Consider the following 53,450-nt stretch of genomic DNA (forward strand, 5'->3'; position numbering starts at 1 on the left):
ATCCCCGCCGGACGCGGCCACGCCGTGCTGCCCGCGCACCGGGTGCTGCTCGTCGAGCACGGCATCCACATCGTCGAGACGATGAACCTGGACCCGCTGCTGGCCACCGGCGCCCGCGAGATCCTGCTCGTACTCAACCCGCTACCCCTGGTCGGCGCGACCGGCGCCCCGGTCCGCCCCCTGGCGGTGCTCGCATGACGACCGCAGACCGCCCGACCGGCGACACCGTCGCCTCGCCTGTCGGCGCCGCCCCCGGCGGTGCCGCTTCGGGCGGAGCTGGTCCGTCGGTCGCCGTCGACACGGCTGTGCGGCGGCTCGCGGAGTTCGCGGCGGCCTGCCGCGAGGCCGATATTCCGGACGGGGTGCCGGGACGCATCCTCGACATTCTCGGGCTGGCGCTGGCGGCGCAGGACGATCCGGCGGTGCGGGCGGTGCTCGCGTCGGTGCGGCGCTGGGGCGGCACGCCCGAGGCGACCGTGATCGGGGCGGGCGACCGGCTGCCCGCGCCCGCCGCCGCGCTGGTCAACGGGGTCATGGCGCACGCGCTCGACTTCGACGACACGCACCTGCCGTCGGTGCTGCACCCCAGCGCGAGCATCGTGCCCGCCGCGCTGGCCGCCGCCGAGGCCACCGGCGCGGACGGGCCGTCGCTGGTGCGCGCGGTCGCCGCCGGGATCGAGATCTGCAACCGGCTGGGCATGGCCGCGTACGACCGGGAGCTGCGCAACTCGGTGTTCTTCGAGCGGGGCCTGCACGCCACCTCGATCTGCGGCACGATCGGCGGGGCCGCCGCGGCGGGGCTGCTGTACGGGCTGGACGCGGCCGGGATCGCGCACGCCATGGGGATCGCGGCGTCCATGGGCGCGGGGCTGCTGGAGGCCAACCGCACCGGTGGCACGGTCAAGAAGACGCACTGCGGCTGGGCGGCGCACGCCGCGGTCAGCGCCGCCGTGTTCGCCGCCGACGGGCTGACCGGCCCGCCGACGGTGCTGGAGGGGCGTTTCGGCTTCTTCGCCGCGTACACCTCGGGGGCCTTCGACGCCGACGCCCTGCTCGGCGGCCTCGGCGAGCGGTGGGAACTGTCCCGCACCGTCTACAAGCCGTATCCGACCAACCATTTCACCCACCCCGGCATCGACTGCGCGCTCGCGTTACGGGCCGCCGGGTTGCGCGCCGCCGACGTGGCCTCGGTCGAACTGGGCGTCGCCGCACCCGTGCTGCGCACGATCGCCGAACCGGCCGCTGACAAGGCCCGGCCACAGACGGCGTACCACGGGAAGTTCTCGGGCCCTTACACGGTCGCGACCGCGCTGCTCGGCGGCGGTGGGCTCGGCGTGGGCACCGCCGACTTCGAGCGGCTCGACGATGCCGTGCTGGCCCTCGCGGCCCGGGTCACCTGCGTGGCCGACGAGCGCGCCACCGAGCTGTTCCCGAACGCCTTCGCCGCCGTGCTGCGCGTACGCACCGTCGACGGCCGCCTGCTGGAGCACCGGGTCGACGCGTCCCGTGGCAGCGAGGCCTACCCCCTGGCCCCCGCCGACCTCGACCTGAAATTCCAGCTCAACGCGTCCGGCCTGCCTACCTCGCGCGCGGCAGACCTCGCCGCCGCCGTCCGCGCCCAGCAACCCGCCGCCCACCTACTCCCCCTCACCAGCCCCCGCCCCCTCGACAACTCTTGAAGACTTGCGGCCTCAGGACAGTCCTGAGGCCGCAAGTCTTCAAGAGTTGCGGCAGGTGGGGGTGGCGGTCAGCGCCAGAGCCAGACCTGGTTGGTCTGCGGACCGGCGCCGCAGGGCCACAGGATCGTGGTGGTGCCGTTGGCGGTGCCCCAGGCGTCGGCGTCGAGGCACTTGCCCGAGGCCGGGTTGACCATGTTGCCGTTCGCCTGCATGATCCACTGCTGCGCGGAGTTGTTCAGGCAGGTCCACAGGCGCACCACGGCCCCGTCGGCGGTGCTCGCACCCGCCACGTCCAGGCACTTGCCCGAGTTCGGGTTGACCAGCGTGTTGCCGACCTGCCGCCACAGCTGCGCCGGGTTGTTCAGGCAGTCCCACAGCTGCGTCTTCGTGCCGTCCTCGGTACGCCCACCGGACACGTCCAGGCAGCGGCCCGACACCGGGTTCCAGATCGGCCGGGCGGCCGTGCTGCCGCCACGGATCAGGAACAGGTTGTCCGCGACGTTGAAATTGTTCGCCAGGTACGACCCGGCTGCCGGGTTGGTGCTGTAGTAGTCGTCGTGCCGGCAGTCCAGCCGCTCGTCGTGGGCCCGGTCACCGCAGACGAAGCGCATCGGCGGGTGGTTCGGCTCGTCGGAGTAGCACATCACGTCCCACTCGTCGGTGCAGTGCGCGCCACCGGAGGCGTTGGGGGCGTTGTTGTTCACCGCGCCGAGGTTGTGCCCCAGCTCGTGGCTCGCCACCGCCGCGGTCCAGCAGCCGTTGTCCGACCGGCCGTACTCCGGGCCGAAGTTGGACCGGTTGTCGTCGGTCTTGCGGGTGTCGCCGGCGAACCCGCCGATGCCGCAGTACACGTTCGCCTCGACCAGCATCACGTACTTGCGGTCGGTGCGGTTGTAGCCTGCCGCCCGCACCGCGTTGACGCTGGCCCCGAACTCGCCCAGCGCCGACTGGGCGACCTGCACCCGGCGCACCACGGGACGGCACGCGCCGTTGACGTTCTCGGTGACGAAACGGATGTGCCGCTCGCCGCCGGTCTCCCGGGCGCTCTCGTTGTAGATGACGTCCATGCCCTCGGCGAGGGTCCGGAACGTCTCCCGGTACTGGTCGTACCGGTTGGTGTTGCCGTGCACGTACAGCACCTCGACGCGGCGGCCGGACACCCCGTCGCCCTCGCAGACGGCCAGCGCCGCCGGGGCGGACAGGGCCTGCGTGGCGGGGATGCGCCGGTTGACGGCCAGCCCGGCGGGCGGGGCGTCCGGGCCGTGGGTGCACATGAGCGGGGTGACCGCCACGACACGCATACCGCCGACGCAGGGGCCGGTGGTGTCCGCCGTCAGTCCCTTGTAGACCAGGCCGCGGTCCGGCTGGTCGGCGGGCAGCGGGATCGGCTTGGCGTCCGCGCCGAACGCGCGGAACTCCGGGGCCGGATCGGCGGGACGGGCGGTGGCCGAGCCGGTCAGCACGGTGGCCAGGAGCAGCAGCGCGGCCGCGGCGAGCGGCGCGACCGCCCGGCCGCGGGGTAGTTGCAGAGCCATGGGCGTGGCTCCTCTCCGAAGGGGATGGAGCCCAGAAGCTATCCACGCCCCTCCCACGGAGTCGACGGTTTTCGATACTCGTAGGCGCGGCGCCCGGCGGCTGGACCCGCACGGCCTCACCGGGTGAGGATGTGCGGCATCGGACGAGGAGGGACGGCCCCTGATGGCACGACTGCACCTGATCGGAAGCACCCACGAGTACGGCGACGTTTTCACGTACCGCTTCCGCCCGCAGGGCACGCTGAGTTTCGCCCCCGGCGAGTACGGGCACCTGTTCTTCCCGCAGCTGCTGCGCCGGTTCACCAAGCCGGTGCGGGAGATCTCGTTCGCCTCCGCGCCCGGCGACGACGAGGTGTGGTTCACCCTCGACCACAGCTCCGGGTCACCGTTCCAGGAGCATTTCCGGTCGCTGACCGAGGGCGCGCGGATGCAGGTCTTCGGCATCGGCGGGCACCTGAAACTGCCCGAGGACCCGGCCCGGCCGCTGGTGCTGGTCGGCGGTGGCATCGGCGTCACGCCGTTCCGCTCGATCCTGCGCCACCTGCGGGTACACCAGCCGCAGACCCCGGTCGCGCTGGTGCACGCCGCGCGCGGTGACTACCTGTTCGGCGAGGAGTTCGCGGCCATGCCGATCGCGTACCATCGCGTCGGCCGGGCCGAGCTGGCCGACACCCTGGCCGCGGTCGCCGACGTCGAACCGCCCGCGGCATACCTGGTGGCGGGCTCGGAGGCGTTCCTCTCCGGCACGGTCGAGCACCTGCGCAACGCGGGCGTGCCCGACGACGCCATCCAGACCGACGCCTTCAAGGGCCTGCACGACGACGCCACCACCGCCGTCACCCCCTAGATCACCGGACCTGCCCGGCACCTGTGCGTATCTCGACCAGTGATCCGCACAGGTGCCGGGCAGGTCGAAGGATCAGTCCGGATCAGTCCCGGGTGAGCAGGCGGCGGGCGGAGCGGACGACGGCCTCGTCGACGAGGCGGCCGTGGGCGTCGAGACAGACCCCGGAACCGTCCCGCAGCGCCTGTTCGTGGCGGCCCACCAGGTCGCGGGCGGCGGCCAGCTCCGCCTCCGTCGGCGTGAAGACCTCATGCACCACGGACAACTGCGCCGGGTGTATGCAGGCCCGCCCGCGAAAGCCCAGCCGCTTCAGCGCCACCGTGGAATCCCGCAGCGCGTCGAGGTCGCGAAAGTTCACCGACACCGGCGCGACAGGCGGCGCGATCCCAGCGGCCGCGCTGGCCAGCACAGCCTGCGAACGCGCCCACAGCAGCTCCCGCTCGTCCGGCCCGAGCGTCACCCCGAGGTCCGCCGCCAGATCGGCCTCCCCGAGCTGCAGCCGCACGACCCTGGGCCCCCGGGCGATCTCCGGCGCGGCCAGCACCGCCGCCGCCGACTCCAGCAGCGGCACCACCTTCACCGACCCCACCCCCAACCCCGCCGCCCGCTCCAACTCCCCCAGCACCCCGTCCAGCGCCGCCACCTGCGCCACCGACTCCACCTTCGCCACACACAACCCCGCCAGCCCCGCCCCCACCACCGCAGCCGCGTCGATATGCCCTATCTCCCCCGGATTGATCCGCACCCACACCCGCGGCCGCCCCGCTTCTCCCGCGGAGATCGCTGTTTCGGGTCCAAAGGCGTGGTCCAACCCCGCTCTTGGACCCGAAACAGCGATCATGCCCGCCGCGCCGTCTCCCCCGACCGCACCGCCGCCACTGGCCGCCGCCCCCGCACCGGCCAGGAACGCCGCCACAGCCGCCCTGGCCGCGTCCTTGCCGGACGGGGGTACGGCGTCCTCCAGGTCGACGATCAGCGCGTCCGCCCCCACCGTCAGCGCCTTGGCCAGCTTCGCCGAGTTGTCGCCGGGCACGTACAGGTAGGACCTCATCCGATCGCCCCCTTGCCCGCCAGCAGCGCGCAGTCGACGGCGGCCTCGGACGCGTGCGCCGTGACCATGCCCGCCTCCAGGTCCACCCGGTGCCCGGCGTCGGCGCGGGGCGCGGCCCAGTGCACGGGCAGCCGCGACGACTGCACCGTCATGGCCATGTCGGCCGCCTTGAGCCGGATCGCCTGGAGGAAGGCCGCGGCGTGGGCGTAGCCGCCGACCGCGGGCAGGTGGATCGTCAGGCCAGGCATGTGACCAGCTCCTTCACGTCGGGTGCGGTGGGCAGCGCGGCCAGTGCCGCGAGCACCGCGTCGGCCCGTTCGCCGAGATCGGCGCGGGCCGGGGCCCGCGGCAGCACGTCCAGTCGGGGGTCGTCGTGCCCGCCGCCGCACCGGGGCACCCTGCCGTGGGCCAGCGGCGCACGGATGCGGCCGGGCGCGGCGGCGGCGAGCCGGGCGGCCACCACGGCCGCGTGGGCCGCGAAGCCCGGGTGCGGCTGCTCGGTCGAGCCACCGGTGTGCAGGAACTCCAGCAGCCCCGACGAGCCGCTGGCGGCGATGCCCGCGGCGTGCGCGGTGGTCGCGGCGTCCAGCCCGAGCAGCCGCGCCGCGACCACGGCCCCGGCGATCGTGCCGCACGCCGAGGTCGCATGGACCCCCCGCGCGTGGAACGCGTGCGGCACCGCCGCACCGAGCCGACAGGCGACCACCAGCCCCACCGTGTACGCGGCCAGCATCTCCTCACCGCTCGCCCCGGTCTGCTCGGCCAGCGCGAGCGCCACCGGCGCGGTCACCGCCGTCGCGTGCACCAGTCCAGTGGCTTGGGTGTCGTCGAAGTCGAGCGCGTGCATCGCCACCGCATTGCCGAACGCCGCCGCAGCGGCCCCCACCCGCACCGGCCCCTCGCCATCCGCCCCGCCGAGGAGGGTCGATTCAGGTGGGCCGCCGAGGCTGAGGGCGACGCGGGCGGCGGCGAGGGCTTCGGTGCGGCGTACGCCGGCGATCAGGCAGCCAAGGCCGTCGAGGAGGCGGTGGCGGGCGGCGGTGCGCACGTGGTCGGGGATGTCCGCCCAGGTGAGGCCTGCGGCCCAGGTGATCAGGTCAGGCACAGCGGGCTCCCGCCGCGCGCAGCCGCGCGCCGGTCAGGCCCAGTACGATCACCATGGACAGCCCGGAGTCGACGATGAGCCGGCCTACGGGGCCTTCCTCGCGAAGGTGCTGGCAGACGTTACCCACGGTGAAGTCCTCGCAATAACGGCCGACCATGGGGCCGACGCTAGCCACGCGTTGAGCAGCCCGTCAAGGGCTTGTTTCTCACAGCGAATCAGTGTTTCCATTACTCGGTGGGACCGCATACGCATGGCTGGTGGATTCTGCTCCACATCGTCCTCTTCGTCTTCTGGCTCGGCGGTGACCTGGGCGTGTTCTGGTCGAGCCGCTTCGTGCTCCGACCCGACCTCACCCCCGCCGCCCGCGCCACCGCCCTGAAGATCATGGGCGGCCTCGATCTCGGGCCGAAGATCTGCCTCGTGCTGTTCCTGCCCAGCGGCGTCACGCTGATGGCCCTGGAACCGCACGGCGCGACCGTGTACGGCGTCAACCCGTTCGGCTGGCCGGTCGTCGTCGCCGTGTGGCTGTTCGCCACCGCGTGGCTCGCCGCGACGATCACCGACCACCACCACCCCGGCCGGCGACCCTGGGTGCGCCGCGCCGACTGGACGATCCGGCTGACCCTGATCACGGCGCTGGGCGCCACCGCGATCTACACGCTGGTCGCGGACCAGCCGTTCGGGGTCGACACCAATCCGCGCTGGCTGGGCGGGAAGCTGCTGCTCTACACGGTGGCCATCGGGTGCGGGCTGGGCATCCGGCTGACCCTGCGTACGTTCGGCCCGGCGTTCGGCGCGCTGATGACCACGGGGTCCACGCCGGAGGTGGAGAGCGCCCTGAAGCGGTCGATCGACGGGTGCCTGCCGTACGTGTGGGGGATCTGGGGAAGTGTGCTGGCGGCGGCCGCGCTGGGGGTGCTCAAGCCGTTCGCGGAGCTGTAGGCGGGGGTGGAAGGCATGAACGCCGTTTCGTGCCGAAACCTGCGGTTGGACCCGAGGTTTCGACACGAAACGGCGATCTTCACGAGTTGGCGCGGTGGGGAAGGGTCAGGCGGGACGGGGCAGTGGGGGTCAGCGCCAGTTCTGGTTGGACTGGACGGGGTTGCCGCAGGTCCAGATGATCATTTGGGTGCCGTTGGCGGTGCCCCAGCCGTCGGCGTCGAGGCATTTGCCGGACTGCTGGTTGACGAGGGTGCCGTCGGGGTTGACGGTCCAACGCTGGGCGCCGTTGCCTAGGCAGGTCCAGAGCTGGACGAGGGCGCCGTTGGCCGTGCTGCCGCCGGAGACGTCGAGGCACTTGCCGGAGTTGGGGTTGAGCAGGGAGCCGTTGGGCTCGACGCGCCACTTCTGGGCGGGGTTGTTGAGGCAGTCCCAGAGTTGGACCTTCGCGCCGTCGGTGGTGCGGCCGCCGGAGATGTCCAGGCAGCGGTGGGAGCCGACGTTGACGAACGTGCGCTCGGTCGTGCCGCCGCCGGTGCAGGTCGTGGTGAAGGCCCGGTCGGTGAGGCCGGCACAGAAGGCGCTCTTCGCGCCGGTGTACCGCGACAGGCGGCCGTCGACGAACCAGGTCGAGTTGACCGGGAAGTCGAAGCTGCCGTCGTCGATGCCGTCCCAGCCGTAACGGAAGTCCAGGTCGATGTAGGTCGCGGCCTTGATCACGTTGCTGAGGTCGTACGTGCCCGAGGTGTTCGGCAGGGGGCCGACGTAGTTCATCAGGCTGAACAGCCGCCGTACCCAGGTCTCGCCGCGTGCGGCCTCCAGGCCGACGGTGTCGCCGCCGTTGTCGGTGAAGTTCATCATCCCGGACTCCGACACGATCATCGGCTTGCCGTGGTCCTTGGCGAACTTCATCATCTTGAGCACGTTGCCGTCGTGGTCCCAGTTCCTCCAGACCGCGGTGTCGTTGCCGTTGGCGTCCTTGCCGATGTACGCGTTGCGGCACTGCAGGGCGGCGGTGTCGTAGTTCTGCGGCGGCGTGCCGTTGTAGAGGTAGCCGTTGTCGTAGATCGGCATGCACAGCTCGTGCGCGAACACCGACACGCCCACCCAGTCGGTGACCGCGTCACCGGGATACAGCTTCTCGTACTCGCCGCGCACCGGGTGGTACACGTAGGTCACGTTGTCCGGCACGGTGCCCGCGTCGATCAGGCTGCGCAGCCGGGCGAAGGCGTTGCGGTAGGAGCTGCAGCTCGCGTCGGTGCAGTGGTAGAAGCTCGACACCTCGTAGTCCAGGCGCAGGAAGAACTTCGCCTGCGGGTACGCGTTCATGAAGTTGATCAGGTTCGTGAACTGGGCGGCGTGCTGGCCGTTGGCGATCTCCTGGGTGACCGCGCGGGAGCGGGCCGCCTTGGCGTTCTCGTCACCGCCGTTGAAGCCGGGCGGGTTGTCCTTCCAGCTGACGCCGATCTGGATCATCTTGCCCTGGTGGGCGAGCCAGGTGGCGTGGTCGCGGTGGCCGTTGTTGACCCAGGTGCCGGACTTGACCTCGTAGTAGACCGAGCCTCCGGCGGGCGGCTGGGCGAACGAGGTGTAGTCGTTCCAGGAGGCCTGGGTGGACTGGCCGATGAACAGCAGCCGCCCGTTCGCGGGGGCGAAGGTGGCGGCGGTCGCCGGGGCGGCGACGCCGGTCAGGGCGACCGTGGCGAGCAGGGCGCAGGCCAGGCCGGTGGCTAGACGTCTCACGGTGGTACACCTTCCGTGCGGGAGTGTCCCGGGGAGCGGGATGGTGTCGCCAGGCTAAGAAGGGCGCGGCAGAATACCGCTGGTTTTCGATACTTCGAAATATGATCACCTGAAGTGATCAAGCGACTGCGCATCGACGCCGCAAATGCAAGGTGCAAACGTCTAAATAAGACGGTCAGATTCTTGTCTGTTTCGCAGGCTGGAACGACGTCGCTGGATACGCATAAGATCGCGCGCATGTTCATGGATGTGTTGCCGATCCTGGCGTCGGCGGCCGAGGAGCAGCCCCCCGCGCTCAGCGTGGCGCTGGCCGTGGAGGACTTCGCCCCCACGCTGCTGGCCTTCGCCGGGTTCCTGCTGCTGGCCCCGTCCGCGCTCGGCCGGATCGGCGCCGTCCTGATGGGTGCGGGCGGTGCGGCGAAGTCGACGTGGAAGCTGCTGCACGCGGCCTGGTCGATCGACGTCAACTGGCTCGACGATCTGCTCTTCCCGCTGCTGGCGGCGGGCGGGCTGCTGCTGGCGCTGTCGCTGCACGGATCGCTGCGCTGGTGGCGCTGGCCGCTGCTGCTGATCGGCGCGGGCGTGGCGACGCTGGCGGTGCAGTCCCATTCGGTGCAGCCCGCGTTCGTCTTCGCGACCGCGATCGTCATCTGGATCAGCGTGCTCGGCGCGATCCGCGCCTGGAAGCACGGCAACGCGCTGGCCGCCGGACTGTTCCCGGTGAGCGTGCTGGCCGTGATCGCGCTGGTGCCGCTGCGCGGCCACGCGGCCAGCGACGCGCTGGCCTTCCAGTGGGTGCAGCAGGGCATGAACACGATGGCCCAGGGCATCTTCTTCGTCGCCGCGCTGCTCACCTACCGCGCGGCGAAGGGCAAGGGCAAGGACTTCTCCGCCGCCGACACCGTGCCGCGCCAGTGGGCGCCCGCCCCCGACTACGACGGCACGCGCCGCTACGACCCGGCGCGCGGCGGCGACCGGTACGAATCGCAGGGCGGCCGCCGCAGGCGGATCTAGCCGTCAGGCGGCCGCCGCAGGCGGACCTGGCCCGTCAGGCGGCCACGTAGCCGAGCTGCTCGGAGATCCGGGCCGCCGCCGCCATCAGTTCCTGGGCGTTGCCGGACTGCTCGGGCTTGAACCGGGCGGCCGGTCCGGCGACGCTGAGCACGGCGACGACGTGGCCGTCGTGGTCGAACACCGGCGCGGCGATCGACGCGGCCCCGGCCTGCCGCTCGCCGAGCGACGTCGCGTAGCCGCGCTTGCGGATCGCCGCCAGCTCCTTGCGCAGCTTCGCCGGGTCGGTGACGGTCTTGTCGGTCAGCGGCTGCAGCGGGTGCCGGTCGAGATAGGCGTCGACCTCGCTGTCGGGCAGGAAGGCCAGGAACGCCTTCGACGACCCGCCCGCGTGCAGCGGGTACGGGATGCCGAGCGTGACCTCCATGCGCAGCTCCTGGTCGGGCACGACCTGGTCGACGTAGAGGCGGGTGTCGCCCCGCCGCAGCGACAGCGTCGCCGTCTCACCGGTCGCCTCGGCGAGCTGGCGCAGCTCGGGTGCGGCCATCGCGCGCAGGTCGGTGCGGGCCAGGTAGGCCCGGCCCAGCGAGACCGCGGCGTGGCCCAGGGCGTATCGCCGCGTCACCGGGTCGACCGTGATCAGGTCCCGGCTGCGCAGCGCGGTGAGGATGCGGTGCACCGCGGCCTTGGTCAGCCCCAGCGCGGTCGCGATCTCGGTGACGCCGAGGTCGGGGTGTCCGCTGCGGCCGAAGTAGAGCAGCACGTCCATGGCCCGCTCGACGGCGGCGATGGAGCGGGACTGGCTGTCGTCGTCAGTGGTGACGGTCGACTTCGCAGCGGCAGTGGGCACGGGTCCTCCTGTGAGCGCGGACGGTCGCCAGTGTAGATCCAGCCGTGCGCGGCGCGCAGAGGCCGCACGGGCGTTGACAGGGGCGCGGCCAAGTCGTTACCTTCACGGCAACAGCGTTTCCTAATGCGAAACGGAGGGCGGTGACGGTGGACGGCGCACACCTGCGTTCGGTGCTGAGCCAGTGGCCCAGCGGCGTCGCCGTGGTCACCACCATGGTGACCGGCCCGGACGGCACCCGCCGCCCGCACGGCATGACCGCCAGCTCATTCTCCTCCGTCAGCCTCGATCCGCCACTGGTCTCCATCTGTCTGGGCAATCATCTGCCCACCCGGCTGATGATCGAGCAGGCGGGGGTCTTCGCGCTGAGCTTCCTGGGCAAGGACCAGGCCGAGATCGGCCGCCGCTTCGCGGGCGCGCGGCCGGGCGAGGACCGCTTCGCCGGGCTCGACTGGCTGACCGGCCCGACCGGCTGCCCCATGCTCGCCGACGCGACCGGCCGCCTGGACTGCACCGTAGAGCACGCGTACCCCGGTGGCGACCACACCATCTTCGTCGGCCGGGTGGTCGACGCGGCGGTGCCCCGGATCACCGCGCCGCTGCTGTTCCACTCGCGCGCGTGGGGCCAACTGGCCGACCCGCTGCCCGAGGAGATCACCATGACGGTGCTCGACGACCCCGCCGCCGAGCAGGCCCATCCGCTGCTCGTCCGCGACCGCGGCGACGTCGCCCAGGTCGCGGCCGCCGCGGCGCACGCGCCGGTGCTGGCGTACGTCACCGACGCCTTCTCCCCCGCGCGCGAGGCCGACGTGCTGGCCGCGATCGACGCGCTCGCCGGGGTGCCGGGGGTGACGCTGGGCTGCGCCGAGACCAGTCCCGCGTCCCCGCTGCAGGTGCGCCGGGTGCTGCAGGACGCCGTGGTGCGCACCCGCCCCGCGCCGGTGCGCGTACGGCTGCTCGCCCACCACGGCCTCGGCCTGGTCAACGCGCTGGTGGCGATGAAGAGCGGGGTGCACCGCTTCGACACCGTGCTCGACCCCGACTCCGGCGGCCTGCCCGCGCAGGACCTGCTGCTGCTGGCCCGGCAACTAGGCGTGACATGCGCGCCGCTGCCCGGCCCGCGTCCGTCCGACCTCGCCTGACCATCCACAAGGGAGTGCACGAAATGGCAGACCGGCTCATCGGCCAGCGCCTCGTCGACGACATGACCGACGCCGAACGCGACCGCGCGGCCCGCGTGGAATCGGTGCTGCCCGCGCTGCGCGCCGCGGCCGAGCAGGCCGACGCGTCCGGGCAGTTCCCGGCCGGCCACGTCGCGCTGCTGCGCGAGGCGGGGCTGCTCGGCCTGGTCGTGCCCGAGGAGTACGGCGGCCTCGGCGGCGGCCTGCGCGACCTGGCCGCGGCGACGTACGCCATGGGCAGTGCCTGCCCGTCGACCGCGCTGGCCTTCTTCTTCCACAACACCAGCGCCTCGCGCGGCCTGCTGCCCCTGGAGGCGATCGAGGCCGGGCTGTTCGACGACGCCGACGTGCCCGTGGTGCGGGCCTTCGCCGAGCAGGTGCTGCGCCGCATGGCCGGCGGCATGTGGCTGGCCAACTTCGCCAGCGAGTCGGTCAAGAGCGCCAGCGCCAACATCGCCATCTCCACCACCGCCCGCCCCGCGACCCGCGACGGCGTCGACGGCTGGCTGGTCACCGGCGAGAAGTCGTTCGGCTGCGCCACCGGCGTCGCCGACACCTACCTGGTCACCGCCCGCCTCGACGGCACCGACACCGCCGCCGGGCTGGCCCTGTTCCTGGTCCCGCGCGAGGCCGAGGGTGTCGCCTCCCGCCCGGCCTGGGACGGCCTGGGCATGCGCGGCTCGGCCAACCACGGCATCACCCTGCACGAGGTGTGGGTGCCCGCGACCGAGGCGCTGACCGTGCCGGGCGCCTTCGTGAAGATGCTCCAGTGCAGCCGGGGCAGCTTCGTCGGCAACCAGCTCGCCATCACCGCCGTGTACGTCGGCTGCGCCCAGGGCGTGTACGACGAGACGCTGCAGCGGCTGACCAGCAAGACGTTCGCCGACACCGGACGGCCGATTGCCGAGTCCCCCATGCACCAGGTGATCATCGGGGACATGACCGAGAACCTGGAGACGGCGTACCTGTGGCTGCGCCGCCAGCTGCTGCTGGAGACGTCCGAGCCGCCCATCGCGCCGAAGAACGAGGTCTACCGGCAGTGGCGCCTGGCCAAGGGCTCCATCTGCGAGAACGCGTTCGCGGTCGCGGTCGGCGCGTTCAAGGCCTGCGGCACGTCCGGTGCGACCCTGCACGGGACCATGGGCCGCGCCCTGCGCGACCTGTCGATGGGCCTGGTCATGACGTTCCCGCCGGAGCGCGGGCGGCTGGAGGCGGCCGGGATGATCACCGCCGACCGGTCCAACGACCTGTTCGCGAGCGTGCCCAAGTGAGCGCCCGGCCCGAGGCCGTCGCCGACCTGGTCGACGGCGACTGGGCGGCCTGCGCGGCCCCGCTCGGCTTCACCCTGCAGGACCCGTCCACCGGCGAACCCGTCGGCGCGGCCGTGGGCAGCGACCCCGCACGCGTCGACGCGGCCATCGCCGCCGCGACCGCCGTACACGACTCCGGGGCCTGGTCCGGCCTGCCCGCGACCGAGCGCGCCGACGTGCTCGACGCGGTCGCGGCCCGGGTCGAGGCGGCCGGGGCCGGGATCGCCGCGATCGAGTCGTTCGCCACCGGCGTGCCGATCGCGCAGACGATGCCGCTGTCGGTCATCCTCGGCGGGGCGTTCCGGCTCGCCGCGATGCAGCTGCGCGACGGCTGGCTGAGCAGCGCGATGCCCCGCGAGGACGGCCGCCTCGCGCACGTCGACCGGCTGCCCTGGGGACCGGCCGCCTGCCTGGTGCCGTGGAACGCGCCCGCGCCGATGGCCGCGCACAAGGCCGCCAACGCGCTCGCGGCCGGCTGCCCCACGATCGTCAAACCCAGCGAGTACGCCCCGTACGGCACGCAGCTGCTGGCGCGGGCCGTGCACGCGGCGCTGGCCGAGGCAGGGCTGCCCGGCGGGCTGTTCCAGCTCCTGCACGGCGACGCGGGCGCCGGGGCGCGGCTGGTCGGCGACCCGCGCGTGCGGGCCGTGTCGTTCACCGGCGGGCTGTCCGGCGGCCGGGCCGTAGCGGCGGCCTGCGCGTACGACATCAAGCCCGTGCAGCTCGAACTCGGCGGCAACAACCCGCTGCTCGTACTGCCCGACGCCGACACCGCGGCGGCCGCCCGTGCCGCCGCCGACCTGCTGACCACGCTCAACGGGCAGTGGTGCCGGGCGCTGGGCCGCCTGATCGTGCCCGCCGACCGGGCCGCCGAGATCCTCGACGCGACCCTGGCCCGCCTGGCGACGCTGCGGGTCGGGCCGCCGCTGGACCCCGACACCGACTTCGGGCCGCTGGTCCACTCGGGACACCGCGACCTGGTCGCCGCCGCCCGCGACACGCTCGTCGGCCACGGCGGCACCGCACACACCTCGCTCGCCGTCCCGGAGCAGGGCAACTACCTCAGCCCGACGCTGGTCACCGGGGTCGGCCCGGAGCACACCACGCACGAGGTCTTCGGGCCGGTCGCCGCCGTGCACACGTACACCACCGTCGACGAGGCCGTGGCGCTGGCCAACGGCACCCCGTACGGGCTGGAGGCGTACGTGTCCGGCACCGACACCGACGCCGCGCTGGCCGTCGCGCGGCGGCTGCGGGCGGGCGAGGTGAAGGTCAACGGGTCCAGCGTGATGAGCCTGCACCTGTTCACCCCGCGACCGGCCTGGGGGCTGTCCGGCTACTCCGAGGAGGGCACGGCCGAGACGCTGCGCTTCTTCACCAACCCGCGCGTCGTCGGCGTCGAGGGCGGCTACGCGCTGCACGGCCGCCCGTGACCGCCCCGGCGCTGCGGGCCCTGCTCGCCGCATGCTTCGTCACCCACCTGCCCGGCGTGTACGACCCGCCCACGGCGGCGCTGGCCGTACGTGCCGGGCACCGGGCGGCGCACCTGTCGGGGGCCGCCTGCGCCGCCCTCGACCTGGGACTGCCCGACCTGGGTTACGTGCACGGCACGCACATCGCCGACCGCGCCGCCCGGATCACGCCCGCGCTGGGCGGGGTGCCGCTGCTCGCCGACGCGGACACCGGCTACGGCGACGCGCTGCAGGCCGTGTGGACGGCTCGGCGGTACGCGGCGGCGGGCGTGTCCGGGCTGCACCTGGAGGACCAGGTGATGCCGAAGCGCTGCGGCCACCTCGCGGGTAAGGAGCTGGTCGACGCGGACACCGCCGCGCGCAAGATCCGGGCGGTGGTGGCGGACGGGACGGGGATCGTGGTCGTCGCGCGGACCGACGCGTACACGGTGACCGGTCTTGACGACGCGATCGCGCGTGGCCGCGCCTACGCGGCGGCCGGGGCGGACGCGGTCTTCCTGGAGGGCGTGTCCGGGCTGGACGAGCTGGCCCGCGCCCACGCGGCGCTGCCGGGCGTCGCGCTGGTGCTGAACCGGTCCGAGGCGGGCGGGCCCACCGCCGCCGCGAGCGACACCGCGCTGGCCGCCGTCGGGGTGCGGCTGGTCCTGCACCCGGTCGCGCCGCTGCTGGCCGCGTTGCACGCCGCCGATCGCGCCTACCACGAGATCGCCGCGACGGGCCGCACCAGCGTGGACCGGCTCCCCTGGTCCGCCTTCACCGACCTCGTCGGCCAGGCCGAAGCGCTGGCGCTGGACGGGGCGCTGGGTCCGGACGGAGCGCTGGGTCCGGATGGCGCGCTCACTCCGGACGCGCGGGGCGGGCGGTGACCGCTTCAATCGACGCTGGCCTATTACATCGATTTTCGGGCACGAATTTTCGATGTCATAGGCCAACGTCTATCAGAAGCGGGGGCGGCGTCCCCCCGCGTTGTTCGCCGGGCGCAGAGCGCCGCACGATCGCAAACCGGGAGGAGAGGGCATGAGCAGGATCGTCGTGGCCGGGGCGGGGCCGGTCGGGTTGACCGCCGCGCTGGCGCTGGCGCGGCAGGGGGTCGCGGTGACCGTGCTGGAGGCCGGTGACGAGCTGGCCGCCGAGTCGCGGGCGTCGACGTTCCACCCGCCGACCCTGGAGATGCTGGCCGAACTCGGCGTCGTCGACGCGCTGCTGGCGCGCGGCCTGATCGCGCCGACGTTCGCCTACCGCGACCGGGCCGGCCACGTCGCCACGCTCGACCTGAGCGTGCTCGCCCAGGACACCCCGTACCCGTACCGCGTGCAGTGCGAGCAGTCCAAACTCACCCCGATCCTGCGCGCCGAGGTCGAGGCCGCCGGGGGCGTGATCCGGTTCGGCTGGCCGGTCGCCGGGGTCGACCAGGTCGCGGACGGGGTCGTGGTCCGGGCCGCCGACGGCCGCACCGAGCGCGGCGGGTGGCTGATCGCCGCCGACGGGGCGCACTCGGCGGTACGCCGTTCGCTGGGCGTCGCGTTCGCGGGCATCACCTACCCGGAGCGTTTCCTGGTCGCGTCCACCGACGAGGACCTGCCGGGCCTGCTCGACCACCTCGCCGAGGTCAACTACGTGTTCGACCCGGTCGACTGGTCGGTGCTGCTGCGTACGCCGGATCACTGGCGGGTGCTGCTGCCGACGCCGGACGGCACCCCGGACCGCGACGAGCTGGACCGGCTCGACGGGCGGCTGCGGCAGGTCGCCGACCCGGGACGGCCGTGGCAGGTCGCTCACGCCAGCATCTACCGCGTACACCAGCGGGTGGCCGAGCGGTTCCAGGTCGGGCGGGTGCTGCTGGCCGGGGACGCGGCGCACGTCAACAACCCGCTGGGCGGGCTCGGCATGAACTCGGGCATCCACGACGCGATGGCGTACACCCGCGCGCTGGTCACCGGCGACGGCGCGGTCCGGCTGGCGACCACGCAGCGGCGGCGCATCGCGCTGGAGTACGTGCAGACCGTCTCGCACCAGAACTACCAGCGGCTCACCGCGACCGACCCGGTGGCCCGCGCGGCGTACCTCGACGAGATCCGCGCCATCGCCGCCGACCCGGTCCGCGCCCGCGCCCACCTGCTGCGCGCCTGCATGATCGCCTCCCTGCGCCCGGTCCCGGCATGACGGGGCGGATCACCCGCCACAACCCGGCCCGGGTGTACGAGCTGGTCGGCACCGTGCCGTCAGCGGCCCCGGCCCGCGTCGACGCGGTCGTCCGGGCCGCCGACGCGGCACAGCGGACCTGGGCGCGTGCCGACATCGCGGAGCGGGTCGCCGCGCTGCGCGCCGCCGCCGACGCGGTCGAGCCGGAGCTGCCGCAGCTCGCCGAGCTGCTGGCCCGCGAGTCGGGCAAGGTGCTGGCCGACTGCCGTGGCGAGCTCGGCTTCGCGCTGACGTTCCTGCGCTGGGTAGCCGACCAGGCCCCCCGCGTGCTCGCCGACACGGCGCTCGACGACGCGGCGGGACGGCTGCTGCTGCGCCGCCGCCCGTACGGCGTGGTCGCGGCGATCACCCCGTGGAACGCGCCGATCATCCTGTCCTTCCTGAAGATCGCCCCGGCGCTCGCGGCGGGCAACGCGGTGGTGGTCAAGCCGTCGCCGCTCGCCCCGCTGGCGATCGACCGTACGGTGCGGCTGCTGTCGTCGGCGCTGCCCGACGCGCTGCTGCAGGTCGTGCACGGCGACGCCGAGGCCGGGGCCGCGCTGGTCGGGCATCCGCTGGTCGGCAAGGTCGCGTTCACCGGCGGCGCGGCGACGGCCCGGGTCGTCGCGGCGGCGGCCGCCACCCAGACCACGCCGACCGTGCTGGAGCTGGGCGGCAACGATCCGGTGCTGCTGCTCGACGACGCCGACCTGTCACCCGAGCCGATGCGCCGGCTGGTCATGGCCTCGTACGCGACCAGCGGCCAGGTGTGCATGGCGGCCAAACGGCTGTACGTGCCCGAGACCCGGCACGACGAGTTCGTCGCCGCGTACCTCCAGGCCGCCGACGAGGTGCTGTGCCTGGGCGACCCGCTCGCCGACGGCGTGAGCATGGGTCCGGTCGTGACAGCCGAGGCGGCTGCCCGGATCACGGGCCTGGTCGCCGACGCCGTGGCGCGGGGCGGCCGGGCGCTGCCGGTGGGCCGGGCCGATCCGGGCACCGACCTGCGGGCTGGGCACTTCGTCGCGCCGACGCTGGTCACCGGCGTGCCCGAGGACGCCCCGCTGGTCGCCGAGGAGCAGTTCGGGCCGACCGTGCCGGTGCTGGCCTATCGCGACGCCGACGACCTGGTGGCCCGTGCGAACGCCGGTGAGCTGGGGCTCGGCGCGTCGGTGTGGTCGGCCGACGAGGAGCGGGCGTTCACGGTCGCGCGACGGCTGGACGCCGGGTTCGTGTTCGTCAACACGCACAACCGCACCGGCATGTCACTGCGCGCACCGTTCGGCGGGGTGAAGCGGTCCGGGTACGGCCGCGAGTACGGCGACGAGGGCATCGCGGAGTACGCGCAGACCTGCGTGGTTCATGCGCCTGCCGCGTTCCGGGCGGGCGGGGCGGGCGCGGCGGCGAACGCGTACCCGTCGTCGTGATCGGCTGATCGGCCCCGTCTACCCTGCTGACGTGACGAGTGTGCTGATCCTGCCCGGCTTCGAGGACTCCGGTCCGGCGCACTGGCAGACCCGGTGGGAGCAGGAGTTCGGCCACCAGCGGGTCCAGCAGGCCGACTGGTTCCGCCCGCTGGTCGGCGACTGGGTCGACACGCTGGCCGCCGCCGTGGCGGCCGCGCCCGCGCCGGTGGTCCTGGTCGCGCACAGCCTGGGCTGCGTGACCGTCGCGCACTGGGTCGCCCGCGGCGGCGACACCACGCGGGTACGCGGCGCGCTGCTGGTCGCGCCCGCCGATGTGGACACCGCCGAGGTGCCCGAGCTGGTGAACTTCCGCCCGGTGCCGCTCGTGCCACTGCCCTTCCCGAGCATCCTGGTCGCCGGTGACGACGACCCCTGGGCGACCCTGTCCCGCAGCGAGACCTTCGCCCAGGCGTGGAGCTCCCGCCTGGTAGTCGTCCCCGGCGGCGGCCACCTCAACGCCGACTCCGGCCTCGCCTCCTGGCCGCTGGGCCGGTCCCTGCTCGCCGAACTCCGCTGACCCGCCTCAACCAGGTCAGGGAGTTCGCCAGCGCCAGTTGAGTTCGGGAGCGGCCGGGGCGGGGCCGGGCAGCGCCGCGCGTACGGGGTCGGCGGCCAGGCCGTCGAGGAGCAGCGCCAGGTGGCGGGCGCGCAGCTCGCGGGTCCGTACGGGGTCGGGCACGCGTACCGCCGCACAGCTCTCCAGCAGCAGCGTGATGTCGCCGAGCACGGCGTCGGGTCGCAGGCTGCCGTTGTCGTGGGTGCGCTGCACGAGTCGCGCCACCAGTTCCCCGGAGCGGCGGGCCGTCGCGCCCATCTCCGGTGTGGGGGTGAACGTCCCGGCCAGGTGCACGGTGAGCGAGTGCACGTCGGCGTCGACGATCTCCCGCAGGAAGCCGGTCAGGCCGCGCCACGGGTCCGGTTCGGTCAGGGCGGCCTCGGCCTGGGCCGTGAACAGCAGCAGCCCGTCGTGGCACAGGCGGCGCAGCAGTTCCTCCTTGCCCGTGTAGCGCCGGTAGAGCGCGCTGATGCCGACGCCCGCGCGTTCGGCCACCGCGGCGATGGGCGCCTTCGGATCGGCCAGGAACACCTCGCGGGCGGCGTCGAGGATGACCGTGTCATTGCGTGCCGCCTGCTGCTTGCGTCCCGACAGTGGGGCCGCGTTCGTCTCCGTCACCCGCTCAGGTTAACAGTGGAACGGATCGTTCCGCTCTGCTAGGCTGAAACGGAACAGGGCATTCCGTTCCGGGATTGCCCAGACGAAGGGCGGAGCCATGACCACGATCACCGGCACGAACGCGATCACCCTGCTGAACGCGGCGCACACCGCGCTGCGGACGGCCGTGGCGCAGATTCCCGCCGACGGCTGGGACCTGCCGACGCCCTGCGAGCACTGGAACGTCACCCAGGTCCTGCAGCACGCCACCGGCGACCAGATCGCGTACGCCGCGGCCATCGGCGTCGGCCCGTGGCCGAGCGAGGACCCGTTCCAGCCGTCCGGCAGCATCGACGGCGACGCCGCCGCCCTGCTGGAGCAGGCCCTGACCGCGTCGGCCACCGCCTTCGCGACCGTTGACGCCGACGCCGAGCAGGTGCCCGTCCCGCTGCCACAGGGCCCGCTCCCGCTGTGGATCGCCGCAGGCGCGGCCGCCCTCGACGCGGCAGTGCACGCCTGGGACATCGCCGTCGCCACCGGCCGCCCCTCACCCCTCACCGCCCAGGACGCCGAGCAGCTGCTCGCCGTGGCGAAGCAGATCGTCGAACCCCTCCGCGCGTACGGCGCATACGCCCCCGAACTGCCCGCCCCCGCCGACGCCGCCCCCACCACGACCCTCCTGGCCTACCTGGGCCGCCCCGCCGCCTGGACCCCTCGCACCTAACCCCACCGCCCCGAATCCCGCCACCACCACCCCACCCGCCCGACCCACCCCACCCCACGCCCTCCCACCCCCTTCCGCAACTCTTAAAGACTCGCGGCCTCACAGACGACGTGAGGCCGCGAGTCTTTAAGAGTTGCCGCGGGGGGTCAGGCGAGGGGGAGGTAGACCTTGCCGCCGGACTCGACGAACTCGGCGGACTTGTCGGCCATGCCCTTGGCGGCGTATTCCTTCAGTTCCTGGCTGATGCGCATCGAGCAGAACTTCGGGCCGCACATGGAGCAGAAGTGCGCCGTCTTCGCGGCCGGGGCGGGCAGCGTCGCGTCGTGATAGGAGCGGGCGGTCTCCGGGTCGAGAGACAGGTTGAACTGGTCCTCCCAGCGGAACTCGAAGCGCGCCTTGGACAGCGCGTCGTCCCAGGCCTGCGCGCCGGGATGCCCCTTGGCCAGGTCCGCGGCGTGCGCCGCGATCTTGTACGCGATCACGCCCGCCTTCACGTCGTCGCGGTCGGGCAGCCCCAGGTGCTCCTTGGGCGTGACGTAGCAGAGCATCGCGGTGCCGTACATGGCGATCATCGCGGCGCCGATGGCGCTGGTGATGTGGTCGTAGGCCGGGGCGATGTCGGTGGTCAGCGGGCCCAGCGTGTAGAAGGGCGCCTCGTGGCACACCTCCTGCTGCAGGTCCACGTTCTCCCTGATCTTGTGCATGGGCACGTGCCCCGGACCCTCGATCATCACCTGCACGTCGTGGCGCCACGCGATCTCGGTCAGCTCGCCGAGCGTGCGCAGCTCGCCGAACTGCGCCTCGTCGTTCGCGTCGGCGATCGAGCCCGGACGCAGCCCGTCGCCGAGCGAGAAGGTGATGTCGTACCGGGCGAAGATCTCGCAGAGCTCCTCGAAGTTCGTGTAGAGGAAGTTCTCCTGGTGCTTGGCCAGGCACCAGGCCGCCATGATGGAGCCGCCGCGCGACACGATGCCGGTGACCCGGTCCGCCGCCAGCGGCACGTAGCGCAGCAGCACCCCCGCGTGCACGGTCATGTAGTCCACGCCCTGCTCGGCCTGCTCGATGATGGTCTCCCGGTAGACCTCCCAGGTCAGCTTGAGCGGGTCACCCTTGACCTTCTCCAGCGCCTGGTAGATCGGCACGGTGCCGATCGGCACAGCCGAGTTGCGCACGATCGCCTCGCGGGTCTCGTGGATGCGCGGACCGGTCGACAGGTCCATCACCGTGTCCGCGCCCCAGCGGGTCGCCCAGGTCAGCTTCTCCACCTCCTCCGCGACGTCGGAGGTGACCGCGGACGTGCCGATGTTGGCGTTGACCTTCACCAGGAACGCCTTGCCGATGACCATCGGCTCGACCTCGGGGTGGTTGACGTTGGCGGGCAGCACGGCCCGGCCGGCCGCGATCTCGTCCCGCACCAGCTCGGGCGCGACGCCCTCGCGCACGGCCACGTACTCCATCTCCGGCGTGATGATCCCGGCGCGGGCGCAGCCGAGCTGGGTCACCGGCGCGCCGTGGAGCCTCCGGTCGGCGGCCCAGTCCACTCGCGGCAGGCGGTCGAAGACCCCGGGGCCGGACGTGTCGTAGAGCCGGACCGGGGTGCTGCCGTCGGTCAGGTCGACCTCGGCGAACGGCACCTGGATGTCGGGGCGGGACCCCGGTACGTAGACCTTGCGCCTCATGCTGCCTCCTCGTGTTACAGGCGGGGAAAGTGGTTCAGCGGACCGGCTCCGCTGCCCAGCCGCCAGTCCGCCGCCGCCAGCAGCGCCGACCGGACATAGCGGTTCGCGTAGGCGATCGAGTCGTCGATCGGGTAGCCGTGCGCCAGCCGGGCCGCGATCGCCGCCGAGAAGGTGCAGCCCGTGCCGTGGTTGTTCGGGGTCTCCAGGCGCGGCGAGCGCAGGAAACGCGCCCCGCTCGCGGTCCACACCGCGTCCACGACCTCGGGGCCGCCCAGGTCACCGCCGGTGACCACCACGCACTGCGGGCCGTGCGAGGCCATCTGCGCCGCCGCGCCGGCCATGTCCGCGGGGGTGCTCACCTGCCAGCCGAGCAGCGCGGACGCCTCTTCGATGTTCGGCGTCACCACGGTCGCGTACGGCAGCAGCCGCTCGATCGCGCTGACCACGCCGAGCCGCCGCCCGGTCGACGCGGTCAGCACGGGATCCAGCACCATCTTCGGCAGTTCGCCGTTGCGCGCGCGGGCCCGGATGGTCGCCGCGATCTCCCCGCTGGCCACCATGCCGATCTTGACGGCCGCCACCGGCATGTCCTCCAGGATCGCGCCGAGCTGCGCGGCAACCACGGTCGCCGGCATCGGGTGCACATCCGTGATCACTTTGGTGTTCTGCGAGGTCACCGCTGTGATGACGCTCGCGCCGTAGCAGTCCAGCGCGGCGAAGGTCTTCAGGTCCGCCTGGATGCCCGCGCCGCCGCTGCTGTCGGATCCGGCGATGGTGAGCGCGAGGCGCGGGGTGCTCATGGCGTCCCCCCGGACTGCGGATGGGCGGCAGGCCTGCGCGGGACTCGCTCGATGTGTTCGCTCATGCCAGCACTCTCCCGCCGTCGCGGGATGATCCGTCGCACACGCCGTCCCATGCGGCGCACATTCGCGCGTACGCCGCAGCCGGGTCGGCGGCACGCATCAGCGCACCCATCACGGCGACCCCGGCCACCCCGGCTTCGCGGCACGCCGCCACCTGCTCGGATGTCTCGATCCCGCCCAGCGCCAGCACCGGGCGGCCCGTGCGGGCGGCCAGGCGGCGCAGGCCCGCGATCTCCAGCGGCGGCCCGTAACCCGGCTTGCTGCGGCTCGGATGCACCGGTGACAGGGTCACATAGTCCTCGGTGGACAGTCGGCCGACGGCCGCCTCGTCGTGGCACGACCGGCCCAGCAGCCGGGGCCGCCCCAGCGGTGCGACCGCCCCAGCGCGCAGGTGCAGCGCCTCCCCGTCGAGGGTGTCCTGACCGGCCACGATGAGCAGCCCGGCGACCGGGCGCAGCAGCGCGCGCAGCGCGACCGCCAGGCGCAGCCGCTGTGCCCGCGGCAGATCCTTCTCCCGCAGCAGGACCACCCGCGCACCACCGGTGACCACCCCGGCGACGACGTCGACCAGCGGCAGCGCCGCCTGACGCCGATCGGTCACGACCACGACCCCACCCAACGCGCCGACCCGGCCCGTCCGCCCGACGTCGCCGGGCTCGAACTCTCCGGACGGCGTCGCGCCGACCCGGCCGGTCGGCGCGTCACCCACACCGAGCTCCCCCGACGGCGTCGTGCCGACCCGGCCGGTGGGCGTGACACCGCCCGGTGCTGGCTCCCCCGTCACCCCACCCGGCCGGGCGGCGTCACGAGACTGTGCGGTCACCATGTCGGCAGGCCGTCGGCGGGCGTCGAGGCGAGCGCGTGGCGGCGCACCGGGATACGTCCGGCCTGCGACGCCAGACGTCCCGCGATGACCGCGTGGCGCATGGCGGTCGCCATCGCCACCGGGTCGGCGGCGCGGGTCACGGCGCTGGCCAGCAGCACCGCGTCGCAGCCCAGCTCCATCGCGCGGGCGGCGTCGCTGGCGGTGCCGATCCCCGCGTCGAGGATGACCGGGCAGCGCACCGCCTCGCGGATCAGCGCGATGTGGTGCGGATTCGAGATGCCCAGCCCCGACCCGATCGGTGCGCCGGCGGGCATCACCGCGGCGCAGCCCAGGTCGGCCAGCCGCCGGGCCAGGACCGGATCGTCGGTGGTGTACGGCAGCACCGTGAACCCGTCGTCCACCAGCCGCTCGGCCGCCCGCAGCAGCTCGACGGCGTCGGGCAGCAGCGTGCGGTCGTCCCCGATCACCTCCAGCTTGATCCAGTCGGTGTCGAACGCGTCGCGGGCCAGGTGCGCCGTACGCACCGCGTCAGCCGCCGTGTAGCAGCCCGCCGTGTTGGGCAGCAGCCGTACGCCGCAGCGCTCCAGCACGTCGAGCAGCCCGGCGGGCAGCCCCGGGTCGATCCGGCGCAGCGCCAGCGTGATCAGCTCCGTGCCGCCCGCCAGCAGTGCCTGCTCCAGCACGTGCAGGCTGCTCGCGCCACCGGTGCCGAGGATGAGCCGCGAGCCGAACTCCACGCCGCCGAGCACGAAACGGTCGTCCATGCCGGTCAGCCGCCCTGCACCGCGGTCAGGACCTCGACCCGGTCCCCGTCGAGCAGCCGGTGCGCGGGCCAGTCGGTGCGGCGTACCACCTCGCCGTTGACCGCGACGGCGACGCCGCGGGGCGGCACGTCGAGGGTGGCCAGCAGATCGGCGACGGTCTCGCCGCGCCTGGTGGGGCGGGGCCGGTCGTTCACGACCACGGTGATCATCAGCTACCTCCGGCCGGTCAGGCGCTGCGGGGAGAAGGGTTCCCACAGCAGGGGCAGCGTCGCGCCGTCGACGAGGTCGGCGACGGCTGACGCGGTGTACGGGGCGGCCAGCACACCGTGCCGGTAGTGCCCCGTGGCGACCAGCACACCCGGTGCCAGCTCGCCCACGATCGGTCCGTTGTCGGCGGTGCCGGGACGCTGACCCACCGACACCTCGACCAGCGCGTGCTCGGCCAGCTCCGGCACCAGATCGGTGGCCGCGCGGAGCAGGTCGCGTACGCCGCCCGCGGTGGCGTGGCCGTCGGCCCGTTCCTCGACCGTCGCCCCGACCAGCACTTCGCCGTCGCGGCGGGGCACCAGGTAGACGGCCCTGCCGTCGGCGTACCCCCGGATGACGTGGCGCGGCGCGGCCTGGCCGCGCAGCCGCAGGACCGCGCCCTGCACGGGCCGCACCGGCAGCCCACCCAGCGCGGCGCTGGCGCATCCCGCCGCGAGCACGACGACGTCGGCCTCCAGATCGGACAGCCGCCGCACCGCCTCGCGGCGCACCGGGACCAGTTCGCGCAGCGCCGCCACCACCCGGCGCGGATCCACCTGGTGGTCGGACTCGACGAGCACGCCCCGCGCCCGCGGGTTCAGCAGCGGCTCACGTTCCCGCAATCCGTCGGCGTCGAGCGCGACCACGTCCGCGCCCAGTTCCCGCTGGTGGGTCCACAACCGGCGCAGCTCGGCGAGGTCGTCGGCGGTCAGCCCGACCTGCAACGTGCCCTCGGTCCGGTGCCCCAGCTCGTGCCCGCTCGCCGCCGCCAGCTCCGCCGCGTATCCCGGCCAGCGCCGCGCGCACTCCAGCAGCAGCGCGGTCAGCTCCCGCTCACCGAAGTACGACTCCCCGACCGGGGCCAGCATGCCCGCCGCGACGTGCGACGCACCACGGCCCGGATCGGGGTCGTACACGGTGACGGCGTGCCCGCGCCGGGCGCACTCCCAGGCGATGCTGAGCCCGATGACGCCGCCGCCTACGACGGATACGGAAAGGGGTGCCACCGCGGCCTCCTCCCTGCGCCGGCATTACCCGGATCAGGTTCTACGGTCGGGAGCGAGAATCAGCTCCCCTCTCAGCCCGGTTCACCGGGCTCCCGTGGGGTTCTTGTTTCCAATGTGGTTCACGTGTCACGCGTGTGTTGCCGTGCGTGACGACTGCCGGGAGCGTAACCCCGCAGGCACCCCGAGGCAACCCGTCGCCCGCCCACCGCGACCCTCGCCACACCTCGCACCGCCGCCCGGCAGGGCCCGATGCGACGCACGGAGCAGGCACTCCCCGCAGGTCGGGAACTCCAGCGGCGAGCAGTGCGGCGACCGCCCCGAAAGCCACGCGCTGAGCGGTCAGGCAGCGACCGGTGGGGAGGCCACGGCCTGGCGTCCTCGCTCGGCATGCCCGCCTGGAAGATCGAGAAGCATGGTCTGGCGCACCCAGCGCTCGGGGTGAGCAGTCAGGCGGCGACCGGCCCGGAGGCCACGGCGGCGAGCAGTTCGGCGACCGCGTGGGCCGGGTCGGCGGCGTCGGAGACCGCGCCGATGACCGCGACGCCGTGCGCGCCAGCGAGCAGCAGCTCGGGCACCCGTGCCGCGGTCATGCCGCCGATCGCGATGATCGGGGTGCCCGCGCACTGTCGCGCCACCGCGCGCAGGCCTTCGGGCCCGATGGACACCGGCAGACCGTCCTTCGTGGACGTCGCGTAGCAGGGGCCGACTCCCAGGTAGTCCGCCCCGTCGCCGACCGCGCGCAGGGCGGTCGCGGGCAGCCGCGAGGTCGCGCCGAGCACCGCGGCGGGGCCGAGCAGCCGCCGGGCCGCCGACACCGGCAGGTCGTCCGCGCCCACGTGCCCGCCCTTCGCGCCCGCGGCGACCGCGACGTGCAGCCGGTCGTTGACCAGCACCGGAACCCCGAGCGGGCGGCACAGCGCGACGATCTGGCTGGCCAGCTGGTACGCGACTCGGTCGGTCCAGTCGTCCGCGGGCCGGAACTGGATGACCAGGTCCGCCGTCGCCACGCTCAACGCGGCCCGCACCAGCGCGACCGGATCCCGTCCGGGCCTGCCATCGGTGATCAGATGCAATCTCCCCAGCGCCATACCCCCACTCTATAGATCGCCATCGCTAAATACCCGTCACCCCTCGCCTCATCGAAGGAAGGGCACCTTCCCAACGCTGTGCGATGTGGAAGGTGCCCTTCCCAACGCCTGCCCGCCGGGCGAGCCGTGAAGATCGCCGTCTGTGGTCGAAAACTCTGGTGGGACCACAGGTTTTGACCGCAAACGGCGATCTTCATCGGCCTCCGGCCGACCCGTCGGCGGCGGGATGGGGCGGCGGGTCAGCGGCGGGTCAGCGGGGGGTGGTCGGGGTGGGGGTGAAGGGGGCGCCGTGGCCGGGGACGATGAGGTCGGCTACGGCTAGGACGCGGTCGCGGCTGGCGCGCAGTTGGGCGCGGTCGGGGGCGACCGGGTCGTCGGCGGGGCCGTCGGCTCGCCACCACAGGTCGCCGGCGAGTGCCACGACACCTTCCGGGGTGCCGGCCAGCAGCGTGATGTCCTCGTGGCTGTGGCCTGGCGTGCTGATCAGCCGGATCGAGCCGGAGAAGGCGTAGCCCTCGGCGTCCCGGTCGGTCCACCCGTGGCCCTCGTAGATCGCCTTGTGGTCGTGCATCCGCGCCCCGGCGAACAGCCCGGCGTTCATGACGTTGTCCGGGTGGTGGTGGCTGAGCACGACGTCGGTGACGTCGCCGGGTTCCAGCCCGTGCGCGGCGAGCGCGTCGAGGATGACGGACGGGTGCGCGACCATGCCGGGGTCGAACACGATACGCAGGTCGCCGTCGCGGATCAGGGACACGGTCGCGGCCACGCCGGGGCCGGTCGAGCTGGTGTATCCGGTGGCCAGAACGTGGAAGGCGGCGTCGCGGCCCAGGGGTGCGTCAGTCATGCGTACATCGTCGCGAGCAAAAAGGATCATGACGAGTGGCACGGATGCCACCGATCGCTGGAAACGTGCCATCATCGCGGGCATGGTGTTCCGGTCCGTGGCGGCGTACGCGCCCCAGGGTGTGCTGGCGTTCTCGCTCGGGCTGGTCGGCGAGGTCTTCACCGGGCGCTTCGACTTCGCCGTGTGCACCGACCGGCCCGGCCCGCTGCGCACCGACCTCGGGCTCGACATCCGCGTCGACGCCGGGCTCGACCGGCTGGCCACGGCCGATCTGGTGCTGGCGCTGCCGGGCGGGCGCTTCCGGGAGCCCCCGCCGCCGTCCGCGGTCGCCGCGCTCCGGGCCGCGCACGCGCGCGGCGCGATCGTCGCCGGGCACTGCGTCGGGGCGTACGCGCTGGCCGGGGCGGGACTGCTCGACGGGCGGCGGGCGACGACGCACTGGCGGTTCGCCGCCGACTTCGCGGCCCGCTTCCCGGCCGTACGGCTGGCCTCCGACGTGCTCTACGTGGACGAGGGCTCCGTCGTCACGGGCGCGGGCGCGGCCGCCGGAGCCGACATGTGCCTGCACCTGATCCGCCGGGAGCACGGCGCGGCCGCCGCGAACGAGATCGCCCGCGAGATGGTGATCCCGCCGCACCGCGAGGGCGGCCAGGCCCAGTACGTGGCCGCCCCGGTCCCCGACGGCGCGGACGACGGGCGGCTCGGCGCGGTGCTGGCGTGGGCCCGGGACAACCTGCACCGGCGGCTGACCGTCGACGGGCTGGCCGCCCGCGCGCTGGCCAGCCGCCGCACCTTCCTGCGCCGGTTCGCCGACGCGACCGGCTCCACCCCGCACGCCTGGCTGCTGGCGCAGCGGCTCAACAGGGCCGAGGAACTGCTGGAGACCACCGACCTGCCGGTCGAGGAGGTGGCCCGCCGCGTCGGCTTCAGCGCCGCGAGCATCCTGCGCGAACACTTCAGCCGCCGCCGGGGCGTACCCCCGCGCACCTACCGCCGCGCCTTCCAGCGCGTGCGCTGACCCCTCGGCCGAGAGGTCAGCGCACGTCCCAGACGGGCTCGGGGGTCTCCACGACCTCCCCGTCGGCCTGGAACAGCAGGAACCGGTCGAAGCCCCGGGTGAACCAGCGGTCGTGGGTCACCGCGACCACGGTGCCCTCGAAGCCGAGCAGACCCTGTTCCAGCGCCTCGGCGCTGGCCATGTCGAGGTTGTCGGTCGGCTCGTCGAGCAGCAGCAGGGTGACACCGCTCAACTCCAGCAGCAGCACCAGGAACCGGGCCTGCTGGCCGCCGGACAGCGTGCCGAACCGCTGCTCGGCCTGCTTGGCGAGCTCGTAACGGTCGAGCACCTTGTACGCGGCTTCGCGGGCCAGCGACGGCCGGTGCGTGTCACCGCGCCACAGGATGTCGAGCAGCTCCTTGCCGGCCAGGTCGGGCCGGTCGTGGGTCTGCGAGAAGTGGCCCGGCACGACACGCGCGCCGAGCCGGGCGACACCGGTGTGCCTCACCTTCGCGTGAGTCGCGCCGTCGGCCGAGCGACCGGAGTCCTCGCCGCCGTGCGCCTGCTGCGCGAGCAGCCGCAGGCTGTGCTCTCCGCTCTGCGCCAGGAGGCGCAGAAAGTGCGACTTGCCGGTGCCGTTCGCGCCGAGCACCGCTAGCCGGTCGCCGTACCAGAGTTCCAGGTCGAACGGGAAGGTGAGGTTCTCCAGCTCCAGCTGCTCGCAGATGACCGAGCGCTTGCCGGTGCGGGAGCCCTTGAGCCGCATCTGGATCTGCTGGTCCTTGGGCGGCAGCGGCGGCGGGCCGGCCTCCTCGAACTTGCGCAGCCGGGTCTGGGCCGCCTGATAGCGCGAGGCCAGGCCGTCGTTGTACGCCGCCTTCTGCTTGTACATCAGCATCAGCGCGCGCAGCTTCTCGTGTTCCTCGTCCCAGCGGCGGCGGCGCTCCTCCATGCTGTCGTGCCGGGCGACCCGCGCCTCGTGCCACGCCGCGAACGAGCCGACGTGCGTCCAGGCGCTGCCGCCCTCGACCGCGACCACCCGGTCGGCGGTCTGGTTGAGCAGTTCCCGGTCGTGCGAGACGTACAGCACGGACTTCTTCGACTCGCGCAGCCGCTGCTCCAGCCAGCGTTTGGCGGGCACGTCGAGGAAGTTGTCCGGCTCGTCGAGCAGCAGCACCTCGTCGGTGCCCCGCAGCAGCAGATCCAGGGCGAAGCGCTTCTGCTGCCCGCCGGACAGCGTGCGCACCGGCCGGTCCCGGCACTCGTCCCAGGACAAACCCATGATCGAGGTGGCGACGGTGTCGAACAGCACCTCGGCCTCGTACCCACCGGCCTCACCGAACGCCGCCAGCGCCTCCGCGTAGCGCAGCTGCGCCTGCTGGGCGCTGCTGGTCAGCTTGCCCCGCGAGTCCGCCACCCGCATCGCCTGCTCCGCCTTGACCAGGCGCGCACCGGCGGCCTGCAGGCGCGGCTCGACCAGGCTGAGCGCCATCTCGGCCAGCGTCATCTCCGGACCGCCGGGCACCCCGGTCGCGGCCGAGGAGCCGAGCATGCCGATGAACTGGCGCATCACCCCGAGGCCGCCGAAGCGCGCGATGCCGCCGACGGTCACCGGCAGGTCGCCGGAGACCATCCGCAGCAGCGTCGTCTTGCCCGCCCCGTTCGGGCCGACGAGTGCCACCTTGGCCCCCTCGCCGACGCGGAACGACACGTCGGAGAAGAGTTCGCGCCCATCCGGCAGCGTGTACGCCACGCCGGAAACATCCACGTATCCCACGCGGGAATACTGCCTGATCACACCGCCTGGGGGCGAGTCACTTTCAGCACCCGGAAGCCCGAGCCGCTGGCGTGCCGGTCGGCCTGCCAGCCCTGGGCGGCCAGCCACTGCTGCAGCGAGTCCGCGCCCTTGTGCTTGGCGACGACCAGCCACGCCGTGCCGTCCGGGGCGAGCCGCGGCAGCCAGCGCAGCAGCAGCTGGTGAAGTTCCTCCTTGCCCACCCGGATCGGCGGGTTGGACCAGATCTGGTCGAACGCCACGCCGTCGGGCACCCCGTCGGGCTCGGCGACGTGGACCCGCTCGGCCACCTTCAACCGCCGGGCGTTCTCCTCGGTCAGCTCGCGGGCCCGCGCGTTGACGTCGACGGCCCAGACCTGCGCCGCCGGGGCGCGAGTGGCCAGAACCACGGCGATCGGGCCGTAGCCGCACCCGAGGTCCAGAAAGTTTCCGCCGACCTCCGCGGTGGGCAGCGGGCCCTTCTTCAGCAGCACCGTCGTGCCGGGGTCGAGCCGCGTGGCGGAGAACACTCCGCCTGCTGCCACCAGGTCGTACTCCTGACCCTCGATGTTGAAAAAGATGTCGCGCGGGCGCGCCGACGCGCCCGGATCCGCAGTGAAGTAATGCTCGCCCACCCGCACATTCTCCCCCGAACGGACGGACTCGTCGGCCGCAGGGTTATTGGCGACTGTGTCGTCCATTACGCTGTGCGACATGGCTCACGGCTACGGCGCCGGTTCGGGGGACTGGCCGCCATCTTCCCGTCGTGACCCGCGCGACCGAGACACGCCCGGTCCCCGCTTACCCGGGGACACGGGCGCCGGTCAGCACGGGTCACTACGCGACAGTGCCCATGACTCTGAGTCACCAAGACGGACGGGAGCCGCCCGAGGCGGAGCCGCCGGAGGAGCTGGCCGCCGCCGCGCACCCGACCCGCAGCAGGACCCCGATCGCTTCGACGGGTTCGCGGAGCGGAAACCTCCACGCGAACATCCCGGGGCGGTGCCCGGCCGGGCCGGGGCCCGCGCCATGCCGCCGCAGCAGCCCGGACCCGGCCCCGCGCCGGGACCCCGCAACCCGGCCGGACCGCGCGGCTACGAGCCGCCGCGCCGGGGTGAGCCCCGCATCGGCGAACCGCCCCGCCGCAATCTGCCCGGCGAGCCGCCCGGTGCCCGCAACGGCGCGCTGGCGCGTCCGCGCGGGGTCGAGGACCCTCCGCCCACCATGCGGCGCGGTTTCGCCCCCGGTGCGCCTCCTGGGGCCCCGCCCGGGGCTCCGCCCCGCCGCAATGTCACCGAGCCGCGTCAGCGGTCCGCTCCGCCCGCGACCCCGGTCTCCCCCGGTGTCGCGCCCGGCATGCCGCCACGCACCGCGCCGAATCCGGCGATGCCGGTGCGCGTCGTGCCCCCGCCGCCTACCCGGCCCACCATCGCGCCACCGCCTCCGCCACCTCCGCCGCGGCGTACCGGGCCGCGCCCGGCCGCGGCGGGCGAGCCCGGCGTCGCCGCCGGCTGGCAGCGGCTCGCCGCGAACCCGAACATGTCCAGCCGCTGGAAGAAGGCGCTGAGCGTGCTCGGCGTGCTGGCCGTGCTGACCGTGTGCGGCGTCGGCTCGTTCCTCATGGTGCTGGACGAGAAGAAGGGCTCCGAGGCGCAGGCCAACAGCTCGCCGCCGCCGACGGCCACGCCGATCGACATCACCTCGCGCGAGGTCGACCCGAAGCCGCTCACCGCCAACGAGGTCTTCCCCGGCAAGCAGATCGTCATCGACCCGGCCAAGCCGACCGAGGTGTACGCGGTCATCAAGCCGCAGGTGCTCACCGACTGCCGGGCAGCCGCGAGCGGCGAGATCAGCAAACTGATCACGAGCCTGGGCTGCTCCCAGGTGGTACGCGGCACGATGCGCTCCCCCAACGGGGCGTACCTGGTCACCGGCGGCATCGTGAACCTGGAGACGGTCGCCAACGCGGAGAAGGCGTACGAGGCGATCAAGCCGATCGTCGACGACGGCAAGGGCCGCTTCCTCGGCTACGCGCCCGACCGCCAGGCCAAGAACAGCGTCACCAAGCCCCTGGCCCTGGCCTCGACCCACGCCGGCTGGAACATCCGCGGCCACTACCTGGTCTACTGCGTGATCGCCCGGTCCGACGGCGAGGAGATCCCGATCGGCGACCCGTTCGCCAAGCAGATCCTCTTCGACGTGATCGAGTTCTACCTGCGCGGCAAGGTCCTGGAGGAACGCGCCAGCGACCCCGTCACCAGCGCCGCTCCCTCCGCCAGCTGACAGGCCGGAGGAAGGGAGCCCGGCGTGCCGTCAGGCGGTGCCGGCGGCGCGCTGCCCCGCGGGCACGCCGCGCAGGTTGCGGGTCTGCTCCGCGCGGGCCGCGAACTCCGCCTCGTCGGGGTAGCCCACCTCGACCAGGTTCAGCCCGTGCGGCGGGGCCACCAGCACGTCGCTGACGCGCTCCGTACGGGTCAGCAGCGACGCGGGCCAGTCCGGCTCCCGCCGCCCGTCGCCGACCGTCAGCATCGCCCCGACCAGGCTGCGCACCATCGCCTGGCAGAACGCGTCGGCCTGCACCGTCGCCGCCAGCACCCCGTCGGGCTCGCGCCGCCACGACATCCGGGTGATGTGCCGGATCGTGGTCGCGTGCTCCTTGCGCTTGCAGAACGCCGCGAAGTCGTGCTCCCCGCACAGCCCGGCCGCGGCGGCTTTGAGCCGGTCCAGGTCCAGCGGGCGCAGCCAGAACAGGGTGTCGCGGCGGCGCAGCGGACTCGGCCCGGCCTCGGTGTCGGTCACCCGGTACTCGTAGCGCCGCCACAGTGCCGAGAAACGTGCGTCGAAGGCGGGCGGCACCTCGCGGGCGGCCCACACCCGCACGTCACCGGGCAGCAGCCCGGCGAGCCGGCGCACCAGCGTCGGGGCCAGCGCCTGCCACCGCTCGTCGGGCAGCTCCACGTGGCAGACCTGACCGGTCGCGTGGACCCCGGCGTCGGTGCGCCCGGCCACGGTCAGGCCGGTCGGGTTGCCCGGCCCGAACACCTTCTCCAGCTCGGCCAGCAGAACCCCGGCGACGGTACGCCGCCCCGGCTGCGCCGCCCAGCCGGAGAAGTCCGTGCCGTCGTAACCGACGTCCAGGCGTACCCGCGCCATGTCCTGCTCCTTCGTCTGCGCACCTTGGCGGGCGCACGCCCGCGGAAACGGCGAAGCTCCCCTCCCGGCTGCGCGAGCAGCGGGAGAGGAGCTCCGACCGGATGAAACTCAGGCCTTGTCGGCGGCCTTGTCGGCAGCCTCGTCGGCGGCCTCGTCAGCCTCGCCGGACAGGACCGCGACCTTGTCGGCCTGGGCGGCCTTCTTGGCCTGGGCCTTGGCAGCCTTCGCCGGCGCCGCGGGCGCCGCCACCTCGAGCTCCTCGACCAGCTCGATGATCGCCATCGGAGCGTTGTCACCCTTGCGCGGGCCGACCTTCACGATCCGGGTGTAGCCACCCGGACGGTTCGCGAAGCGCGGCGCGATCTGCTCGAACAGGGACACGAAGACGTCCCGCTCGCCGATCGTCTTGCGGACCTCACGGCGAGCCGCGAGGTCGTCCCGCTTGGCCTTGGTGATGAGGCGCTCGGCCAGCGGGCGCAGCCGCTTGGCCTTGGTCTCGGTGGTGGTGATGCGGCCGTGCTTGAACAGCGCCTGGGCCAGGTTGGCCAGGATCAGCTGCTCGTGCGCGGGGCTGCCCCCGAGGCGGGGACCCTTGGTGGGCGTAGGCATTGGTGCTCCTTGATGTCTATCCGAGCTGCCGAGGCAGGTTGGTTACAGCTGCTCGGTCTCGCGGTAGTCGTCAGTGTCGTAATCGGCGTCGCCGTAGGAGTCCACGACGTGGGCCGGGTCGAAGTTCGGAGCCGAGTCCTTCAGCCCCAGACCCATCCCGGCGAGCTTCATCTTGACTTCGTCGATGGACTTCTGCCCGAAATTCCTTATGTCGAGCAGGTCCGCCTCGGTGCGCCCGATGAGCTCACCGACGGAGTTGATGCCCTCGCGCTTGAGGCAGTTGTACGAGCGGACGGTGAGGTCCAGCTCCTCGATCGGCAGCGCCAGGTCGGCAGCGAGCTGCGCGTCCTGCGGCGACGGGCCGATGTCGATGCCCTCGGCGGTCTCGTCCAGCTCACGGCACAGGCCGAACAGCTCCACCAGGGTGGAACCGGCCGACGCCAGCGCGGTCCGCGGCGAGATCGACGCCTTCGACTCGACGTCGATGATCAGACGGTCGAAGTCGGTGCGCTGCTCGACACGGGTCGCCTCGACGCGGTAGGTCACCTTGAGCACCGGCGAGTAGATCGAGTCGACCGGGATGCGGCCGATCTCGGCGCCGGCGTTCTTGTTCTGCGCCGCCGTGACGTAACCCCGGCCCCGCTCGACGGTCAGCTCCATGTCGAGCCGGCCCTTGCCGTTCAGGGTCGCGAGCTTGAGGTCCGGGTTGTGCACGGAGACACCGGCCGGGGGCTGGACGTCGCCGGCGGTCACGTCGCCAGGGCCCTGCTTGCGCAGGTACATGCTGACCGGCTCGTCGTGCTCCGACGAGACGCACAGGTCCTTGACGTTCATGACCAGCTCGACCACGTCCTCCTTGACACCGGGGATCGTGGTGAACTCGTGCAGCACACCGTCGATCTTGATGCTCGTGACGGCCGCGCCCGGGATCGAGCTGAGCAGCGTACGACGCAGCGAGTTGCCGAGGGTGTAGCCGAACCCGGGCTCGAGCGGCTCGATGGTGAACCGGGAGCGGGTCTCGTTGATCGACTCTTCGGTGAGAGTCGGCCGCTGAGAGATAAGCACTGGGTGAACTCCTCTACGTTGGGCGCCCACTATTTGACGCCACGCGTAACGGCGGCCGGTGCGGCGAATCGCCGCACCGGCCAGAGCACTACTACTTGGAGTAGAGCTCGACGATCAGCTGCTCCTGGACCTGGGTGTCGATCACCTGACGGGCCGGAAGCGAGTGAACGAGAACCTTGAACTGGCTGGGGATGACCTCCAGCCAGGCCGGAACGCCGCGAGAGCCGGCCTCCGCCTGCGCCACCACGAACGGCGTGAGCTCGCGGGACTTGCCCCGGACCTCGACGATGTCGTGCTCGGTGACGCGGTACGACGGGATGTCGACCTTCTTGCCGTTGACCAGGAAGTGACCGTGCTTCACGACCTGGCGGGCGTGGTCACGGGACTTGGCCAGGCCGGCCCGGTAGACCACGTTGTCGAGGCGCGACTCGAGGATCTGCAGCAGAACCTCACCCGTCTTGCCCGACTTGCGGTTGGCCTCTTCGTAGTAGCCGCGGAACTGCTTCTCCAGCACGCCGTAGATACGACGGGCCTTCTGCTTCTCACGAAGCTGCAGCAGGTACTCGGACTCCTTGGTACGACCGCGGCCGTGCTGGCCGGGCGGGAAGGGGCGCGACTCGAACGGGCACTTGGGCCCATCGCACTTGCTGCCCTTGAGGAACAGCTTGACCTTCTCACGACGGCAACGGCGGCAGTCTGCGCCGGTGTAACGAGCCATTTGTCTATCTCCCCTTAGACCCGGCGACGCTTGGGCGGACGGCATCCGTTGTGCGGCTGCGGCGTGACGTCGGAGATCTGCCCGACCTCGAGACCGGCAGCGGTCAGCGAACGGATGGCGGTCTCACGGCCAGAGCCCGGACCCTTGACGAACACGTCGACCTTGCGCATGCCGTGCTCCATCGCGCGACGCGCGGCGGCCTCGGCGGCCAGCTGGGCGGCGAACGGAGTCGACTTACGCGAGCCCTTGAAGCCGACCTGGCCGGCGGAGGCCCACGAGATCACAGCACCGGTCGGGTCCGTGATGGACACGATGGTGTTGTTGAACGTGCTCTTGATGTGCGCCTGCCCGTGGGAGACGTTCTTGCGTTCTTTACGCCGGACCTTCTTTACAGCGGCCCCAGCGCGTGCCTTGGGTGGCATATCTTTATGCGCTCCTTCTAGATGCGATTGCTAACGGGACAGGCTTACTTCTTGCCGGCCTTCTTCTTGCCGGCCACGGTGCGCTTCGGGCCCTTGCGGGTACGAGCGTTCGTGCGAGTGCGCTGTCCACGGACAGGCAGGCCCTTGCGGTGCCGGATGCCCTCGTAGCAACCGATCTCCACCTTGCGGCGGATGTCAGCGGCGACCTCGCGGCGCAGGTCACCTTCAACCTTGAAGTTCGCTTCGATGTAGTCACGAAGCTGAACGACCTCTTCGTCGGTGAGGTCCTTCGCCCGCTTGTTCGGGTCGATGCCCGTGGCGGAGCAGAGCTGCGCCGAGCGGGTGCGGCCGATGCCGTAAACGTAGGTAAGCGCGATCTCCAGCCGCTTTTCGCGGGGGAGATCAACGCCGACGAGACGTGCCATGGTGGGCTGCTCCTCGTAGCTTGCGGAGGTCTGCGCCCGATCCATCCCCCACCTGCCCAGGTGGGGCCCCGGCCTCCGACCGGGGGTTGATCCGCAGAGCTGTCCGACAAGTCGGAGCGTTCCCGCGGCTGGAACGAGCTATTGCTGGTGATGCTGCAACGACAAGGCGTCGCCAGGGAGCTGGAATCAGCCCTGGCGCTGCTTGTGGCGCGGGTCGTCACAAATGATCATGACCCGGCCGTGCCGACGGATGACGCGGCACTTGTTGCAGATCTTCTTGACACTCGGCTTGACCTTCACGGCTCGCCTTTGCTGCTATTCCCGGCCCGAGCATGGTCGAGCCAGGGAAAGACGGACACGGACTCACCCCGGTGGAGTCAGTTCGATTACTTGTAGCGGTAGACGATCCGCCCGCGGGTGAGGTCGTACGGCGAGAGTTCGACGACGACCCGGTCCTCGGGCAGGATGCGAATGTAGTGCTGACGCATCTTGCCGCTGATGTGGGCCAAGACCTTGTGGCCGTTAGCGAGCTCGACCCGGAACATTGCGTTCGGGAGTGGCTCGATAACTCGGCCCTCGATCTCGATGGCCCCGTCCTTCTTCGGCATATCCTCCGCTACCTGACATAGGGTGAATGGGTCGGCTCACCTGGTCCATCACGACCCGGTAGGACCGGATCGCGCCAGCCGCGGTTCCGCCGGACCCCCGAAGCGCGGGGAGCATGGCGGAGTGGACGCGGTGCGCCGATTGGCCAGTCTACGCCCACCTCGGCATCGACACCAAACCACCCCCCGACCCCCGCGGCCGGGAGTGTCACACCCCACACCACGACCGCCGTGCCCTGCGCCGCCAACCCTCCCCACACTGCTTCCGCAACTCTTAAAGAATCGCGGCTATTCGTGCCCCTCGAAGCCGCGACTCTTTAAGAGTTGCGGAAGCAGTGTGGGCGGGGTGGGGCGGGGCGGGCGCGGCTAGGCCGGCGGCGGGTTCGAGGGTCAGGCGGTGGCGGAGGCCGTGAGGAGGTCGCCGAGGCGGGCGCGGCCGCCGTCGGGGGCGGTGAGAACCCACACGCCGTCGTCGAAGAGGCCGATGGAGTGCTCGACGTGCGCGGCGTGCGAGCCGTCGGTGGTGACCACGGTCCAGCCGTCGTTCAGCTCCGCGGTACGGGCCGAGCCCATCGTGATCATCGGCTCGATGGCCAGGGCCATGCCAGCGACCAGCTTCGGGCCGCGACCGGGGCGCCCGTGGTTGTGGATGTGCGGCTCCTGGTGCATGGCGGTGCCGATGCCGTGGCCGCCGTATCCCTTGACGATGCCGTACTTACGGGGCGCCTTGCGCACCGCCGACTCCACAGCCCACGAGATGTCGGTCAGCCGGCCGGTGCCCGAACGCACCCCCCGGGCCGCGGCGGCGATGCCCGCCCACATCGACTCCTCGGCCACCTCGGCCATCCGCAGCAGGTCCGGGCGGGTCTCCCCGACGCCGACGGTGATCGCCGCGTCGCCGTGCCAGCCGTGCAGGATGGCCCCGCAGTCGATCGAGATCAGGTCGCCCTCGGCCAGCACGTGCTTCGGGTTCGGGATCGTGTGCACGATCTGCTCGTTCACCGACGAGCAGATGGTGGCAGGGAAGCCGTGGTAGCCCTTGAACGACGGGATCGCCCCGTGCGACCGGATCACGTCCTCGGCGACGGCGTCCAGCTCGGCGGTGCTGACCCCGGGCTTGACCGCCTCGCGGGCCGCCGCCAGCGCGGCTGCCACCACCAGCCCGGCAGCGCGCATCAGGTGCAGCTGCTCCGGCGTCTTGATCTCGATGTCCATGTGCTCGGCCATTGCCTTCCCACCGGCCCGGCTGCTGCCGGGTGACTGCTGCCCGGCGGGGACCGCCCGGTGCTGTCGTCGCGTCACGGCCGCGGAGCCGACCTCCGACCGCCGCGTCGACCGCGGCAGCCCGCCGCCGGACCGGCAACGGCCGGTGCGGCGGCGGTCATGCCGCGTCGTCGCGTCAGAGAAGTCGTGATCCCCGCAGGCGCCGGCCCCACCGCCGAGCGCCAGGCAATGCTACGCGCTGAACGAGCGCAGTTCGTTGATGGCCCGCTCGGTGACGTCCTCCACCGGACCCATGGCGTCGATCCCGACCAGGCGGTTCTGCGCGCCGTAGTGGTCGACCAGGGGGGCGGTGTCGCGGGCGTACACCTTCAGCCGCTCCGCGATCGTCTCGGCCTTGTCGTCGTCGCGCTGGTAGAGCTCGCCGCCGCAGCGGTCGCAGAGGTTCTCGCGGCTCGACGCGTCGAACTCGATGTGCCAGATCTTGCCGCAGCCGTGGCAGGTGCGACGGCCGGACAGGCGGCGGATGACCTCGTCGTTGTCGACGATGAGCTCCAGCACCAGGTCCAGGTTCGCGCCCGTGTCGGCGAGCATCTTGTCCAGCGCGACGGCCTGGGGCACGGTGCGCGGGAAGCCGTCGAGCAGGAAGCCGTCGGCGGCGTCGGCTTCGGCCAGCCGGCCGCGCACCATGTTGATGGTGACCTCGTCCGGCACCAGGCCGCCCGAGTCCATGTAGCGCTTGGCCTCCAGGCCCAGCGGGGTGCCCTGCGAGACGTTGGCCCGGAAGATGTCACCCGTCGAGATCTTCGGCACGGAAAGGTGCGAGGCGATGAACTCCGCCTGCGTCCCCTTGCCCGCGCCCGGCGGACCCACCAGCACCAGCCTCATTACGACACCTCACTAAAACCGGCGAACCGGCGGCGCGAGAACGCGCCGCCGATCCGCTGCGCCCGCTTGCTCACCGAAGGAATCCCTCGTAGCTGCGCTGCATGAGCTGGCTCTCGATCTGCTTTACCGTCTCCAGACCCACACCCACCATGATCAGCACCGCGGTGCCGCCGAAGGGGAAGTTCTGGTAGGCCTGGGAGTCTAGCCAGATGAAGAACAGGTTCGGCAGGATCGCGATGATGCCCAGGTAGAACGCACCCGGCAGAGTGATCCGGCTGAGGATGAAGTCCAGGTAGTCGGCGGTCGGCTTACCCGGCCGGATACCCGGCACGAAGCCGCCGTACTTCTTCATGTTGTCCGCGATCTCGGTCGGGTTGAACGTGATCGAGACGTAGAAGTACGTGAAGAAGATGATCATCACGAAGTAGAGCAGGATGTAGCTCCACTTGCTGGGGACGGTCAGGTAGTCGCGCAGCCAGATCTGGACCGTGCCCGGGTTGTTCTGGTCCATGAACTGCAGGGCCAGCGTGGGCAGGTAGAGCAGCGACGACGCGAAGATGACGGGGATGACGCCCGCCTGGTTGACCTTCAGCGGGATGTAGGTCGACGTGCCGCCGTACATCCGCCGGCCGACCATGCGCTTGGCGTACTGCACCGGGATGCGGCGCTGCGCCTGCTCGATGTACACCACCAGCGCGATGACCACGACGACGAGCGCGAGCACCCCGACGAAGCCCCACCAGCCCTTCGACTCCTTCAGCTGCCAGCCCTCACTGGGCAGGCGAGCCGCGATGGAGGTGAAGATCAGGACGGACATGCCGTTGCCCACACCGCGGTCGGTGATGAGCTCGCCGAGCCACATCACGACGCCGGTGCCGGCGGTCATGGTGACGACCAGCGCGGTCAGCGTGACCCACTGCGGCAGCGCCGTGTTGGGCACGATCGGGAACTCGTCGCACGCGCCCTGGAACAGCTGGCCGGAGCGGGCCAGGGCCACGAAGGCCGAGGACTGCAGGACGGCGAGGCCCAGGGTCAGGTAGCGGGTGTACTGGGTGATCTTCGCCTGGCCGGACTGGCCCTCCTTGCGAAGCTGCTCCAGGCGCGGGATGACCACGGTGAGCAGCTGCAGGATGATCGACGCCGTGATGTACGGCATGATGCCGAGCGCGAAGACCGACAGGGACAGCAGAGCGCCGCCGGAGAAGAGGTTAAGGAGCGTGAAGACGCCGTTCTCGGCACCCGACTCCATGGCGGTGATGCACTTCTGCACGTTCCCGTACGAGACACCGGGGCTGGGCAGCGTGGCACCGAGGCGATAGAGCGCGATGATCCCGAGCGTGAACAGAATCTTCTTGCGCAGGTCAGGCGTCTTGAACGCACTGACAAAAGCGGAGAGCAACTTCTTCCTCCTGCGCGCGGCACCGGGGGCCGGTGGCTGTCGTGTAAGGGGCGTGACTGGGTATGTGGTGCGAGCCGTGACCATTACGGTCGGCCTTCACCGCGCCACGCGCAGTTTACGCGTAGCTGGGATCGGACTCTAACAGTCCCGACCCTCAATGGTCAGGTCTGCACGGCACATATCTGTGCCAGCCTAGGCCTTGGCAGCGCTCGTGCCCAGTGGCTACGACCTGCGTCTTGCCCAGAAAGGCCGAAAGCCGAGCGTGGCGCCCGACCTAGGTCGGTCGGGCGCCACGTCTGCGACTGTCGCTTACAGCTCCGTCACGGAGCCGCCGGCGGCTGCGATCTTCTCCTTGGCGGTGGCGCTGAAACCGTGCGCCGACACCTGGAGCTTCACGCCGCCGAGCTCGCCGGTGCCGAGCACCTTGACCGGGTGGCCCTTGCGGACGGCACCGGCCTCGGCCAGCTCCAGCGGGCCGACCTGGCCGCCGTTGGGGAACAGCTCGGCGAGCCGGTCCAGGTTCACGACCTGGAACACGACCTTGAACTTGTTCCGGAAGCCCTTCATCTTCGGAAGCCGCATGTGGATAGGCATCTGCCCACCCTCAAACGACGGCTTCACCTGGTAGCGGGCCTTCGTACCCTTGGTACCACGACCGGCGGTCTTGCCCTTGGAACCCTCACCACGACCCACGCGGGTCTTGGCGGTCTTCGCACCGGGCGCCGGGCGGAGGTGGTGGATCTTGATCGTCATTACTCAACCTCCTCGACCTTCACGAGGTGGCTGACCGCGAAGATCATGCCCCGAATCTCGGGACGGTCCTCTTTCACCACCACGTCGTTGATCCGCTTGAGCCCGAGCGAACGCAGCGACTCGCGCTGGTTGCGCTTGCGCCCGATGTCGGACCGCAGCTGGGTGACCTTCAAACGTGCCATCGTTACGCACCCGCTCCCGCACGCGCGGCCAGCAGCGCGGCCGGCGCGACGTCCTCGACCGGCAGCCCACGGCGGGCCGCGATGGCCTCCGGGGACTCCAGCATCTTCAGCGCGGCGACCGTGGCGTGCACGATGTTGATCGGGTTCGAGGAGCCGAGGCTCTTCGACAGCACGTCGTGGATGCCCACGCACTCCAGCACGGCGCGAACCGGGCCGCCGGCGATGACACCGGTACCGGCGCTGGCCGGCTTGAGCAGCACTACACCGGCAGCCGCCTCACCCTGCACGGGGTGCGGGATGGTGGAGCCGATCCGGGGAACCCGGAAGAAGTGCTTCTTGGCCTCCTCGACACCCTTGGCGATCGCCGCGGGCACCTCCTTGGCCTTGCCGTAGCCGACGCCGACGTTGCCGTCACCGTCGCCGACGATCACCAGAGCGGTGAAGCTGAAGCGCCGACCGCCCTTGACGACCTTGGCGACACGGTTGATCGTGACGACCCGCTCGAGATGCGGGGTCTTCTCGACCGGCGCGTTGCCACGGCCGTCGCCACGGCCGCGCCGCTCGCGTCCACCGCGGTCGCCGCCCTCACTGCCACCGGAACCGGAACCCGTGCCCCGGCGTTGTGGTCCTGGCATTATCCCAGCCACCTTTCCTAGAACTCGAGTCCAGCACCGCGTGCGGCGTCCGCCAGAGCCGCGATGCGGCCCGCGTAGCGGTTGCCACCGCGGTCGAAGACGACCTTGGTGATACCGGCGGCCTTCGCCCGATCGGCGAGCAGAGCGCCCACCTTGCCGGCGATGGCGCTCTTGTCGCCCTCGGCGCCCTTGATCGAGGCGTCCATGCTCGACGCGGACACCACGGTGTGACCCTTGGTGTCGTCCACGATCTGGACCCAGATGTGGCGCAGCGAGCGGGTGACGACCAGACGGGGGCGCTCAGCGGTGCCGCTGAGGTTCCGGCGGATGCGGAAGTGCCGACGCGCCTTGCCGACGGCCCGCTTGGCGGCGACGCCGTTGCGGCGCTTGAGCAGCGTGGCGGTCACTTCTTACCTGCCTTTCCAGCCTTACCGGCCTTGCGGCGGATGACCTCGCCCTGGTACTTGACGCCCTTGCCCTTGTAGGGCTCCGGCGGGCGGATCTTCCGAATGTTGGCGGCGATCTCACCGACAAGCTGCTTGTCGATGCCGGAGATGTGGAACAACGTCGGCCGCTCCACCGCGAAGGTGATGCCGGCCGGGGGCGCGACCACGACGGGGTGCGAGAAGCCGAGCGCGAACTCGAGCTCCGAACCCTTGGCGGTGACGCGGTAACCCGTACCGTTGATCTCCAGGCTCTTCTTGTAGCCCTCGGTGACGCCGACGATCATGTTGGCGACCAGGGTACGCGAGAGACCGTGCAGCTCCTTGGCACGACGCTCGTCGTTCGGGCGGGTGACGAGCAGCTCGCCGCTCTCACCGCGCTCGGCGATGATCGGCTCGCTCAGCGTGTGCTGAAGCTCGCCCTTGGGGCCCTTGACCTTGACGGTCTGGCCATCGATGGTGATCTCGACGCCGGAAGGCACCGTGATCGGCTTACGTCCGATTCGCGACATTGCAGACCTTCCTCACCAGACGTAGGCGAGGACTTCCCCGCCCACCCCGCGCTTACGGGCCTGCCGGTCGGTGAGCAGCCCCTGAGACGTCGAAATAATCGCCACACCCAGACCGCCGAGAACACGCGGCAGCTCCGGGGACTTGGCGTAAACCCGCAGGCCGGGCTTGGAGACACGCCGGATGCCGGCCAGGCTCCGCTCCCGGTTCGGGCCGAACTTCAGTTCGACGATCAGGCTCTTGCCAACGGCACCCTCGGCGGGGTCCTCGACAGCCCAGGCGGCAATGTAGCCCTCGGCCTTGAGAACCTCGGCGACGTTCGCCTTGATCTTCGAGTAGGGCATCGCCACCCGGTCGTGGTACGCCTGGTTGGCGTTGCGCAGACGCGTGAGCATGTCTGCAATCGGGTCGGTCATCGTCATTGTTTATCAGCCTTTCTCGCCGCGGTTCCCGGTGTCACACCGGGCCTACGGCGAAGGGGAAGCCTTGGATTTACCAGGAAGCCTTGGACACGCCGGGGAGCTCACCCTTGTGAGCCATGTCCCGAACACAGATCCGGCAGAGCCCGAACTTGCGGTAGACGGCCTTCGGCCGACCGCACTTCTGGCACCGGGTGTACGCGCGCACCGCGAACTTCGGCTTGGCCGCAGCCTTGATGATCAGCGCCTTCTTGGCCATGTGCTCAGTTCTCCTTGAACGGGAAGCCCAGGAGCTTGAGCAGCGCCCGGCCCTCATCGTCGGTCTTGGCGGTGGTCACCAACGTGATGTCCATGCCCCGGACCGCATCGATCCGGTCCTGGTCGATCTCGTGGAAAACCGACTGCTCGGTCAGACCGAAGGTGTAGTTGCCGTGACCGTCGAGCTTGCGCCCGTCCAGACCGCGGAAGTCGCGGATACGCGGCAGCGCGATCGACAGCAGCCGGTCCAGGAACTCCCACATCCGGTCGCCGCGCAGGGTCACCTTCGCGCCGATCGGCATACCCTCACGCAGCTTGAACTGCGCGATGGACTTGGTGGCCTTGCGGATCAGCGGCTTCTGACCGGTGATCGCGGTGAGGTCCTTGACCGCACCGTCGATCTTCTTCGAGTCACGGGCCGCCTCGCCGACGCCCATGTTGACCACGATCTTCACCAGGCCCGGCACCTGCATCGGGTTGGCGAAGCCGAACTGCTCACGCAGCTGGCCGACAACCTCGGCGCGGTAACGCTCCTTGAGACGCGGCATGGTCTTGGTCTCGGTCGCCGTCGTCATCACAGCTCCTTGCCGGTACGACGGGAGACGCGCGTCTTCACGCCGTTCTCGTCGATCTTGTAGCCGACGCGGACGGGCTTGCCGTCCTCGACGACCATCACGTTGGAGACGTGAACAGGCGCCTCCTGGGTGATGATGCCGCCGGTCTTGGCGCCACGCTGGGTGGTACGGATCTTCTCGTGCTTGGTGATCCGGTTAACGCCTTCGACCAGGATCTTCTCGGTCCGGGGGTAGGCCGCGATGACCGTACCCTCCTTGCCCTTGTCCTTGCCGGCGATAACCTTGACCTTGTCGCCCTTCTTGACCTTCATGGTCACAACACCTCCGGGGCAAGGCTGATGATCTTCATGAAGCGCTTGTCCCGCAGCTCACGGCCAACCGGGCCGAAGATACGGGTACCGCGCGGGTCGCCACCGTCCTTGATGATGACGGCGGCGTTCTCGTCGAAGCGGATGTACGAGCCGTCCGGACGACGCCGCTCCTTGACGGTGCGAACGATGACCGCCTTGACGACGTCACCCTTCTTCACACCGGCACCGGGAATGGCGTCCTTGACGGTGGCCACGATGACGTCGCCGATGCTCGCGTAGCGCCGACCCGAACCACCGAGAACGCGGATGCACAGAATCTCCCGGGCACCCGTGTTGTCGGCGACTCGCAGTCGCGACTCCTGCTGGATCACGTCAACTCCTGTATGTCTGCCGGTTCTCCGCCCGCCCGGTTGCGGGGGGACCCGTACTGCGCGGGCGGAGCCTGGCGGAACTCGAACCGCCCGGAACGCCCCTCAGGGCGCCCCGGCCGGCTATCTGATCTTCGGCCGCTAGGCGGCCGGCGAACCTGCCGAAGGCGGCAGGGTCACTTGGCCTTCTCGAGGATCTCCACGACCCGCCACCGCTTGGTGGCGGACAGCGGACGGGTCTCCATGAGCAGCACCCGGTCACCGATGCCGCACGCGTTAGCCTCGTCGTGCGCCTTCAGCTTGCTGCTACGGCGCAGAACCTTGCCGTACAGCGAGTGCTTGACCCGGTCCTCAACCGCCACGACGACGGTCTTGTCCATCTTGTCGCTGACGACCAGGCCCTCGCGTACCTTACGCCGGTTCCGGTCGACTGCGTTCTCGTTGGTCTCGCTCATGTTCCCTACGCCACCTCAGTAGGCGCGGCCGAGAGCCCCAGCTCACGCTCGCGCATGATCGTGTAGATCCGGGCGATCTCGCGACGGACCACATCCAGCCGACGGTTGTTGTCGAGCTGGCCGGTCGCACCCTGGACGCGGAGGTTGAACAGCTCCGCCTTGGCCTCCCGCAGCTTCACGACAAGCTCCTCAGAGGAACTCTCGCGCAGCTCGGCTGCCTTGGTAGTGGCTGCCATCACGCCTCACCCACTTCGCGCTTCACGATTCGGCATTTCATCGGGAGCTTGTGGATCGCGCGGCGCATGGCCTCGCGAGCAATCTCCTCGTTCGGGAACGCCATCTCGAAGAGAACGCGTCCCGGCTTGACGTTCGCCACCCACCACTCGGGCGAGCCCTTGCCGGAACCCATGCGGGTCTCGGCGGGCTTCTTGGTCAGGGCCTGGTCCGGGAAGACCGTGATCCAGACCTTGCCACCACGCTTGATGTGACGGGTCATGGCGATACGCGCCGACTCGATCTGCCGGTTGGTGACGTACGCCGGCTCGAGCGCCTGGATGCCGAACTCGCCGAACACCACCCGGTTGCCGCCCTTGCTCCGACCGGAACGGTCGGGGTGGTGCGGCTTGCGGAAGCCATTCGGAGGCTTACGCGGCATCAGCATTGTTCAGCCCTCCTGCTCAACCGGCGCGGCCGGAGCCACGTCGGCGCTGTCCTTGGTGAGCTCCGCGGCGGCCGCGCGGCCGGCCTCGGTGCCTGCACCGGTGGTACCAGTGGCACCCGAACGGCCACGGCGCGGTCGCTCGGACCGCTCGCCGCCACGGCCTTCACGGCGCTGGCGGCCCGGGGCCTCGGCCGGGGTCTCGCGACCCGGCACGGCGTCACCCTTGTAGATCCAGACCTTCACGCCGATGCGGCCGAAGGTCGTACGGGCCTCGAAGAAGCCGTACTCGATGTTGGCGCGCAGCGTGTGCAGCGGCACGCGACCCTCACGGTAGAACTCCGTGCGGCTCATCTCAGCACCGCCGAGGCGGCCCGAGACCTGGACACGGATGCCCTTGACCATCGGGTTCTTCATGGCCGACTGGATCGCCTTGCGCATCGCCCGGCGGAACGCCACGCGGCCCGAGAGCTGCTCGGCGATGCCCTGCGAGACCAGCTGAGCGTCCGACTCGGGGTTCTTGACCTCGAGGATGTTCAGCTGGACCTGCTTCTTGGTGAGCTTCTCGAGCTCCCCACGCAGGCGCTCGGCCTCCGCACCCTTACGGCCGATGACGATACCCGGCCGGGCGGTGTGGATGTCGATGCGAACCTTGTCACGGGTGCGCTCGATCTCGACCTTCGAGATACCGGCACGCTCGAGGCCCTTGGCCATCATGCGGCGGATCGCGACGTCCTCGCCGATGTAGTCCTTGTAGAGCTTGTCGGCGTACCAGCGGGACTTCCAGTCGGTCGAGATGCCGAGCCGGAACCCAATCGGGTGGACTTTCTGACCCATTACTTGGTCTCCTCCTGCTCGGCGGCCTCAACCTCGGGCGACGCTGCGGCCTTGGTGGCCTTGGCCGGCGTCGCCTTCGCGGCGGCGGTGGCCTTGCGGACCGGCGCCTTCGGCGCGACTGCCTCCACCTCGACGGTGATGTGGCAGGTGCGCTTGCGGATCCGGTAAGCCCGGCCCTGCGCCCGCGGCCGGAACCGCTTCAGCGTCGGACCCTCGTCCACGTAGGCAGCGCTGACCAGCAGCGCGTCCGGGTCGAGACGCTCGTTGTTCTCAGCGTTGGCGATAGCGCTGGCCAGCACCTTGTAGACCGGCTCGCTCGCCGCCTGCGGCGCGAACTGGAGCACCGTCAGTGCCTCCTTCGCGGGCAGACCGCGGACGAGGTTGACCACACGGCGCGCCTTGCTGGCGGACAGGCGCACGTGGCGGGCGACCGCACGGGCGCCCGGCGCGGCCTGCGCGTCATTCGTAGGCATCGTGTTTCCCCTAAATCCTTATTACGGTCCGCCGTCAGCGACGGCGACTCTTCCGGTCGTCCTTCTCGTGACCCTTGAACGTGCGGGTGAGCGCGAACTCGCCGAGCTTGTGCCCGACCATCGCCTCCGACACGAACACCGGGACGTGCTTGCGCCCGTCGTGCACGGCGATCGTGTGACCCAGCATGTCCGGGATGATCGTCGAACGCCGCGACCAGGTCTTGATGACGTTCTTGGTGCCCTTTTCGTTCTGCACTTCCACCTTCTTGAGAAGGTGGTCGTCGATGAAGGGGCCCTTCTTCAGGCTGCGAGGCATCTGTCAGCTCTCCCTATTACCCGCGCTTGCGGGTGGCGTAGCGGCGGCGGACGATCAGCTTGTCGCTCGCCTGGCCCTTGCGGCGGGTACGACCCTCGGGCTTACCAGCCGGGTTCACCGGGTGGCGACCACCGGAGGTCTTGCCCTCACCACCACCGTGCGGGTGGTCGACCGGGTTCATGGCGACACCACGGACGGTCGGGCGCTTGCCCTTCCACCGCATACGACCAGCCTTGCCCCAGTTGATGTTCGACTGCTCGGCGTTGCCGATCTCGCCGACCGTCGCGCGGCACCGGACGTCCACCTTGCGGATTTCGCCCGACGGCATACGCAGCGTGGCGTAGTCCTCCTCGCGGCCCAGCAGCTGGACACCGACACCGGCCGAGCGGGCCAGCTTGGCGCCGCCGCCCGGACGCAGCTCCACGCAGTGCACGGTCGTACCGACCGGGATGTTGCGCAGCGGCAGGTTGTTGCCCGGCTTGATGTCCGCACCCGGACCAGACTCGACCAGGTCGCCCTGCTTCAGGTCCTTCGGCGCGACGATGTAGCGCTTCTCGCCGTCGACGTAGTGCAGCAGCGCGATGCGCGCGGTGCGGTTGGGGTCGTACTCGATGTGCGCGACCTTGGCCGGCACACCGTCCTTGCCCACCCGCGTGAAGTCGATCAGACGGTACTGACGCTTGTGGCCGCCGCCCTGGTGCCGCGTGGTGATGCGGCCGTGAACGTTACGACCGCCCTTCTTCGGCAGCGGTACGACGAGCGACTTCTCCGGCGTCGACCGGGTGACCTCGGTGAAGTCGGCGACGCTGGAGCCACGGCGACCGGGCGTCGTCGGCTTGTACTTACGGATACCCATTGTCTTATACCCCTCAGCTCACCGGTCCGCCGAAGGCTTCGATGCGGTCGCCTTCGGCGAGCTTCACCATCGCGCGCTTCGTCGCCTTGCGCTGACCCCAGCCGGTGCGGGTGCGCTTGCGCTTGCCCTCACGGTTGAGCGTGTTCACCGTCAGCACCCGAACATTGAAGATCTGCTGAATAGCGATCTTGATTTCGGTCTTGTTCGCGTCCGGGTGCACCAGGAAGGTGTACCAGTTGCGGTTGAGCTCGCCGTAGCTCTTCTCCGAGACCACCGGAGCGACGATGATGTCGCGCGGGTCGGCAATCGTCGTCACTTGGAACCCTCCTCAGCGGGCACGCCCAGGAACTCCTCGAGCGCCTCGGTGGTGAAGACCACCGCGTCGCTGACGAGCACGTCGTACGTGTTGAGCTGCCCGGACTCGATCAGGTGCACCTGCGGCACGTTGCGCAGGCTCACCCAGTTGACCTCGTCGTTGGCACCCAGCACGACCAGCACGCGCGGGGCGTCGCCCGCGACCTTCTGGATCGTGGCCAGGGCGGCCTTCGTCGACGGCTTCTCGCCGGTCACGAACGCGTCGACCACGTGCAGCACGCCGTTGCGGGCCCGGTCCGACAGGGCACCGCGCAGGGCGGCGGCCTTCATCTTCTTCGGGGTCCGCTGGCTGTAGTCACGCGGCTGCGGGCCGTGGACGACGCCACCGCCGGCGAACTGCGGAGCGCGGATCGAGCCCTGACGGGCGCGACCGGTGCCCTTCTGCTTGTACGGCTTCTTGCCGCCACCGGCGACCTCACCGCGACGCTTCGTCTTGTGCGTGCCCTGGCGCGCGGCGGCCAGCTGGGCCACCACGACCTGGTGCATCAGCGAGATGTTCGCCTGCACGTCGAAGATCTCGGCCGGCAGCTCGACGGAGCCGCTCTTGGCGCCCTCGGCGCTGATCACGTCAACCGTGGTCACTTCGAGGCACCACCCTTCTTCTTCGTCTTCGCGGCGCTACGAACGAGCACCAGCGCACCCTTGGGGCCCGGGATGGCGCCCTTCACGAGCAGCAGGTTGTTCTCGAGGTCCACGGCGTGCACGGTGAGGCCGGGCGCGGTGTAGCGCACGCCACCCATGCGGCCGGCCATGCGGACGCCCTTGAACACGCGACCCGGCGTGGCGCACGCGCCGATCGAACCGGGCGAACGGTGCTTGCGCTCGACGCCGTGGCTGGCCTTGAGGCCGTGGAAGCCGTGGCGCTTCATGACACCGGCGAAGCCCTTGCCCTTGGTCTTGCCGGTCACGTCGATGGCCTGTCCGGCCGCGAACGTGTCGACGAGGACCTCCTGGCCGAGCTCGTACGAGCCGGCGTCGGTGGTGCGCAGCTCGACGATGTGCCGACGGGGCGCGACGTTCGCCTTGGCGAAGTGGCCCGCCTTGGGCTGGCTCACCTTGCGCGGGTTGATCGCGCCGAAAGCCAGCTGAACGGCCTCGTAGCCGTCCTTCTCAGTGGTACGAACCTGGGTGACGACGCACGGGCCGGCCTGCACCACGGTCACGGGGACGACTTTGTTGTTGTCCCAGACCTGAGTCATGCCGAGCTTGGCGCCCAGGATGCCCTTAACTTGCCTGTCCATCAGTCCGGTCCCTACAGCTTGATCTCGATGTCGACGCCAGCCGGCAGATCGAGTCGCATGAGCGAGTCGACCGTCTTCGGGGTCGGGTCGATGATGTCGATCAGACGCTTGTGCGTGCGCATCTCGAAGTGCTCGCGCGAGTCCTTGTACTTGTGCGGCGAACGGATCACGCAGAAGCGGTTGATCTCCGTGGGCAGTGGCACCGGCCCTGCGACCTGAGCACCCGTACGGGTCACCGTCTCGACGATCTTCCGTGCCGAGGAGTCGACGACCTCGTGGTCGTAGGCCTTGAGCCGGATGCGGATCTTCTGTCCCGCCATGGTGGCTTCTGTTTCCTTCTCTCAAGCCGCTACCTGCGGCGGCAGACGGTGGGGCCTGCCCCCTGTCCGACCCCCGCGGTCGGGCGTGTCGCGCGCTGAACCAGACTGATTTCCCTATTAAAAGGTCATTTGCCTTGGCTAAGCGGGCATCAAGCCCGATCACAGGAGCTTCACGTCAGAGGCCCGAGGACCCCCACGTCACGCGGCGCGACGCACCCACTGGGCGCGACCGGCCGCAACGCAACCTGTTCATTATGCCGTATCGGGTACGCCATTGTGAAATCAGGGTGCCGGGGCTCACTAAAACAGGCCCGACCTGCGTACATGTAAAGGTGCGGGCGCCCTGCCCGAAAGCAGGGCGCCCGCGGAGATCACTTGGTGATCTTGGTGACTCGGCCGGCACCGACCGTGCGGCCACCCTCGCGGATCGCGAAACGGAGGGTCTCCTCCATGGCGATCGGCTGGATGAGCTTCACGGACATCTCGACGTTGTCGCCGGGCATGACCATCTCGGTGCCCTCGGGCAGCGTGACGACACCGGTGACGTCGGTGGTGCGGAAGTAGAACTGCGGCCGGTAGTTCTGGAAGAACGGGGTGTGACGGCCACCCTCCTCCTTGGAGAGGATGTAGACCGACGCCTCGAACTCCGTGTGCGGGGTGGTCGTGCCGGGCTTGACCACGACCATGCCGCGCTCGACGTCCTCGCGCTTGATGCCGCGCAGCAGCAGACCGACGTTCTCGCCCGCGCGGGCCTCGTCGAGCAGCTTGCGGAACATCTCGATGCCGGTGCAGGTGGTCTTCATCGACTTCTCGCGAATACCGACGATCTCGACCTCCTCGTTCGGCTTGAGGATGCCACGCTCGGCGCGACCGGTGACGACGGTGCCACGACCGGTGATCGTGAAGACGTCCTCGATCGGCATGAGGAACGGCTTGTCGACCTCACGCTCGGGCTGCGGGATCGCGGAGTCGACCGCGTCCATCAGGCCCAGCAGCGCCTCGGACCACTTCGGGTCGCCCTCGAGCGCCTTCAGCGCGGAGACCCGGACGACCGGCAGGTCGTCACCCGGGTACTCCTGGTTCGACAGCAGCTCGCGGATCTCGAGCTCCACCAGCTCCAGCAGCTCCTCATCGTCGACCATGTCGCTCTTGTTGAGCGCCACGACGATGTAGGGCACGCCGACCTGACGGGCGAGCAGCACGTGCTCGCGGGTCTGCGGCATCGGGCCGTCGGTAGCGGCGACCACCAGGATCGCGCCGTCCATCTGGGCGGCACCGGTGATCATGTTCTTGATGTAGTCAGCGTGACCCGGGCAGTCAACGTGCGCGTAGTGCCGGTTCTCCGTCTGGTACTCGACGTGCGCGATGGAGATCGTGATACCACGAGCCTTCTCCTCCGGCGCCTTGTCGATCTCGTCGAAAGGGGTGTACGGGTTGAGTGCCGGGAACTTGTCGTGCAGGACCTTAGTGATGGCCGCCGTCAGCGTCGTCTTACCGTGGTCGATGTGACCAATGGTGCCGATGTTGACGTGCGGCTTAGTCCGCTCGAACTTCGCCTTCGCCACTGGTGTCCTCCTGTGGACTGTTGGTTCGTTCGCCCGACGGCGCCGACTGGCGCTTAGGACCTTTGCCCGCCGGGGTCGCCGGCGCTTCCTTGCTGTGCTGAGACCGTGGAGAACTCAGCCGTGGTGAGGCCGGCGTGAACCGGCCTCACCACCGCGGTCACTCTCCGGTGGCCTTAGCGATGATCTCCTTCGCCACGTTCGCGGGAACCTCGGCGTAGGAGTCGAATACCATGCTGTAGCTAGCCCGGCCCTGAGTCTTCGACCGCAGGTCGCCGACGTAGCCGAACATCTCCGACAGCGGCACCAGGGCGCGGACGACGCGGGCGCCGCTGCGCTCTTCCATGGCCTGGATGATGCCACGGCGGGAGTTCAGGTCGCCGATGACGTCACCCATGTTGTCCTCGGGGGTGACGACCTCGACTGCCATCATCGGCTCGAGGATCGCCGGGTCGGCCTTGCGGGCCGCTTCCTTCAGCGCCATCGAACCGGCGATCTTGAACGCCATTTCCGACGAGTCGACCTCGTGGTACTTACCGTCGATCAGCGTCAGCTTGACACCGACCAGCGGGTACCCGGCGAGCACGCCGTACTGCATCGCGTCCTGGGCACCGGCGTCGATCGAAGGGATGTACTCCTTCGGGATGCGGCCACCGGTGACGGCGTTGTTGAACTCGTACTGCGCCGGAGCGTCCAGCGGCAGCGGCGAGAGACCGATGATGACGCTCGCGTACTGACCCGAGCCACCGGTCTGCTTCTTGTGGGTGTACTCGAGCTTGTCCACCGTGCGGCGGATCGTCTCGCGGTACGCCACCTGCGGCTTGCCGACGTTCGCCTCGACGTTGAACTCGCGCTTCATGCGGTCGACGAGGATCTCCAGGTGGAGCTCGCCCATGCCGGAGATGACCGTCTGACCGGTCTCCTCGTCCAGCTTCACGCGGAAGGTCGGGTCCTCCTCGGCGAGCTTCTGGATCGCGACGCCCAGCTTCTCCTGGTCGGCCTTCGTCTTCGGCTCGATGGCCACCGAGATGACCGGGTCCGGGAAGGTCATCGACTCGAGGATCACCGG

Annotated in this window: 66 protein-coding genes, 2 pseudogenes and 1 riboswitch (2 of these 69 cut by a window edge); of the genes and pseudogenes, 15 read left to right on the forward strand and 53 right to left on the reverse strand. The window is 71.0% G+C overall.

From position 1 onward, the window contains the following. Positions 1–198, forward strand: partial view of a cyclase family protein gene (locus HAV40_RS23550; protein ID WP_166384794.1) — the 3' end only. The gene continues 666 nt to the left of window position 1, outside the view; the window shows 198 of its 864 coding nt (coding positions 667–864); its start codon lies off the left edge, out of view; the stop codon is at positions 196–198. After that, entirely contained in the window at positions 195–1,679 is a 1,485-nt protein-coding gene (locus HAV40_RS23555; RefSeq protein ID WP_166384796.1) for an MmgE/PrpD family protein, read from the forward strand. Before HAV40_RS23550 ends, HAV40_RS23555 begins: the two co-directional genes overlap by 4 nt. Positions 1,680–1,747: 68 nt before the next feature. Here the strand turns inward: HAV40_RS23555 and HAV40_RS23560 are convergent, their stop codons facing one another. Continuing rightward, positions 1,748–3,214, reverse strand: coding sequence for an RICIN domain-containing protein (locus HAV40_RS23560; RefSeq protein ID WP_239085749.1), 1,467 nt, complete (start codon positions 3,212–3,214; stop codon positions 1,748–1,750). A 163-nt stretch (positions 3,215–3,377) separates the two neighbouring features. Here HAV40_RS23560 and HAV40_RS23565 point away from each other — a divergent pair, with 163 nt between their 5' ends. Further along, positions 3,378–4,061 (forward strand): FAD-dependent oxidoreductase, encoded by a 684-nt coding sequence (locus HAV40_RS23565; RefSeq protein ID WP_166384798.1) that lies wholly within the window; start codon positions 3,378–3,380, stop codon positions 4,059–4,061. Positions 4,062–4,143: 82 nt separating this feature from the next. Here HAV40_RS23565 and HAV40_RS23570 read toward each other — a convergent pair whose 3' ends face one another. Genes HAV40_RS23570 through HAV40_RS23585 form a run of 4 tightly spaced genes read right to left on the reverse strand, consistent with a single transcriptional unit; the run spans position 4,144 to position 6,371 of the window. Next, entirely contained in the window at positions 4,144–5,109 is a 966-nt protein-coding gene (locus HAV40_RS23570) for an HpcH/HpaI aldolase/citrate lyase family protein (protein WP_166384800.1), read from the reverse strand. Beyond that, positions 5,106–5,357: an acyl-CoA dehydrogenase family protein gene (locus HAV40_RS38065; RefSeq protein WP_203671019.1), complete on the reverse strand. Its 252-nt coding sequence runs from the start codon at positions 5,355–5,357 to the stop codon at positions 5,106–5,108. The genes HAV40_RS23570 and HAV40_RS38065 overlap by 4 nt, the downstream gene beginning before the upstream one ends. Further along, positions 5,345–6,214: an MmgE/PrpD family protein gene (locus tag HAV40_RS23580; RefSeq protein ID WP_166384802.1), complete on the reverse strand. Its 870-nt coding sequence runs from the start codon at positions 6,212–6,214 to the stop codon at positions 5,345–5,347. The genes HAV40_RS38065 and HAV40_RS23580 overlap by 13 nt, the downstream gene beginning before the upstream one ends. Next, positions 6,207–6,371 carry a hypothetical protein gene (locus HAV40_RS23585; RefSeq protein ID WP_166384804.1) on the reverse strand — a complete coding sequence of 55 codons (165 nt, stop codon included), beginning with the start codon at positions 6,369–6,371 and terminating at the stop codon, positions 6,207–6,209. The genes HAV40_RS23580 and HAV40_RS23585 overlap by 8 nt, the downstream gene beginning before the upstream one ends. A 77-nt stretch (positions 6,372–6,448) precedes the next feature. Between HAV40_RS23585 and HAV40_RS23590 the strand changes: the two genes are divergently transcribed. After that, entirely contained in the window at positions 6,449–7,156 is a 708-nt protein-coding gene (locus tag HAV40_RS23590; RefSeq protein WP_166384806.1) for a hypothetical protein, read from the forward strand. Between the two features lie 129 nt (positions 7,157–7,285). On the opposite strand, the gene HAV40_RS38570 is transcribed toward HAV40_RS23590, so the two are convergent. Beyond that, positions 7,286–8,896, reverse strand: a complete 1,611-nt coding sequence (locus tag HAV40_RS38570; RefSeq protein ID WP_239085750.1) for an RICIN domain-containing protein — start codon at positions 8,894–8,896, stop codon at positions 7,286–7,288. Positions 8,897–9,133: 237 nt separating this feature from the next. Here HAV40_RS38570 and HAV40_RS23600 point away from each other — a divergent pair, with 237 nt between their 5' ends. Beyond that, on the forward strand, positions 9,134–9,910 hold the full coding sequence (locus HAV40_RS23600) for a hypothetical protein (protein WP_166384808.1): 777 nt from the start codon (positions 9,134–9,136) through the stop codon (positions 9,908–9,910). Positions 9,911–9,944: 34 nt separating this feature from the next. Here the strand turns inward: HAV40_RS23600 and HAV40_RS23605 are convergent, their stop codons facing one another. Then, complete coding sequence (locus HAV40_RS23605) at positions 9,945–10,757, reverse strand: IclR family transcriptional regulator (protein WP_239085751.1); 813 nt, start codon at positions 10,755–10,757, stop codon at positions 9,945–9,947. A 146-nt stretch (positions 10,758–10,903) separates the two neighbouring features. On the opposite strand from HAV40_RS23605, the gene HAV40_RS23610 reads away from it, so the two are divergent. The 7 genes from HAV40_RS23610 (at position 10,904) to HAV40_RS23640 (ending at position 18,881) form a co-directional block, all read left to right on the forward strand. Next, positions 10,904–11,896, forward strand: coding sequence for a flavin reductase (locus tag HAV40_RS23610; protein ID WP_166384810.1), 993 nt, complete (start codon positions 10,904–10,906; stop codon positions 11,894–11,896). 23 nt (positions 11,897–11,919) lie between these two features. Then, a complete protein-coding gene (locus HAV40_RS23615) occupies positions 11,920–13,206 on the forward strand; it encodes an acyl-CoA dehydrogenase family protein (protein WP_166384812.1) in 1,287 nt (428 codons plus the stop codon). Next, positions 13,203–14,678 (forward strand): aldehyde dehydrogenase family protein, encoded by a 1,476-nt coding sequence (locus HAV40_RS23620; RefSeq protein WP_166384814.1) that lies wholly within the window; start codon positions 13,203–13,205, stop codon positions 14,676–14,678. The genes HAV40_RS23615 and HAV40_RS23620 overlap by 4 nt, the downstream gene beginning before the upstream one ends. Beyond that, positions 14,675–15,583, forward strand: a complete 909-nt coding sequence (locus HAV40_RS23625; RefSeq protein ID WP_166384816.1) for an isocitrate lyase/PEP mutase family protein — start codon at positions 14,675–14,677, stop codon at positions 15,581–15,583. The genes HAV40_RS23620 and HAV40_RS23625 overlap by 4 nt, the downstream gene beginning before the upstream one ends. 151 nt (positions 15,584–15,734) lie before the next feature. Next, positions 15,735–16,880: an FAD-dependent oxidoreductase gene (locus HAV40_RS23630; protein ID WP_166384818.1), complete on the forward strand. Its 1,146-nt coding sequence runs from the start codon at positions 15,735–15,737 to the stop codon at positions 16,878–16,880. Further along, on the forward strand, positions 16,877–18,325 hold the full coding sequence (locus HAV40_RS23635) for an aldehyde dehydrogenase family protein (RefSeq protein ID WP_166384820.1): 1,449 nt from the start codon (positions 16,877–16,879) through the stop codon (positions 18,323–18,325). Before HAV40_RS23630 ends, HAV40_RS23635 begins: the two co-directional genes overlap by 4 nt. A gap of 31 nt (positions 18,326–18,356) precedes the next feature. Continuing rightward, complete coding sequence (locus HAV40_RS23640) at positions 18,357–18,881, forward strand: RBBP9/YdeN family alpha/beta hydrolase (protein WP_203671023.1); 525 nt, start codon at positions 18,357–18,359, stop codon at positions 18,879–18,881. A gap of 15 nt (positions 18,882–18,896) precedes the next feature. Here the strand turns inward: HAV40_RS23640 and HAV40_RS23645 are convergent, their stop codons facing one another. Next, the gene (locus tag HAV40_RS23645) at positions 18,897–19,538 is read right to left on the reverse strand and encodes a TetR/AcrR family transcriptional regulator (protein ID WP_203671024.1); all 642 of its coding nucleotides are present in this window, start codon (positions 19,536–19,538) and stop codon (positions 18,897–18,899) included. Positions 19,539–19,635: 97 nt separating this feature from the next. Here HAV40_RS23645 and HAV40_RS23650 point away from each other — a divergent pair, with 97 nt between their 5' ends. Further along, a complete protein-coding gene (locus tag HAV40_RS23650; protein ID WP_166384824.1) occupies positions 19,636–20,241 on the forward strand; it encodes a TIGR03086 family metal-binding protein in 606 nt (201 codons plus the stop codon). A gap of 146 nt (positions 20,242–20,387) precedes the next feature. On the opposite strand, the gene thiC is transcribed toward HAV40_RS23650, so the two are convergent. From thiC to HAV40_RS23690, 8 genes are all read right to left on the reverse strand, one after another. After that, positions 20,388–21,920: a phosphomethylpyrimidine synthase ThiC gene (thiC, locus tag HAV40_RS23655; protein ID WP_166384826.1), complete on the reverse strand. Its 1,533-nt coding sequence runs from the start codon at positions 21,918–21,920 to the stop codon at positions 20,388–20,390. Positions 21,921–21,934: 14 nt separating this feature from the next. Further along, positions 21,935–22,720 carry a bifunctional hydroxymethylpyrimidine kinase/phosphomethylpyrimidine kinase gene (thiD, locus tag HAV40_RS23660; RefSeq protein WP_166384828.1) on the reverse strand — a complete coding sequence of 262 codons (786 nt, stop codon included), beginning with the start codon at positions 22,718–22,720 and terminating at the stop codon, positions 21,935–21,937. A gap of 61 nt (positions 22,721–22,781) precedes the next feature. Then, positions 22,782–23,402, reverse strand: a complete 621-nt coding sequence (locus tag HAV40_RS23665) for a thiamine phosphate synthase (protein ID WP_239085952.1) — start codon at positions 23,400–23,402, stop codon at positions 22,782–22,784. A gap of 200 nt (positions 23,403–23,602) precedes the next feature. Then, positions 23,603–24,373: a thiazole synthase gene (locus HAV40_RS23670; protein ID WP_166384832.1), complete on the reverse strand. Its 771-nt coding sequence runs from the start codon at positions 24,371–24,373 to the stop codon at positions 23,603–23,605. 5 nt (positions 24,374–24,378) lie between these two features. After that, on the reverse strand, positions 24,379–24,582 hold the full coding sequence (gene thiS, locus HAV40_RS23675) for a sulfur carrier protein ThiS (RefSeq protein ID WP_166384834.1): 204 nt from the start codon (positions 24,580–24,582) through the stop codon (positions 24,379–24,381). 3 nt (positions 24,583–24,585) lie between these two features. After that, positions 24,586–25,626, reverse strand: a complete 1,041-nt coding sequence (gene thiO / locus HAV40_RS23680; RefSeq protein ID WP_166384836.1) for a glycine oxidase ThiO — start codon at positions 25,624–25,626, stop codon at positions 24,586–24,588. Next, positions 25,620–25,732, reverse strand: a riboswitch (TPP riboswitch). It overlaps the preceding gene by 7 nt. 340 nt (positions 25,733–26,072) lie before the next feature. Next, positions 26,073–26,714: a thiamine phosphate synthase gene (gene thiE, locus HAV40_RS23685; RefSeq protein WP_166384838.1), complete on the reverse strand. Its 642-nt coding sequence runs from the start codon at positions 26,712–26,714 to the stop codon at positions 26,073–26,075. A 250-nt stretch (positions 26,715–26,964) separates the two neighbouring features. Continuing rightward, positions 26,965–27,558, reverse strand: coding sequence for an MBL fold metallo-hydrolase (locus HAV40_RS23690; protein ID WP_166384840.1), 594 nt, complete (start codon positions 27,556–27,558; stop codon positions 26,965–26,967). A gap of 82 nt (positions 27,559–27,640) precedes the next feature. Here HAV40_RS23690 and HAV40_RS23695 point away from each other — a divergent pair, with 82 nt between their 5' ends. Then, positions 27,641–28,576 (forward strand): GlxA family transcriptional regulator, encoded by a 936-nt coding sequence (locus HAV40_RS23695; RefSeq protein ID WP_166384842.1) that lies wholly within the window; start codon positions 27,641–27,643, stop codon positions 28,574–28,576. Between the two features lie 16 nt (positions 28,577–28,592). Here the strand turns inward: HAV40_RS23695 and HAV40_RS39235 are convergent. The 3 genes and pseudogenes from HAV40_RS39235 to HAV40_RS23705 form a co-directional block, all read right to left on the reverse strand. Further along, positions 28,593–29,180, reverse strand: a pseudogene (locus tag HAV40_RS39235) (ATP-binding cassette domain-containing protein); the annotation flags it as partial. Next, positions 29,153–30,332, reverse strand: a pseudogene (locus HAV40_RS23700) (ATP-binding cassette domain-containing protein); the annotation flags it as partial. The pseudogenes HAV40_RS23700 and HAV40_RS39235, both read right to left, overlap by 28 nt. A gap of 17 nt (positions 30,333–30,349) precedes the next feature. Then, a complete protein-coding gene (locus HAV40_RS23705; protein WP_166384970.1) occupies positions 30,350–31,030 on the reverse strand; it encodes a class I SAM-dependent methyltransferase in 681 nt (226 codons plus the stop codon). 301 nt (positions 31,031–31,331) lie between these two features. On the opposite strand from HAV40_RS23705, the gene HAV40_RS23710 reads away from it, so the two are divergent. After that, positions 31,332–32,612, forward strand: a complete 1,281-nt coding sequence (locus HAV40_RS23710) for a hypothetical protein (protein WP_166384846.1) — start codon at positions 31,332–31,334, stop codon at positions 32,610–32,612. 30 nt (positions 32,613–32,642) lie between these two features. On the opposite strand, the gene truA is transcribed toward HAV40_RS23710, so the two are convergent. From truA to fusA, 34 genes are all read right to left on the reverse strand, one after another. After that, entirely contained in the window at positions 32,643–33,482 is an 840-nt protein-coding gene (gene truA / locus HAV40_RS23715; RefSeq protein WP_166384848.1) for a tRNA pseudouridine(38-40) synthase TruA, read from the reverse strand. A gap of 108 nt (positions 33,483–33,590) precedes the next feature. Beyond that, complete coding sequence (rplQ, locus tag HAV40_RS23720) at positions 33,591–34,091, reverse strand: 50S ribosomal protein L17 (RefSeq protein ID WP_166384850.1); 501 nt, start codon at positions 34,089–34,091, stop codon at positions 33,591–33,593. A gap of 42 nt (positions 34,092–34,133) precedes the next feature. Beyond that, positions 34,134–35,156, reverse strand: coding sequence for a DNA-directed RNA polymerase subunit alpha (locus HAV40_RS23725; RefSeq protein ID WP_166384852.1), 1,023 nt, complete (start codon positions 35,154–35,156; stop codon positions 34,134–34,136). 91 nt (positions 35,157–35,247) lie between these two features. After that, positions 35,248–35,874 (reverse strand): 30S ribosomal protein S4, encoded by a 627-nt coding sequence (gene rpsD / locus HAV40_RS23730; RefSeq protein WP_120317121.1) that lies wholly within the window; start codon positions 35,872–35,874, stop codon positions 35,248–35,250. A 14-nt stretch (positions 35,875–35,888) separates the two neighbouring features. Further along, entirely contained in the window at positions 35,889–36,296 is a 408-nt protein-coding gene (rpsK, locus tag HAV40_RS23735) for a 30S ribosomal protein S11 (protein ID WP_120317122.1), read from the reverse strand. A gap of 44 nt (positions 36,297–36,340) precedes the next feature. Then, complete coding sequence (rpsM, locus tag HAV40_RS23740) at positions 36,341–36,721, reverse strand: 30S ribosomal protein S13 (protein ID WP_144121762.1); 381 nt, start codon at positions 36,719–36,721, stop codon at positions 36,341–36,343. A gap of 186 nt (positions 36,722–36,907) precedes the next feature. After that, positions 36,908–37,021: a 50S ribosomal protein L36 gene (gene rpmJ, locus HAV40_RS23745; RefSeq protein WP_020520458.1), complete on the reverse strand. Its 114-nt coding sequence runs from the start codon at positions 37,019–37,021 to the stop codon at positions 36,908–36,910. Positions 37,022–37,107: 86 nt separating this feature from the next. Next, a complete protein-coding gene (gene infA, locus HAV40_RS23750; protein WP_007073013.1) occupies positions 37,108–37,329 on the reverse strand; it encodes a translation initiation factor IF-1 in 222 nt (73 codons plus the stop codon). Between the two features lie 387 nt (positions 37,330–37,716). Beyond that, positions 37,717–38,541 carry a type I methionyl aminopeptidase gene (gene map, locus HAV40_RS23755; protein WP_166384972.1) on the reverse strand — a complete coding sequence of 275 codons (825 nt, stop codon included), beginning with the start codon at positions 38,539–38,541 and terminating at the stop codon, positions 37,717–37,719. A 240-nt stretch (positions 38,542–38,781) separates the two neighbouring features. Then, a complete protein-coding gene (locus HAV40_RS23760; RefSeq protein WP_166384855.1) occupies positions 38,782–39,435 on the reverse strand; it encodes an adenylate kinase in 654 nt (217 codons plus the stop codon). A 70-nt stretch (positions 39,436–39,505) separates the two neighbouring features. Continuing rightward, positions 39,506–40,834, reverse strand: a complete 1,329-nt coding sequence (gene secY, locus HAV40_RS23765; RefSeq protein WP_166384857.1) for a preprotein translocase subunit SecY — start codon at positions 40,832–40,834, stop codon at positions 39,506–39,508. 309 nt (positions 40,835–41,143) lie between these two features. After that, a complete protein-coding gene (gene rplO, locus HAV40_RS23770; protein ID WP_120317126.1) occupies positions 41,144–41,587 on the reverse strand; it encodes a 50S ribosomal protein L15 in 444 nt (147 codons plus the stop codon). Then, a complete protein-coding gene (gene rpmD / locus HAV40_RS23775) occupies positions 41,587–41,769 on the reverse strand; it encodes a 50S ribosomal protein L30 (RefSeq protein WP_120317127.1) in 183 nt (60 codons plus the stop codon). Before rpmD ends, rplO begins: the two co-directional genes overlap by 1 nt. Before the next feature lie 2 nt (positions 41,770–41,771). Then, positions 41,772–42,404, reverse strand: a complete 633-nt coding sequence (gene rpsE, locus HAV40_RS23780) for a 30S ribosomal protein S5 (RefSeq protein WP_166384859.1) — start codon at positions 42,402–42,404, stop codon at positions 41,772–41,774. A 17-nt stretch (positions 42,405–42,421) separates the two neighbouring features. Beyond that, entirely contained in the window at positions 42,422–42,811 is a 390-nt protein-coding gene (rplR, locus tag HAV40_RS23785) for a 50S ribosomal protein L18 (RefSeq protein WP_155374088.1), read from the reverse strand. After that, positions 42,808–43,359: a 50S ribosomal protein L6 gene (rplF, locus tag HAV40_RS23790; RefSeq protein WP_144121758.1), complete on the reverse strand. Its 552-nt coding sequence runs from the start codon at positions 43,357–43,359 to the stop codon at positions 42,808–42,810. Before rplF ends, rplR begins: the two co-directional genes overlap by 4 nt. A 12-nt stretch (positions 43,360–43,371) precedes the next feature. Further along, positions 43,372–43,779, reverse strand: coding sequence for a 30S ribosomal protein S8 (gene rpsH / locus HAV40_RS23795; protein WP_166384861.1), 408 nt, complete (start codon positions 43,777–43,779; stop codon positions 43,372–43,374). Positions 43,780–43,849: 70 nt separating this feature from the next. Continuing rightward, positions 43,850–44,035, reverse strand: a complete 186-nt coding sequence (locus HAV40_RS23800) for a type Z 30S ribosomal protein S14 (protein ID WP_144121757.1) — start codon at positions 44,033–44,035, stop codon at positions 43,850–43,852. Positions 44,036–44,039: 4 nt separating this feature from the next. Then, a complete protein-coding gene (gene rplE, locus HAV40_RS23805) occupies positions 44,040–44,609 on the reverse strand; it encodes a 50S ribosomal protein L5 (RefSeq protein ID WP_166384863.1) in 570 nt (189 codons plus the stop codon). Then, positions 44,609–44,926: a 50S ribosomal protein L24 gene (gene rplX, locus HAV40_RS23810; RefSeq protein ID WP_203671102.1), complete on the reverse strand. Its 318-nt coding sequence runs from the start codon at positions 44,924–44,926 to the stop codon at positions 44,609–44,611. The genes rplE and rplX overlap by 1 nt, the downstream gene beginning before the upstream one ends. Next, a complete protein-coding gene (gene rplN, locus HAV40_RS23815; protein ID WP_117226249.1) occupies positions 44,923–45,291 on the reverse strand; it encodes a 50S ribosomal protein L14 in 369 nt (122 codons plus the stop codon). The genes rplX and rplN overlap by 4 nt, the downstream gene beginning before the upstream one ends. Before the next feature lie 173 nt (positions 45,292–45,464). Then, entirely contained in the window at positions 45,465–45,743 is a 279-nt protein-coding gene (gene rpsQ / locus HAV40_RS23820; RefSeq protein WP_166384867.1) for a 30S ribosomal protein S17, read from the reverse strand. Positions 45,744–45,748: 5 nt separating this feature from the next. Further along, positions 45,749–45,979 (reverse strand): 50S ribosomal protein L29, encoded by a 231-nt coding sequence (gene rpmC, locus HAV40_RS23825; RefSeq protein WP_166384869.1) that lies wholly within the window; start codon positions 45,977–45,979, stop codon positions 45,749–45,751. Then, a complete protein-coding gene (gene rplP, locus HAV40_RS23830; RefSeq protein ID WP_120317136.1) occupies positions 45,979–46,404 on the reverse strand; it encodes a 50S ribosomal protein L16 in 426 nt (141 codons plus the stop codon). The genes rpmC and rplP overlap by 1 nt, the downstream gene beginning before the upstream one ends. Positions 46,405–46,407: 3 nt before the next feature. Beyond that, a complete protein-coding gene (rpsC, locus tag HAV40_RS23835; protein WP_166384871.1) occupies positions 46,408–47,238 on the reverse strand; it encodes a 30S ribosomal protein S3 in 831 nt (276 codons plus the stop codon). Further along, positions 47,238–47,711: a 50S ribosomal protein L22 gene (rplV, locus tag HAV40_RS23840; protein ID WP_155389838.1), complete on the reverse strand. Its 474-nt coding sequence runs from the start codon at positions 47,709–47,711 to the stop codon at positions 47,238–47,240. Before rplV ends, rpsC begins: the two co-directional genes overlap by 1 nt. Before the next feature lie 34 nt (positions 47,712–47,745). Further along, positions 47,746–48,027: a 30S ribosomal protein S19 gene (rpsS, locus tag HAV40_RS23845; RefSeq protein ID WP_120317139.1), complete on the reverse strand. Its 282-nt coding sequence runs from the start codon at positions 48,025–48,027 to the stop codon at positions 47,746–47,748. A gap of 16 nt (positions 48,028–48,043) precedes the next feature. After that, complete coding sequence (rplB, locus tag HAV40_RS23850) at positions 48,044–48,883, reverse strand: 50S ribosomal protein L2 (protein WP_166384873.1); 840 nt, start codon at positions 48,881–48,883, stop codon at positions 48,044–48,046. 13 nt (positions 48,884–48,896) lie between these two features. Continuing rightward, on the reverse strand, positions 48,897–49,199 hold the full coding sequence (rplW, locus tag HAV40_RS23855) for a 50S ribosomal protein L23 (RefSeq protein WP_120317141.1): 303 nt from the start codon (positions 49,197–49,199) through the stop codon (positions 48,897–48,899). Beyond that, positions 49,196–49,840 carry a 50S ribosomal protein L4 gene (gene rplD / locus HAV40_RS23860; protein WP_166384875.1) on the reverse strand — a complete coding sequence of 215 codons (645 nt, stop codon included), beginning with the start codon at positions 49,838–49,840 and terminating at the stop codon, positions 49,196–49,198. The genes rplW and rplD overlap by 4 nt, the downstream gene beginning before the upstream one ends. Next, complete coding sequence (gene rplC, locus HAV40_RS23865) at positions 49,837–50,499, reverse strand: 50S ribosomal protein L3 (RefSeq protein WP_166384877.1); 663 nt, start codon at positions 50,497–50,499, stop codon at positions 49,837–49,839. Before rplC ends, rplD begins: the two co-directional genes overlap by 4 nt. A gap of 11 nt (positions 50,500–50,510) precedes the next feature. After that, positions 50,511–50,819 carry a 30S ribosomal protein S10 gene (gene rpsJ / locus HAV40_RS23870; RefSeq protein ID WP_007073037.1) on the reverse strand — a complete coding sequence of 103 codons (309 nt, stop codon included), beginning with the start codon at positions 50,817–50,819 and terminating at the stop codon, positions 50,511–50,513. A 371-nt stretch (positions 50,820–51,190) separates the two neighbouring features. After that, a complete protein-coding gene (gene tuf / locus HAV40_RS23875) occupies positions 51,191–52,384 on the reverse strand; it encodes an elongation factor Tu (RefSeq protein WP_166384879.1) in 1,194 nt (397 codons plus the stop codon). Between the two features lie 157 nt (positions 52,385–52,541). Next, positions 52,542–53,450, reverse strand: partial view of an elongation factor G gene (gene fusA / locus HAV40_RS23880; RefSeq protein WP_166384881.1) — the 3' portion only. Its footprint extends 1,188 nt past the window's final position; only the last 909 of its 2,097 coding nucleotides appear in the window; the start codon falls outside the window, past its right edge — the gene reads right to left on this strand; the stop codon is at positions 52,542–52,544.

Source organism: Catellatospora methionotrophica (assembly GCF_011297335.1).
In the GTDB taxonomy this organism is placed as follows: domain Bacteria; phylum Actinomycetota; class Actinomycetes; order Mycobacteriales; family Micromonosporaceae; genus Catellatospora; species Catellatospora methionotrophica.

Coding starts and splice junctions, on each gene's coding strand:
- HAV40_RS23635 (WP_166384820.1), top strand. CDS start 16,877: ATGACGGGGCGGATCACCCGCCACAACCCGGCCCGGGTGTACGAGCTG.
- thiC (WP_166384826.1), bottom strand. CDS start 21,920: ATGAGGCGCAAGGTCTACGTACCGGGGTCCCGCCCCGACATCCAGGTG.
- truA (WP_166384848.1), bottom strand. CDS start 33,482: ATGGCGCGGGTACGCCTGGACGTCGGTTACGACGGCACGGACTTCTCC.
- rplB (WP_166384873.1), bottom strand. CDS start 48,883: ATGGGTATCCGTAAGTACAAGCCGACGACGCCCGGTCGCCGTGGCTCC.
- rpsJ (WP_007073037.1), bottom strand. CDS start 50,819: ATGGCGGGACAGAAGATCCGCATCCGGCTCAAGGCCTACGACCACGAG.
- rpsM (WP_144121762.1), bottom strand. CDS start 36,721: ATGGCACGTCTCGTCGGCGTTGATCTCCCCCGCGAAAAGCGGCTGGAG.
- rpmD (WP_120317127.1), bottom strand. CDS start 41,769: ATGGCACGTTTGAAGGTCACCCAGCTGCGGTCCGACATCGGGCGCAAG.
- HAV40_RS23670 (WP_166384832.1), bottom strand. CDS start 24,373: ATGGACGACCGTTTCGTGCTCGGCGGCGTGGAGTTCGGCTCGCGGCTC.
- rpsD (WP_120317121.1), bottom strand. CDS start 35,874: ATGGCTCGTTACACCGGCGCAGACTGCCGCCGTTGCCGTCGTGAGAAG.
- HAV40_RS23695 (WP_166384842.1), top strand. CDS start 27,641: ATGGTGTTCCGGTCCGTGGCGGCGTACGCGCCCCAGGGTGTGCTGGCG.
- HAV40_RS23690 (WP_166384840.1), bottom strand. CDS start 27,558: ATGACTGACGCACCCCTGGGCCGCGACGCCGCCTTCCACGTTCTGGCC.
- thiS (WP_166384834.1), bottom strand. CDS start 24,582: ATGATCACCGTGGTCGTGAACGACCGGCCCCGCCCCACCAGGCGCGGC.
- rplO (WP_120317126.1), bottom strand. CDS start 41,587: ATGACGATCAAGATCCACCACCTCCGCCCGGCGCCCGGTGCGAAGACC.
- rpsK (WP_120317122.1), bottom strand. CDS start 36,296: ATGCCACCCAAGGCACGCGCTGGGGCCGCTGTAAAGAAGGTCCGGCGT.
- rpsE (WP_166384859.1), bottom strand. CDS start 42,404: ATGCCAGGACCACAACGCCGGGGCACGGGTTCCGGTTCCGGTGGCAGT.
- rplV (WP_155389838.1), bottom strand. CDS start 47,711: ATGCCTACGAATGACGCGCAGGCCGCGCCGGGCGCCCGTGCGGTCGCC.
- HAV40_RS23600 (WP_166384808.1), top strand. CDS start 9,134: ATGTTCATGGATGTGTTGCCGATCCTGGCGTCGGCGGCCGAGGAGCAG.
- HAV40_RS23800 (WP_144121757.1), bottom strand. CDS start 44,035: ATGGCCAAGAAGGCGCTGATCATCAAGGCTGCGGCCAAGCCGAAGTTC.
- HAV40_RS23565 (WP_166384798.1), top strand. CDS start 3,378: ATGGCACGACTGCACCTGATCGGAAGCACCCACGAGTACGGCGACGTT.
- rpsQ (WP_166384867.1), bottom strand. CDS start 45,743: ATGAGCGAGACCAACGAGAACGCAGTCGACCGGAACCGGCGTAAGGTA.
- HAV40_RS23630 (WP_166384818.1), top strand. CDS start 15,735: ATGAGCAGGATCGTCGTGGCCGGGGCGGGGCCGGTCGGGTTGACCGCC.
- rplE (WP_166384863.1), bottom strand. CDS start 44,609: ATGACGACGGCGACCGAGACCAAGACCATGCCGCGTCTCAAGGAGCGT.
- HAV40_RS23705 (WP_166384970.1), bottom strand. CDS start 31,030: ATGGACGACACAGTCGCCAATAACCCTGCGGCCGACGAGTCCGTCCGT.
- HAV40_RS23570 (WP_166384800.1), bottom strand. CDS start 5,109: ATGAGGTCCTACCTGTACGTGCCCGGCGACAACTCGGCGAAGCTGGCC.
- thiD (WP_166384828.1), bottom strand. CDS start 22,720: ATGAGCACCCCGCGCCTCGCGCTCACCATCGCCGGATCCGACAGCAGC.
- HAV40_RS38065 (WP_203671019.1), bottom strand. CDS start 5,357: ATGCCTGGCCTGACGATCCACCTGCCCGCGGTCGGCGGCTACGCCCAC.
- HAV40_RS23760 (WP_166384855.1), bottom strand. CDS start 39,435: ATGAGGCTGGTGCTGGTGGGTCCGCCGGGCGCGGGCAAGGGGACGCAG.
- HAV40_RS23615 (WP_166384812.1), top strand. CDS start 11,920: ATGGCAGACCGGCTCATCGGCCAGCGCCTCGTCGACGACATGACCGAC.
- thiE (WP_166384838.1), bottom strand. CDS start 26,714: ATGGCGCTGGGGAGATTGCATCTGATCACCGATGGCAGGCCCGGACGG.
- rplP (WP_120317136.1), bottom strand. CDS start 46,404: ATGCTGATGCCGCGTAAGCCTCCGAATGGCTTCCGCAAGCCGCACCAC.
- HAV40_RS23560 (WP_239085749.1), bottom strand. CDS start 3,214: ATGGCTCTGCAACTACCCCGCGGCCGGGCGGTCGCGCCGCTCGCCGCG.
- rpsS (WP_120317139.1), bottom strand. CDS start 48,027: ATGCCTCGCAGCCTGAAGAAGGGCCCCTTCATCGACGACCACCTTCTC.
- HAV40_RS23585 (WP_166384804.1), bottom strand. CDS start 6,371: ATGGTCGGCCGTTATTGCGAGGACTTCACCGTGGGTAACGTCTGCCAG.
- map (WP_166384972.1), bottom strand. CDS start 38,541: ATGGACATCGAGATCAAGACGCCGGAGCAGCTGCACCTGATGCGCGCT.
- infA (WP_007073013.1), bottom strand. CDS start 37,329: ATGCCGAAGAAGGACGGGGCCATCGAGATCGAGGGCCGAGTTATCGAG.
- HAV40_RS23650 (WP_166384824.1), top strand. CDS start 19,636: ATGACCACGATCACCGGCACGAACGCGATCACCCTGCTGAACGCGGCG.
- rpsH (WP_166384861.1), bottom strand. CDS start 43,779: ATGACGATGACCGACCCGATTGCAGACATGCTCACGCGTCTGCGCAAC.
- rpmC (WP_166384869.1), bottom strand. CDS start 45,979: ATGGCAGCCACTACCAAGGCAGCCGAGCTGCGCGAGAGTTCCTCTGAG.
- HAV40_RS23555 (WP_166384796.1), top strand. CDS start 195: ATGACGACCGCAGACCGCCCGACCGGCGACACCGTCGCCTCGCCTGTC.
- rplC (WP_166384877.1), bottom strand. CDS start 50,499: ATGGACAGGCAAGTTAAGGGCATCCTGGGCGCCAAGCTCGGCATGACT.
- rpsC (WP_166384871.1), bottom strand. CDS start 47,238: ATGGGTCAGAAAGTCCACCCGATTGGGTTCCGGCTCGGCATCTCGACC.
- rplQ (WP_166384850.1), bottom strand. CDS start 34,091: ATGCCTACGCCCACCAAGGGTCCCCGCCTCGGGGGCAGCCCCGCGCAC.
- rplF (WP_144121758.1), bottom strand. CDS start 43,359: ATGTCGCGAATCGGACGTAAGCCGATCACGGTGCCTTCCGGCGTCGAG.